This is a genomic window from Aquimarina aquimarini, assembly GCF_900299535.1.
In the GTDB taxonomy this organism is placed as follows: domain Bacteria; phylum Bacteroidota; class Bacteroidia; order Flavobacteriales; family Flavobacteriaceae; genus Aquimarina; species Aquimarina aquimarini.
In genome coordinates, this window is sequence record NZ_OMKE01000049.1 from 1 (window position 1) to 57671 (window position 57671).

The window sequence follows — 57671 nt, forward strand, 5'->3', positions numbered from 1 at the left end:
TTCAACAATAGCTAAGGCTATTCTTTAATTTTATGCCTTAATCTAACACAAAATAATTCAAACTCTTTATACGAAATTCTTATCCATAACTCGTATTATCTCTGAATTTTCTTTTATGTATAAGGTTAAAATTACGTGAATTTTTTTTGAAATAGTTTTTAATTCCTGACTTTAGTGTTTTCTCAAATCTATTTTTTTAGCTACTTACCTAGCAACGTAGGCTTTTTAAAATTAAACACTAACAAACATGCGTTTACAACTACCTAGAACATTCCTTATTCTTCTTTTAGCTTTTCTTACGATATCAAATCTCAACTCTCAGATTTACGATCAAGGACTATATGATGCTCTTGAATATCGATTAATTGGCCCATTTAGAGGTGGCCGAAGTGCTGCCGTAACTGGAGTCCCTGGAAAACCTAATCTATTCTATTTTGGTGCCACAGGTGGTGGGGTTTGGAAAACAGTTGATGGAGGACGTGCATGGCAAAATATTTCTGATGGCTTTTTTGGAGGGTCTATTGGTGCAATTACTATATCCAAAAGTGACCCCAATGTGATTTATGTTGGAGGTGGTGAAAAAACACTTCGAGGAAATGTATCATCTGGTTATGGTATCTGGAAAAGTGTAGATGCTGGAAAAACATGGATACAATCTGGCTTACCAAAAAGTAGACATATCCCTAGAATTGCAATTCACCCAACCAATCCTGATATTGTATACGCTGCTGTATTAGGAAACATATACAAGCCAACACAAGAACGAGGACTCTATAAAAGTAAAGATGGTGGTAAAACATGGAATAATGTTCTTTTTGCTAATCAAGATGCAGGTGCTGTTGATCTAATTATCGACCCTAATAACTCTAGAATTCTATATGCTTCAACATGGAACGCCAGAAGAACTCCTTATAGTCTAAGCTCGGGAGGAAAAGGTTCTGCATTATGGAAAAGCACTGATAGTGGTGAAACATGGAAAGAAATTTCAACCAATAAAGGGTTTGCCACAGATACTTTGGGAATTATTGGCATTACCGTTTCACCTGTAAATAGCGAACGTATATGGGCAATTGTAGAAAATAAAGAAAAAGGAGGTGTATATCGCAGTGATAATGGTGGTGAAACATGGACTCTTTTGAATAGTGATAGAAGTTTGCGTCAACGAGCATGGTACTACACTCGAATTTATGCTGACCCAAAGGATATTGATATTGTTTATGTAGTCAATGTATCTTATCACAAAAGTAAAGATGGTGGCAAAAACTTTAGTAGTTATAATGCTCCTCATGGGGATCATCATGACCTCTGGATTGCCCCCGAGAATCCCAAACGTATGATCATTGGTGATGATGGAGGCGCACAGATTACCTATGATGGTGGTGAAACATGGAGTACCTATCACAATCAACCTACTTCTCAGTTTTATAGAGTAACTACAGACAATAGTTTTCCTTATAGGATTTATGCCGCGCAACAAGATAATTCCACTATCCGTATTAACCATCGAAGTACTGGTTCTTCAATTTCTGAACATGATTGGGAAAGAACTGCTGGAGGAGAATCTGCCCATATTGCAGTAGACCCTAAAAACAATGATATTGTTTACGGCGGAAGTTATGACGGTTTCCTTACCAGAAAAAACCATAAAACAGAAACTGTACGCTCCATAAGTGTATGGCCAGATAATCCTATGGGACATGGTGCAGAAGACATGAAGTATAGATTTCAGTGGAATTTCCCGATATTATTCTCCAAACACAACCCTAATCGATTGTATACGTTCTCTAATCATGTTCATGTTACAGAAAACGAAGGACAAAGTTGGAAAGTTATTAGCCCAGATTTGACTCGTAATGATCCTGATAAACAAAAATCTTCAGGAGGACCTATCACACAGGATAATACCTCTGTAGAGTATTACTGCACTATTTTTGCTGCCGCAGAAAGCCCTCTTAAAGAAGGATTACTTTGGGTAGGAAGTGACGATGGATTGGTTCATATAAGTCAAGACGGAGGGGCATCATGGAATAATGTAACACCAAAAGGAATGCCCGAATGGATGATGATCAACAGTATTGAACCTAGTGCATTTGCAAAAGGCACATGCTATATAGCTGGCACCAGATATAAGTCTGGAGATTTTACTCCATATCTCTATAAAACTACAGATTATGGAAAGTCTTGGGTCAAAATCACTAATGGAATCAAAGATGAACATTTTACTAGAGTAGTACGAGAAGATCCTAAGCAAAAAGGAATATTATACGCGGGTACTGAAACTGGTATGTATATCTCTTTTGACAATGGAAACAACTGGAAATCTTTTCAATTAAACTTACCAATTGTACCAATCACTGACATAACAATTAAAAACAATAATCTTATCGTTGCTACACAAGGAAGAAGCCTCTGGATTATTGATGATCTTACTGTTATACACCAGTTAAATAACATTTCAAAAAATCAAGATCACATCTTGTACAAACCTAAAGACTCTTATAGACTATCTGGTCGTAGTAACAAAAATTCTAAAACAGAAGGAACTAATCACCCCGCAGGAGTTATGACATATTTTTATCTCAAAAATTATGATGCTACAAAAGACACTATCTCCTTAACTTATTTCAACACCAAAAATGATACTCTTATATCTTTTAACACAAAAGCAAAAGAGAAAAAAAATCAATTAGAAGTAAAAAAAGGAGCTAATATCTTTACTTGGGATATGAAAGGCAAGGGAGCTGAAAAGCCAAAAGGCATGATCCTTTGGTGGGCAAGCTTGGATGGTCCAAAATCTGTACCTGGCACCTACAATGTGAGTCTTTCTATAAACAAAAAAGAAATATCAAAGCAATCTTTCACCATTCTTGCAGACCCAAGGGCAGAAGCTACAATCCCACAAATGAAATCCCAATTTGATTTTGTTACTGATATCAACAAGACTGTTGACAAAGCCCATAAATCTATTAAGAAAATCAGAAAAATCAACACACAGCTAAAATCCTTTACTACACAATACAAAGGTAATGATACAACTACTGATTTGGTAAAAAAGGCAACAGAGTTACAGGAACAATTTGAAGAGATTGAGAAAGCACTCTATCAAACCAAAAATAAAAGCAATCAAGATCCCTTGAATTTCCCTATCAAACTTACCAATAAATTAGCACACCTCAATGCACTAGTAAGCATGGGGGATTTTGGTCCTACAGAACAAGATATTGCTGTAAAAAATGAACTTACCAAAATGATCAACGAGCAACTCACTCTTCTTGACACTCTAATTTCTAAGGAGATCAAAAGTTTTAATACAGAATTCAATACCCTACAGCTTAATTATTTGTTTGTAGATAATTAGATTAATTTGGTTTTATCATAGAACTCATCTTGACAGTATTGCTATATACAAATGAGATTTCTTATTTTTGGATTTTTAATAGCAGTAGTTATCGCATGTTATTGAAGGATACCTATATTATTTCTTAAAAATATATAATGCTCGAATATTACAATTACATAAAATCATTGCATCTTATCTTTGTAATTACATGGTTTGCTGGATTATTTTATATCCCTAGATTATTTATATATCAAATAGAAGCCTCTCAAAAACCTTCACCAGACAAAGAGATATTAGGTACACAACTTAAACTTATGACCAAACGTCTTTGGTTTATTATTACTTGGCCTTCTGCTATACTAGCTACTTTATTTGCTATCTGGTTACTCATCTTAATGCCAGCTTGGCTACAACAACCTTGGATGCATGTAAAACTTGGGTTTGTTATACTTTTGATCGCATATCACCTAAAGTGTCATCACATATACCAGCAACTTCAAAACAATATTATAAAATGGTCATCAGGGCAAATGCGAATGTGGAACGAAGGGTCCACCATTATCTTATTTGCTGTTATCTTTTTGGTTATTGTGCGTGATGCTGTCAATTGGATTTATGGAGTTGTAGGTATCATATCGCTATCTATATTATTAATGATGGGAATCAAACTTTATAAAAGAATACGAGATAAAAACCCTAATGCTTAAATAACATTGGATTTTCTTTCTAAAAGATATAAAACCAAATTAAACTACTCTATACTCATAAGAGAAGCAGTAGCGCAAGATGCTGAACAACTATTAGCTTTAAAACTTGAGTATATTTCCTTATCAAATACAATCCCCTTATTTGATTATGAATACGCTAACACTACTGAAGAAGAGACAGAACACATCCAAAATTTTCATAAACATCCAAATAGCTTATTACTTGTAGCAGAATATAACGGAGAACTTATTGGCAATATTGACCTTACAGCCAGCTGGCGAAAGAAAATGCAACATACAGCTATGATAGGGATGGGAATACACACCAAATGGCATAATCAAGGCATCGGAACACTATTGATTCAAAATGTACTGGAGTGGTCTAAAGAAAAATCCTCTTTATCAGTGATCTGGCTAGAAGTATACGCTTCTAATTTAACAGGCATAGCTTTGTATAAAAAAATGGGGTTCAAAATTAATGGTTCTATTCCAAAGTTCTTCCTTGAAGCAGGAAAGTATATTGACAAAACTTGTATGCATATTCAAATAAAATAAATCTGAAAACCACTACACCTTGTCTAAATCATTCTTATTATTATCTAGGTCAGCAGTTTTCCTTATCTTCGTGCAACTTTTAGCATAATTTTATGATCAAATCTATGACAGGCTTTGGGAAGTCTATCCTACAGCTACCTACAAAGAAAATCACAATTGAGGTTAAATCTCTTAATAGTAAAAACCTAGATCTCAACGCAAGAATTCCTTCACAATACCGTGAAAAGGAACTTGAAATGCGAAATACCATTGCAAAAAAATTGGTACGAGGTAAGGTTGATTTTGGTTTATATGTAGAAGCAACAGGTGAAGAAACATCCAACAAGGTCAATGAAGCTATTGTAAAAGAGTACATCAGGCAACTATCTAATGTACATCGAGGTGACACTACCGAGTTATTAAAAATGGCAGTACGCATGCCAGATGCTCTAAAAACCGAACGTGAACAAATCAACAAAGAAGAGTTTGATGCCATAAAAAAAGAGCTTACCATTGCTTTATCAGAAATTGAAAACTATAGAACTGACGAGGGGAAAGCGCTTGAAAAAGATTTCAATCTACGTATTACCAATATCGGTGAATTACTTGAAAAAGTGATTCAAATAGACCCTGAACGTATTGAAATTGTAAGAGAACGACTGCATAAAGCTGTTTCTGATCTAAAAGAAGAAGTAGATCAAAATCGTTTTGAACAAGAGCTGATTTACTACTTAGAAAAATTTGATATTACCGAGGAAAAAGTTCGATTAGCAAATCATTTAGAATATTTTACAACTACTTTGAATTCTTCTGATTCTAATGGTAAAAAACTTGGATTTATCACTCAAGAAATAGGTCGTGAGATTAATACTATTGGTAGTAAATCTAATTATGCGCCTATGCAACAATTGGTAGTTCAAATGAAAGATGAGCTCGAAAAAATTAAAGAACAATTACTAAATGTGTTGTAAATGAACCAAGGTAAACTTATTGTGCTTTCAGCTCCGTCTGGAAGTGGAAAAACTACTTTAGTTAAATACTTGCTTAACCAAGAAGAATTGAATCTTGGATTTTCTATCTCTGCCGCATCTCGAGAACCTAGAGGAGCAGAAGTGCACGGAAAAGATTACTATTTTTTATCATTACGAGAATTTAAGGATAAAATTAAAGCCGATGAATTTTTGGAATGGGAAGAAGTCTATCGAGATAATTTCTATGGCACTCTAAAAACCGAGGTACAGCGTCTTTGGAACAATGGCAAGCATGTTATTTTTGACATAGATGTAGTTGGTGGATTAGATATCAAAAAAATATATCCTGATCAGACATTGGCTATTTTTATTAAACCACCTAGTATTGAAGAATTAAAAATCCGTTTAAAAAAACGTAAAACTGAATCCGAAGATAAAATTAATATGAGAGTTGCCAAAGCTTCTACAGAAATGGCTACTGCTCCACAATTTGATGCTATCGTAACCAATGATACTCTTGAAAAAGCGAAAGATGAAGTATATCAATTGGTAAAAAAGTTTCTTTTGTAATACTAAAAATTTGATAGCATATAGAAATTTCTATATGCTATCAAATCAAAACTATGCTTTTTGATGAAAAAAATTGGATTATACTTTGGTACCTTTAACCCTATTCATATTGGTCACTTAACGATTGCTAATCACATGGCAGAACATTCTGATCTTGATGAGCTCTGGATGGTCGTAACTCCTCATAATCCTCATAAAAAGAAAAGCTCTTTACTAGACAATCATCATCGATATGAGATGGTATACCTAGCAACTGAGTCCTACCCTAAATTAAAACCCAGCGATATCGAGTTTAAACTATCGCAACCCAACTATACTGTCTACACCCTTGCACATCTACAGGAAAAATATCCGACAAAGGAATTTCATCTGATTATGGGAGAAGACAACTTAAAAAGCTTTCATAAATGGAAAAACTATGAGACTATTTTAGAGCGTCATAACATTTATGTATACCCTAGAATTTCTGATGGAATTATAGAGACTCAGTTTAACAATCATCCAAAAATACATAGAGTTAATGCCCCTATAATGGAGATTTCTTCAACATTTATTCGCAAGAATATTGCTATCAATAAAAATGTAAGACCTATGCTTCCTTTTGAAGTATGGAAATATATTGATGAAATGAATTTTTATAAGTAAAAAAAGCATACTTATAATTACTTTCTTAGTTTTTGATTAGTGTGTTTACTCCAAAAAACCTATACATTCTTGAAAACTCCTTCTATATAATCAAACAGTTCTTTCTCTTTAAACACTTTTGAAGCAACCGATAATCCTTGTAATGAAATTATTAAATAATTTGCTTTCTCTTCTACTTCTTTTTCACTAATCCTTTCTTCTTGCCGTAGCTTATTATAAAAATTCTCTCGAACGTTTGCTGCAAATTTAAAAACCTCATCAGCAATTAATGTGTCTACACCATCTTCTAATTCATTAATTGTATTGGTTACAAGACACCCTTTATTTCCTTCTTGATCTTTGGAAAAATTTAAAAAATTATAAAAATACTGTTTCACACTTTCTATTCCCTTGGCCGAATCCAAAACATCCAAAAGCTCAGTTTGTATTTTCTTTTTATAGCATTTTAAGCTTTCTAAAAAAACACCTTGTTTATTTCCAAAGCTTGCATATACAGAAAATTGATTTATCCCCATCTCTTTCTCCAACATACGTACTGAAGTAGACTCATATCCCTTTTTCCAAAAAAGATACATTGCCTTTTCTATTACCTCTTCTTCTTTATATTTCTTTTTTCTTGCCATTAAATATTACCAACATTACAAAACTAAGCAAACAGTTAGCTATTTACAAATGTACTTATTTTTTACAGCCTAAAAGAAGAATCAAAAGGAAGCAATCCTTTTGATTCTTCTTTTAGCTTATTTTTATTTACCAGGAAAATCCGCTTTTCGTTTTTCTAAAAACGCTGTTGTTCCTTCTTTGAAGTCTTGAGTACCAAAACAGTTTCCAAACTGTGCTACCTCCACTTTATATCCATTCACACCATCTTCATAACCAGAATTCACTGATTTGATTGCTGCACTAATTGCTACAGAAGAGTTTCTCATAATTTTCCCAGCTAGTTTCTCTGCCAAAGGTATTAACTCTTCTTGTGGCGTTACATAATTTACCAACCCGTACTGTAATGCTTGATTAGCGTCAATCATTCCTGCCGTCATAATCATCTCCATCGCTCTTCCTTTGCCCACTAATTGTGGCAATCGTTGTGTTCCACCATATCCAGGAATCACCCCCAAAGAAACCTCTGGTAATCCCATTTTTGCATTATCGCTCGCAATTCTAAAATGTGCTGCCATAGCAAGTTCTAGTCCTCCTCCTAATGCAAAACCATTTACTGCCGCTATTACAGGTGTAGAAAGGTTTGCTATAAAATCAAAAAGTAATTCTTGTCCTTTCTCGGCTAGTTTCCCTCCTTCTGACACAGAAAAATCAGCAAACTCACTGATATCTGCTCCAGCTACAAAAGCTTTTTCTCCACTTCCTGTAAGGATAATAACTTTGGTATCGGCATCCAAGTCTGCAACTCTAACCGCTGCATGCAATTCTTGAATAGTATCTTTATTAAGGGCATTAAGTTTTGACTCACGATTAATCGTTATAGTAGTAACTCCTTTGTTCTGTGATGTTAGAATATTAGTGTACATTATAGTTTTTGTTGTTTGTTTTAAGTATTCTTTATATTGATGTAAGTCTTTTTACAAACCTAATAACATTTCTTCTTATTGTTATATGGTTTATAATTCTTTTGGGAATTTAACCTTGAAAACAGTTCCTTTTTCTTGTTGTGATGTAAATGTAATACTTCCATTATAAGTTTCCACAATATTTTTCACCATTCCCAACCCAAGTCCCATACCACTGGTCTTAGTAGTAAATTTAGGTTCAAAAACTTTTCTCTTATTTTCTTCACTTATTCCTATTCCATTATCACTAACCATAATTACCACCTCGTCATTTTCTAAAAACACATCGACGATTATTTTTGGCACCTGCCCTTCTGGAATTGCCTGTATACCATTCTTTACAAGATTCGTAACGACCCGTATAAGCTGGGTTCTATCAAACTTGGCTATGATTTTTTCTTTTTCTGAAGGAAAAATAATATAATCTTCATTAAAAATATCTAATGCTAATCCTACAATCTTTACCACATCAAGGGTTTCATTTTTTTGAGCAGGCATTTGCGCAAAATTAGAAAACGCAGAAGCAATAGAGCTCATTGTATCAATTTGCTGAATCAAAGTATCACTATACTCCTGAAGTTTTTGATGGATATCTGGATCTTGGGGATCAAATTTGCGCTGAAAACTTTGCACAGTTAATCGCATGGGAGTTAACGGATTTTTGATCTCATGTGCCACCTGTTTTGCCATTTCTCTCCAAGCTGCTTCCCGTTCGCTCTTAGCCAGCATTACTGCACTTTCTTCTAGCTCATCAATCATACTATTATACGCATTGACCAATGTATGTATTTCTTCTCCAGCATCTCCTATTTGTATACGTTTATTACGTTTATCTAATCGTGTCTGATCTATAGTTTCTGATATTGCTTTTAAGGATCTCGTTATATACCTTGAAAGAAAATATGCCAATACTACCGCTACTAAAAGCATCAACAAATATACTTGCCCCAAGTGCTTTAGAAACTCCAGCAATTCTCTTGTAATTAAGTGATCATCTTCTAGGTAAGGTAAATTAAGTATAGCTAATGGTTTTGCTCTACTATCTGTTATATAAGTGTATGATGACAAGAATTTTTCGTCATTTTTTTCTGACTTTATCAAATATCGCTTATCGTATAAGGAAGCAAGCGTATCTATAATTATTGGATTCAATTTTTTTCCAATCGTATCTTCAATAAAATTACCTTCTGATTTGATCAGTAATTGTCCTGATAAATCGTAAATATTAACGGGAAGTGAGTGCTCTTCTGATATTTGATAAATCCTTCCTCTTTCTCTAAAAATAGAAGTGATATTCTCTTCATTTACAGGGTAGGTTGTACTTTTAAGAACATTATTGATTGCAATTTGTATTCGCTGTTCTTTTCGCTCTAATCTCCCTTGATGATATTCTTCTGCATCTTCTTTATATTGATAGATGGTAACCGCAGCAATCAATATTGAAGCAATTAACACCAATATTGTCATTGATATAAAAATTCGTGTACGAAGAGAAAGTTTTAATAGCTTCATAATATGCTTTGACGAGTAAATATAGCAAATATCGCACCAAAATAGTTACAAAAAGAAATCCTGAAAACCGTTGAATTTCCTAAATTTACCTAGCTTTTTGATTATGGACAATACTACACTACTTTCTGTACAACATCTTTGTGTTTCTTTTTCTTCTAATAAAAAGGAAAATCAGGTATTATACGATCTTTCTTTTGATATACATAAAAATGAAATATTAGGCGTTGTAGGTGAATCTGGGAGTGGAAAATCAGTAGCATCATTAGCCATCCTTGGCTTACTTCCTTCTAAAATCTCAAAGATTACCAAAGGAGATATTGTTTATAACAACATCTCATTAACCAATCTTACAGAAAAAAAATATCGATCAATTCGCGGAAATGAGATCGCTATGATTTTTCAAGAACCCATGAGTTCTCTAAATCCATCTATGAAATGTGGCAAACAAGTTGCCGAAATTTTGCGTCAGCATACTTCTCTCTCTGCCATCAAAATAAAAGAAGAGGTTCTTTCTTTATTTGAAAAAGTAAAACTTCCTGATCCCCATCGGGCATATTCCTCTTATCCTCACCAATTAAGTGGTGGCCAAAAACAACGCATCGTGATTGCCATGGCTATTGCCTGTAAGCCCAAATTACTTATTGCAGATGAACCTACCACAGCATTGGATGTAACGGTACAAAAAGAAATCATAAGCTTATTAAAAAATTTACAGAAAGAATATAACATGAGTATTCTTTTTATATCTCATGATTTATCGCTGGTTTCTGAAATTGCTGATCAAGTTTTAGTAATGTACCAAGGTAAAATGATAGAATACGGTGCGGTAGATACAATATTTCATACCCCAGAAAAAGAATATACCAAAGCTCTGATAAATGCCCGCCCTCCTTTGAAGGTGCGTTTGAAAAAACTACCCACTATTGCTGATTTTCTTAATGAGAATAATCAAACAAAAAAGATTATCACCAAAGAAATGCGAGAAAAACATCATCAACACCTATACAGTCAACCACCTTTACTAGAAGTCATAAATGTTAAAAAAAGTTATTTCTCTAAGGCTGGGTTATTCAAAAAAACTGAGTTTACAGCGGTAAATGATGTAAGTTTTAAACTTTATGAGGGGGAAACTTTGGGGCTTGTTGGTGAATCAGGTTGTGGGAAATCTACCTTAGGAAACACTATTTTGCAATTGGACAAGGCCAATAGTGGTCAAATTATTTACAGAGGGCAAGATATCACACAGCTACCTCCTTCTGCTATAAGAAACCTGAGAAAAGAAATTCAGTTGATATTTCAAGATCCTTTTGCTTCTCTAAATCCTAGACTTACAGTAGGAAATGCTATTATGGAACCCATGCAGGCCCATAATCTATATACCAATAACATAGAAAGAAAGCAGAAAGTAATTGAATTATTAAATAGGGTAAGCCTGTCTGAGGAACATTTTGATCGCTATCCTCATGAATTTAGCGGAGGGCAACGCCAACGAATAGGTATCGCAAGAACTATTGCGTTACAACCAAAACTCATTATATGTGATGAATCTGTAAGTGCATTGGATATATCTGTACAAGCACAGGTATTAAACTTATTAAATGAGCTAAAAGATAATTTTGGATTTACTTACATTTTTATTTCACATGATCTTGCGGTGGTAAAATATATGTCTGATCAGCTATTAGTCATGAATAAAGGGCAAATAGAAGAACGTGGAGATGCAGATAACATCTACAACAGTCCTAATAAAGAGTATACCAAAAAGCTTATTAATGCTATCCCTAAAGGAATATAAATTAAAACAAAAAAAACCTGTTAAGTCTTAAGAGTATAACAGGTTTCATTCATCGCGACTTGGGGACGGTTGCGATTAATTAACAACAAAAATCACATCAACAAAAATACTTTCTTCGCCACATAAACACAGTTTGAAATCAATTCTATTGTAGGTTTGATTGACTTCTGCAGGCGATTAATACGTTTTTTCATAATACGGGGAAACTTTGTGTGGGTTAATAATTTCTTTTTAATTCAAAAAATAATTTTTTTATCTAGGGGATTATTTTTTATCTCGATACTAATATGCAAATTATTTTCAACAACAACGTCAAAATACATAAAGAATCGACAAAATACACTAAATTTTAACATTTATTTTTCTTTTTACTGTTTTTAAGCCTTAAAGCAAAGGTTTAACAGGATAGAAAATTGCTTAAAAGTGTAGTACTTTTCTTTCAAAAATAAAAAACAAAGACCTTGTTAGTAATAACGAAGTCTTTGTTTATTTATTATTCGTTGCTTATTAATTATTATTCGTTGCTATATTCGTAGAATTAGAAATAAACCCTTACAAAGTCATTTCAGGAATATCACCTTCAATAATTAAGTTTCCTTCAGTAGCTTTTTGAATTTCTTCTACAGATACCCCTGGTGCTCTTTCTAAAAGTTTGAATCCATTACTTGTTACTTCTAAAAATCCAAGGTTGGTCACAATTTTTTTTACACACCCAACTCCTGTAAGCGGAAGTGAGCATTTTTTAAGCAGTTTAGATTTACCAGCCTTATTGGTATGCATCATAGCAACAATGATATTCTCTGCACTAGCCACAAGATCCATTGCTCCCCCCATACCTTTAACCATTTTTCCAGGAATTTTCCAGTTAGCTATATCCCCTTGCTCCGAAACCTCCATAGCCCCTAAAACAGTTAAATCAACATGCTGACCTCTGATCATTGCAAAACTCATTGCTGAATCAAAAAAAGAAGCCCCTGGCATAGTGGTTATGGTTTGTTTACCTGCATTTATAACATCTGCATCTTCTTCTCCTTCGTAAGGAAAAGGGCCCATCCCTAAAACACCATTCTCACTCTGAAACTCAACTTCGATCCCTTCAGGAATATAATTAGCCACCAGAGTAGGTATTCCGATTCCTAAATTAACAAAAAATCCATCTTGTAGTTCCTTTGCAATACGCTTTGCTATTCCGCTTTTGTCTAACATATTTATTTTCTTCTGATCTTATACGAATTAAAATAATGAGTTGATTTACCTTCTTGCACCCACACTCCAAAAGGTATTGCAATCATAGCAAATGCTATTAGGCCGTAAAAACTCATTAAAACAATAATAACTATTGCACTTATTATAAATGCTAGTAGTATTTTTCTATTATCTACCACTGCATCTATCCTATTGATATGCTTTTTATCTTCTTTATTACAATACTTACAAGTTACGGCTACTTCATCACCTATCTTCATCTGTAAATCAACTCTGGTAGCCGTTACTGGTTTAAATTTATTCTGAATCTTACATTGTGAACATGTAAACTCTAATCTCATCTTATCTAATTGAGATCAGGTTGTGGTGTCATCCTTAAATAAGGTTTTATTTCCTGATGTCCTTTTGGAAATAGTTTTGCTATTTCCTCATTGGTCACAGAAGGTACTATTACACAATCTTCTCCTTGTTTCCAATTTGCAGGTGTTGCCACTTTCTGATATGCTGTCAATTGTAGTGAATCGATAACACGTATTAACTCATCAAAGTTTCTACCTGTAGATGCAGGATACGTAATTATTAATTTAATCTTCTTATCTGGTCCAATTATAAAAACTGAACGTACCGTTAATTGACTATCTGCATTGGGATGAATCATATCATACAATTCAGACACTTTTCTATCCTTATCTGCAATGATTGGGAAATTAACCGTTGTGTTTTGCGTCTCATTAATATCATTAATCCATCCATGATGAGACTCTAGGTCATCAACACTCAATGCTGCAACTTTTACATTGCGTTTATTAAATTCATCTTTATACTTTGCTACAGTTCCTAATTCTGTAGTACAAACTGGGGTATAGTCTGCAGGGTGTGAGAATAGAATTCCCCATCCTTCTCCTAACCAATTATGAAAGTCTATTTCGCCTTCTGTAGTTTGCGCTATAAAGTTTGGGGATTCATCCCCTAATCGTAATATTGCCATGATTTATGTATTCTAGGTTTATATATAAGAGCTATTCTTTTGTACGAACAGTACGTTGCTCTATTCTTTTTTCATAATGTTCTCCTTTAAATATACGTTGTACGAATATTCCAGGAATATGTATTTGATCAGGATCCAAGGTTCCTGCGGGTACTAATTCTTCAACTTCGGCAACTGTGATTTTTGCTCCCCCACACATGCAGGGATTAAAATTTCTTGCCGTTCCTTTAAATATTAAATTTCCAGCTTCATCACCTTTCCAAGCTTTTACAAATGCAAAATCTGCCTGAAATGCATGTTCCAACACGTACATTTTACCATTAAATTCTCTGGTTTCTTTTCCTTCGGCCACTTCTGTACCATAACCTGCTGGGGTGTAAAATGCAGGAAAACCTCCTTGAGCTGCTCTACATCTTTCTGCTAATGTTCCTTGAGGAATAAGTTCTACATCCAATTCTCCACTAAGCATTTGTCGCTCAAACTCATCATTCTCTCCCACATAAGAAGATATCATTTTTTTGATCTGCTTTTTTTGAAGTAAAAGCCCTAATCCAAAGTCATCAACTCCTGCATTATTAGAAATACAGGTAAGGCCATTAATGTTTGATTTTACAAGTTCTGCAATGGCATTTTCAGGAATACCACATAAACCAAAGCCCCCAAGCATAAAGGTCATATCATTTTTGATACCAACCATAGCTTCGGTAACACTAGGTACCGTTTTACGAATCATAATATTCTATATTTTTCGGATTAAAAATACTAAAAAAATAGTACTATATCGTTTGAAAAACATAGTTTTAAGAATGTACTTGCCTTCATCTTTTTAAGGAACTCATCTTGGCTTTTTTTATTTCCTAAAAAAATAGCTAAAATTCACCCATATCTCGGTTATAGATAAAAGATAAAGATGGTGCTTATTTGTCTATAGTATCTTTTTTAAAAGCATCTAAAAAGTGTAAACAAATTGTGGGCCTCTATAAGCTAAACTCATCTATATTCTCATCTTGAGCATTATTTCTTTTGAAAGCTCTACAATCTACCTCAATAGATAAATCTTTTGGTTTTTTGAAAGCTCCTTTAGACACTTTCAATGTTTCGTCTGCATAACATTTTTGCATATATAATCCCCAAACAGGTAATGCCATAGTTGCTCCTTGACCAAAAGTAGTTGTTCTAAAGTGCACTGCTCTATCATCTCCTCCTACCCACACACCTGTACAAAGGTTTGGCACAATACCCATAAACCAACCATCACTTTGATTCTGGGTTGTTCCTGTTTTTCCTGCTATAGGATTCCTGAACTTATATGGATGCCCAGTAACTACATTTTTAAGATCATACCTAGAAGATGGTCCTGTACGTAAACGGACCCCTGAACCTGATTGTGTTACTCCTTCCATTAAGTTAATTGTAACATAAGCAGCTTCTTTACTGATTACATCGCGAGTTTCTGGAACGAACTGATATAAAATAGTACCGTTTTTATCTTCAATACTAGTAATTGTTACTGGTTTTGTATAAATCCCTTGATTTGCGAAAGTGCTATATGCCCCTACCATTTCAGATAATTTAAGATCTACCGATCCTAATGCAATAGATGCTACTTCTATAATTTCAGACTCTACTCCCATTTTCTTTACCAATCTCACAATAGGTTCTGGTCCTATTCTATCCATTAGACGAGCAGAAATTGTATTTACAGATTTTGCCAATGCTTCTTTAAGACTCATATATCCTGCATAATCGCCATCACTATTTTTAGGTGTCCAATCTTTATCAACTACCCCATTAGATCCCGCTGAAATAGTAATTTGAGATTTTGGTATCGTATCACAAGGAGATAATTTTAATTGATCTATTGCAGTAGCATACACAAATGGCTTAAAAGTTGATCCTACCTGACGGGCACCTTGATATACATGGTCGTATTGGAAATGCTTATAATTCACTCCTCCTACCCAAGCTTTTACATGACCTGTCTGAGGCTCCATAGACATTAATCCAGAACGCAAAAACTTTTTATAATACAAAACTGAATCTCTTGGAGTCATAATGGTATCTATTTCTCCTCTCCAGTTAAATACACTCATTTTTACTTTCTCATCATACGATTTTTCAATTTCTGCCTCACTTTTTCCTTGTTTGAGCATTTTTTTCCTTCTTGCAGAATTCCTTAATGCCCTATCTATAATCATCTTTTTTTCTTTCTGACTTATATCTCTAAAAGGGCTTGTCTTATTTTTCTCTTCTTGTTTATCAAATTCCTTTTGAAGATTTGCCATATGTTCTTCTACCGCTTCTTCTGCATATCTTTGCATACGAGAATCAATAGTAACATTAATTCTCAATCCATCTCTATAGATATCAAAATACTCCTGCTCTCCTTCTTCATTTTCTCCTTTTGGGTTTTCTTTTACCCATTTAGACATCCAACTTCGCACATATTCTCTAAAATAAGTTGCTGTACCATCATTATGCCCTTCTGGAGAATAATCTAATTGCAAAGGCAACTGTTTTAAACTATCTCTTTCTTTTTCAGTAAGGTATCCGTATTTCTGCATTTGATTAAGCACCACATCTCTTCTTGTTTTCACCTTTTCTGGTCTACGAAGCGGATTGAATAGTGATGAATTTTTTAACATCCCAACCAATACAGCAGCCTCTTCTTTCTTAAGATCTTGAGGGTTTTTCCCAAAGTAGATTCTAGAAGCAGAACTTACACCAATTGCCTGATTAAGAAAATCATATTTATTAAGATACATTGTTATGATTTCTTTCTTGGTATATTGTCTTTCTAATCGTGTAGCAATTACCCATTCTTGGATTTTTTGCAGATATCTTTCTAATTTATTTTTTGACCCCCCTGTAAACAATTGTTTTGCTAACTGCTGTGATATAGTACTAGCTCCTCCTTTACTCCCTAAAAACACAAATGCTCTTAGTGTTCCTCTAGCATCAATACCAGAATGCTCATAATATCTCGCATCTTCTGTTGCAACTAATGCTTCTACTAAATGTTGTGGTAATTCCTCATAACTTACAGGAGTTCGGTTTTCTTTAAAAAAAGTTCCTATTTGCACTCCATCTGATGAAATAATCTGTGTTGCCAGGTCATTTTGTGGATTCTCTAACTCATCAAATGTAGGCATCTCTCCATAAACTCCCCAACTAGCCAAAAGGAATACAAGGATTATAAAAAATACTCCTGACCCAAATAATATCCAAAATAACTTTATGTATTTTAAGGTGTTATTAATCGGGGTTTTTGGTCTTTTTTTTGTTGATCTAGGTTTTGCCTTTGCCATACTTCAGCTATTTAATCTATTATCTTCAAAGGTCAATAAAAGTATATATTAACCTTTTAAAATACTTCCTCTTTTTTTGTTTTCTATTTAATCCTTTTTAAGAATTTGAGCATTCTCAATTCTAAATCCAATATCAGTAATCCCTTCAAGAGATGAGACGCCATCAACCTTTCCATTCTTTCTCATTGCATGTTGCAATGATATGGTATAATTTCCTTTTTCTATAAACCTCATATTTTCTTTATACCACAGTTTATTTTCTTTGAGATCAGAAAATCCACTCCCCAACCATTCTCCTTCTGGAGTAGCCATGACATACTCTAAAGTATCTGTAACAACCTTACCATTAGGAAATTTCATTTCGCTGATCAAAAATATATTACTGTATTTGTACGCATTATTATTACGTACATTAATAAATAAATTATAGGTTTGTGTGCTATCAAGTACAGGAAGTGTAAAGTTTATTTTTTCATCCTTATTCCAGATATCATCCACAGTTTGATATGTATCAAAAATCTGTTTGTTGTCACAGGATGATAATATACTTATTACAATAAAAGTTATTAAAAAAACCCTAAGCTTTATCATTGTTTTTATTACGGGACCTACGCTTTTTATTTCTTTGATTACTTGACTTGTTTGACTTTTTGTTTTCAGGGTTTCCTCCTTTTGTTTTACTTGAAACCGTTACTTGTTGCTTTTCTGAAGGTCTTTTCCCCTTTGTTTTTCTTTTATTACGGTTTCTTCTTTTATTTCTTTTAGGCTGATCAAAACGTGTTAGACTATCTTGTCCTACAACGTTTTCAAAATCTGTTTTAGTATCTTCTATCAATTCTGAAGCAAACTCTTCTAATCCAGCAACTTTCTCATTATTAGAATTTACTGCTATTATTTCATTTGCATCTTCAACAGAAATTTTATGCCAATTCATCCATTCTCCTTCATAAGCATACCATAAAAATCCTTTAAAAATATCTATTTTCTGACATACAGCTGTCCCCTTTTCGGTTCTTAGTTTTACATCAGTTTTAGGAAAACTATTAAGCGCATCAATATATGCATCTAGTTCATAATTAAGACAACATTTTAATTTCCCGCATTGACCTGCCAGTTTTTGCGGGTTCAAAGATAACTGCTGATATCTTGCCGCACTTGTATTTACCGATCTAAAATCAGTAAGCCAGGTAGAACAACATAGTTCTCGCCCACAAGACCCTACTCCTCCCAATCTGGCTGCTTCTTGCCTAAAACCTACTTGTCGCATTTCTATTCGAGTACTAAACTCATGGGCAAATTCTTTGATCAATTGCCTAAAATCAACTCGTTCTTCTGCTGTATAGTAAAAAGTAGCTTTTGATCCATCTCCTTGAAATTCAATATCAGAAATCTTCATTTGCAATTCTAATCGTATTGCTATTTCACGAGCACGAACCTTCATACTTTCTTCACGCCCTCTGGCCTTCTGCCATATATCAATATCTTTTTGAGAGGCTTTTCTGTAGATTTTCTTGATTTCTTCGCTATCTTGATCTACTTTCTTTTTCTTCATCTGAATACGAACCAGTTCTCCTGTTAGGGTAACAATTCCTACATCATGACCTGGAGAAGACTCTGTTGCTACAACATCACCAATATTCAAAGAAATATTTTCTGTATTCCTAAAGAAATTTTTTCTTCCGTTTTTAAATCGTATTTCGACATAGGGAAATGGTAGTGATCCACCAGGAAGTGACATATTTGATAACCAATCAAAAACTGTCAATTTATTACAACCATCTGTACCACAGGTACCGTTATTATTACAGCCCTTAGGTTGCCCGTCTTTTGCGGAGGAACAACTGTTACACCCCATATTTTCTATATATATTGAAATTTGTCTGCAACTATAGTTACAACAAATACGGTTCTTACTAAACCCAGAGACATCCAATCTCTGGTATATCAATCGTTAAAGATACTATGAAATCAGGATAAAAAAAAACTATCTGACCTAGTATCTTTAACTTTACAAAAATTATTTTTTGTATTTCAACGCTTCAGAACGGCCTTTTTTAAATATTTTATTACTATTTCCTTTACCTCTTCTTAATGCTTTTTGTTCTTCTATTGGCAATCTATTTACCTCCATACATTCTGCAGAACAACAATTCTCAAATTTTGCTGCGCATTTCTTACACTGAATAAATAACAGATGACATGCTTCATTCGCACAGTTTACATGTGTATCACATGGTGCTCCACACTGGTGACAATTAGCTATTACATCATTTGATATACGCTCTGCCCTTCTATGATCAAAAACAAAATTTTTACCTAAAAATTTATTTTCTAGTCCTTGATCCTCTACTTGTCTTGCGTATTCAATGATTCCTCCTTCTAATTGAAACACATTTTTAAACCCTTTATGTCTATAGTATGCACTTGCTTTTTCACAACGTATTCCTCCTGTGCAGTACATTACTAATTTCTTATCTTCTTTATGATCTTTAAGATCTTCTTCTATGATATCTAGAGAATCTCTAAATGTATCTACGTCTGGTGTAACTGCTCCTTTAAAATGCCCTATCTCACTCTCATAGTGATTACGCATATCTACCAACACTGTATCTGGATCCTCTATAAGTTCATTAAATTTTGATGCATTGACATGTACTCCTTTATCAGTCACATCAAAAGTATCATCATTCAACCCATCGGCTACTATTTTATTACGTATTTTAACTTTTAATTTTAAGAAAGATTTAGTGTCTTGTTCTCTAGCAATATTAAGGCGTATTCCTTCTAAAAAAGAAATACTATCCAGATGTTTCTTGAAGGCTTCAAAGTTTGGTGCTGGCACAGATAACTGACCATTAATCCCTTCTTTGGCCACATAAATCCTACCTAGAACTTCTAGTTCGTCCCAATGAACAAAAAGGTGGTTTCTAAAAATCTGAGGGTTTTCGATATGTGCATATGTATAGAAAGATAGCGTAAGCCGGTCAGCACCGGCCTCATCAATAAGAGCTGCTCTTTCTTTTGCACTTAATTTGTTGTACAGTTGCATGCTATACTTACGTTTTAAGTTAAAAAGAAATTATTTATTTTTTGCAAAAATACAAATAGTTCAATAATATGCAAGGTCATAAACAGGATGCTATCGTAAATAAAAAATGCCTTGAAATAAGCTTCAAGGCATTTTTTGGGCTAATTCGTTATTAAATAATTTAACGATTAAAAAATATAATAACGAAAGCTAGCCACCTTCTACCATACAACTACTAATTTTGGTAATCATATAGCCATCAAGATTATTTATGACCTTCTTAAGGAATTTCATCTGTACACCTTCCTTTTTATTATTAAGTTCATAATTGCTTTTAAGTAATAGATGCCAAAAATTAAAATGGTTGCGTTATACAATTAAAAAAATAATCTGCTTTACTTTTTTTTAATTCAAAAACTACTCCTGATTTGTTGTTAATAACGATTTTAGAATCCCTGTCACAACTATAAAAAGAAATAGTATTTTAGCAAAAAGTTTATTATCAATGTCAAATCCCGATATATTTGAGCAACAAATGAGTACAGAGAAAGACGCAAAATTAAAAGCATTAAAGCTTACCTTAGATAAATTAGACAAAGCTTACGGAAAAGGAACTGTAATGAAAATGGGGGATCGTGCTGTTCAAGAAGTCGATGTGATCTCTACAGGATCTCTTGGCCTAGATTTGGCAATGGGTGTTGGTGGATACCCTAGAGGAAGGGTTATTGAAATTTACGGCCCTGAATCTTCTGGTAAAACAACACTTACACTACATGCTATTGCACAGGCACAGAAAGCTGGTGGTATCGCCGCATTTATAGATGCTGAACATGCTTTTGATCGTTTTTATGCTGAAAAGCTAGGTGTAGATATAGATAATCTAATTATCTCTCAACCTGATCATGGTGAGCAAGCTCTAGAAATTGCAGACAATCTAATTAGATCTGGAGCAATAGATATTATTGTAGTTGACTCTGTAGCCGCTTTAACTCCTAAGAGTGAAATTGAAGGCGAAATGGGAGATTCTAAAATGGGACTTCATGCAAGATTAATGTCTCAAGCACTTCGAAAATTAACTAGCTCTATCAGCAAAACTAATTGTACCGTAATATTTATCAACCAACTTCGTGAAAAAATCGGAGTAATGTTTGGAAACCCAGAAACAACTACTGGGGGTAATGCTTTGAAGTTTTATGCTTCGGTACGTTTAGACATTCGTCGTTCTACACAGATAAAAGACAGCAACAGTGAAGTAAAAGGAAACAAAACCAGAGTTAAGGTTGTAAAAAACAAAGTAGCTCCTCCTTTTAGAACTGCTGAATTTGATATAATGTACGGAGAAGGTATTTCTAAAAATGGTGAAATTATTGATATTGGTGTTGACTATGAGATCATCAAAAAAAGTGGTTCTTGGTTTAGCTATCAAGACACTAAGCTTGGACAAGGTAGAGATGCTGTAAAATCATTACTGAATGATAACCCCGAACTGATGGAAGAACTTGAAGAAAAAATCAAGGAAGCCATAAAAATTGCTAAAGAATAAAAACATCTTTTTACTATAAAATAAAAAAATCCCGAAAAACTTCGGGATTTTTTTATACCCTAGAAGCAACCATATTTATAGTAAACCATCTACATATTACAAAAGAGATTTAATCAGGATTTCAAAACCCCAAAACATGAAACAATTAAAAACAGTATTAGCGTTTTTTCTTATTATCATCTTTACTGGATGTTTGGATGATGATAATGAAACTACTTTCTTCTATGAATTAACACCAATAGAAAAAGTAGATATCCCTGATGAATTTACCCGAGGAGAAACCGTGAAAATTACTACCACATACATAAGACCATCTAATTGTCATGCATTTTATGATTATAGATATTCTATCGTAGGAAATGAACGTACAGTTACCGCAATTAATGTTTATATTGACGAGGGGAATTGTACTGAAAAAACAGAATTGGTTTCTGAGTCTTTTAATTTTCTTGTAGGAGAAGAAGATTCTTATATTTTCAGGTTTTGGCAAGGGCGGGATGAAAATGATGATAATCAATTTCTGACCATAGAAGTACCTGTATTATAATCAATAATAAAAAAAATAATTGTTAGTGGGCTTAGACCAACTTATAAATAAGTGTAAGAAAAAGAATGCCAAAGCGCAAGAGCAATTGTATAGATTATACAGTAGTAAACTATTCTCGATTTGTTTGAAATATTCTAATGATTCTTCTAGTGCAGAAGACACCTTGCAAGATGCTTTTATTACCATTTTTGATAAAATCAACCAATATAAAAACCAAGGTTCTTTTGAAGGATGGATAAAACGAATAACAATCAATACAGCATTACAGAAATATCGAAAACAACGAGTTTTTGATATTATCAATGAAGAACAAATCGAAGAAGTAGAAGTAGAGGTAGATGAAGAACAAATCTCATTAGATTATCTACTAAAAATAATACAACAACTACCTGATCGTTATCGATTGGTATTTAACTTATACGTGCTAGACGGATACTCACACAAAGAAGTTGCAAATATGCTTGATATATCTATAGGAACATCAAAATCCAACCTAGCTAGGGCAAGAAATATTTTGAAAGAAAAATTACAAACCAACAAAGAACTTTATGTTCGATCAATTGAAGGATGAAGATGAATGATAAAAAAAACATAGACCGCTTATTTCAGGAAAAACTTAAAGATTTTGAGGTTACTCCTGATGAAATAGTATGGGAAAGAATAAAAGCTCATCAAAATAAAAAAAGAAGAGCCTTACTCCCGTTTTGGTATAAATTTGCTGGTGTTGCAGCATTAGTTGCCATTATATTTGGTGGTAGCTTTTTTATGGCAAATAATAGCCAACAGCCAAAAAATAGAATTACCAATGCCAATTCTAAAAATGAAACAAAAAAAGAACAAGATCTACACAATGACTCACCTGTTCACAAAAAGAATGATATCGTAAATTCAAAAAAAGAACAAAGTAATACTCCAAGCAAAGGAGCAACAAATGAATACCAAAGTCATGATCCTACTATAAATTCTTACACGATTAAATCTTCTGATTCTGATCAAAATGCGGTTACAAAAAAAGCTACAGATGAGCAATCTCTTATGAATTACAGGAATAAACTTATTACTTCTTCATCTGCTATTTACAATCAAATCGTGGAAGCATCCTCTAAAACAGTAAACAACAGTAAGAAACAACCATTATTACACAAAAAAACAGACACTATTTTAAGCAAGAATAACATTGCAAAAAACACAATTTCTGACCCACAAAACGAAAGTTTAATCCCTAATAAAAAGCTACCATTCCTCAACACACCTTACAAAAAACACACTTCAGACCCTCTAAGTATAGCAGAAAGCGATAAGGGTAATCAGAAAACAGAAGATATCAAAAAGGATAAAGACATTAACGCCCATAAAAAATCGATTTTTGATGCAATAAACAATAAAGAGGGTATCGTTGAGGAATCAACCTCAACAAGAAAATGGAATATCTCTCCTACAATTGCTCCTGTATACTATAGCTCTTTAGGAAATGGATCACCTATTGATTCTCAATTTGCAGACAATAGCAAAAGTGGACAAGTAAATATGAGTTATGGTCTACAAGTAGCCTATGCTATAAATAAAAGATTTAGTATACGATCAGGAGTAAACAAAGTAGACCTTAGTTATCACACAGAAGATGTTGGCTTTACCCCTTCTGCTTCTTTAAACCAAAATCTTGAAAGTGTTGACTATAACACTTCATCAGAAGCAATTTTGGTTTCTGATATTGGAAATGTAGGTACCTCTGAATTTACCGATGTTACAAGAAACGCAACCAATACCACTCAAAATATTGGCTTACTTAATCAGAGTATTGGCTATATCGAAGTGCCACTAGAAATGAAATACGCTTTGGTAAACAAAAAAATTGGGATTAATATGATTGGTGGTATGAGTACTTTATTCTTACAAGACAATGAAATCTCAATAGAAGCTGGAGATTTTGAAACTCCTATTGGCAAAGCCAATAACCTTAACGAAGTAAGTTTTAGTGGTAATATTGGATTAGGAATAGATTATAAAATAACAAAGCAGCTAGAGATCAATCTCGAGCCTATTTTTAAATATCAGCTTAATACATTTAATACCAACACAAACAATTTCAAGCCTTATTATTTTGGTGTTTATACTGGTGTTAGTATTAAATTTTAAAGAACATAACGATTTTTAGTTGGTTCGGAAAGTTATTGCAATTCAAAAAGCAATGATGAACAAAGCCATCTCTGGGGAGAGGTGGCTTTACTTTTTTATGATATCAAATCTTCTTTTAAAGCGTTAAAAATAAGTGTACGCACATTTTCTTTTACTTCTTTTTTATCATCTTGAGTTAATCCTTTGGTAGAAATTTCTTTTAATACGCGACCTCTCATAATCCCTGGGCTTCCACTAAAAAAAGTATACGAAAAGCGTTTTTTGTTATCTAGAAAGACCAAAGGCACTATAGGAATCTGATGATCTATTGCCAATCTAAAAGCACCATCCTTAAACCCATCCAAAATTACTGATTCATCATCAGGTATGCCTCCTTCTGGAAAAATGCATATGCTAGTGCCAGTATGTAGTCTTGCTTGTGCGCGATCAAAAACTTCTTTTCTACTACGCTGACTACTACGATCAACCAATATACATGTGCGCTTATAAAAGAATCCAAAAATCGGAATCTTTGCCAGTTCTTTTTTCCCCACAAAGACAAAGGGATTTTTGACAGCATACAACATCAACATGATGTCTGTCATAGAAGTATGATTGGCTACAAACATATAACTTTTCTTACGATCGGGTGCTACTTCTTTAGTAACTCTTGGCACAAATCCTGATCCATACAATACTATTTTTGCCCAAAATCTAGCAACTACAAAAAATTGTGAATACCACTCTTCTCTTGAACTAAATACTAACAATAGAGGAAACATGATAATTATAGGAACTCCCATAAGGATATAAAACCAAATACGCCATAATAGAATAAGTATCTTTTTAAGTATATGCATCTCTCAAAAATACACAATTGGTTTGAGCTATGTAAACAAAAAAATTACCTTTGCCAACAAATTATAAAATTACCATGTCGAGAATTCTAACAGGAATACAGAGTACAGGCACTCCACACTTAGGAAATCTATTAGGAGCAATCATCCCTGCAATTCAAATGGCTAATGAGCCCAAGAACGAATCATTTTTATTTATTGCCAATATGCACTCTCTTACCCAGATTAAGGAGGCTACTATTTTGCGAGAAAACACTTATTCTACTGCTGCGGCATGGTTAGCTTTTGGGTTGGATATTGAAAAAACTGTTTTCTATAGACAAAGTGATATTCCTCAAGTAACAGAGTTATCATGGTATTTAAGCTGCTTTTTTCCGTATCAACGTTTGACACTCGCACATTCTTTTAAGGATAAGGCCGATCGTCTAGAGGATGTAAATTCTGGGTTATTTACATATCCTATGCTTATGGCTGCTGATATTCTTTTATATGATGCAGAGATTATTCCTGTAGGAAAAGACCAATTACAACATTTAGAAATGACTAGGGATGTGGCATCCAGAATACATAATCTAGTAGGTGAAATATTTGTATTACCCGAAGCTCAAGTACAAAATGAAACTATGTATGTTCCTGGAACAGATGGTAGTAAAATGAGCAAATCTAAAGGAAATATTATCAATTTGTTTTTGCCTGACAAAAAATTACGCAAACAAATTATGTCTATCGAAACCGATAGTATACCTCTAGAAGGTGTTAAAAACCCTGATACCTGTAATGTTTTTGCTTTATACAAACTAATTGCAACTACAGAGCAACAAAAAACTATGCGCGAAAATTACTTGGGAGGCAATTATGGATATGGTCACGCCAAACAAGCTCTTTTTGAACTACTTATTGATAAATATGCTACAGAGAGAGAACGCTACAATTACTATATGAGTAATCTTAATGAAATAGACGAAGCTCTTGCTGTTGGAGCAAAAAAAGCTACTGCTGTCGCAAATACTGTATTAGCTAGAGTTCGAGAAAAAATCGGTTACTAGTCTCAACAAAGCACCATCTTAGCTGCTATTGATACTGCACTAGATTTCACAAAATAAGAGAGATTTTATTCTTCAAATGACATTTAGCATTTTGTAAAGCTAAATGTCATTTTTCTTTCACATTATTTAATAAATCATCTATTACACTACTGATTATCTAACAGATACATTAAAAAAAGCGCTGTTTTTACTAAATACGCAATGCTATTCATTGTCAAAATATGAGAGAAAAACCTTAAAAAGACTCTTAGTTTACCGTAACCAACTTTGCGATTTTCTTAGTAACTTAGATTTATGAAAAAACTTTTTTACACAGATTATATTCTGAATAAAAAAAATAAAAAAATCACCCCTGCTTGCATATAACAAATCATACATATTAGGGCTTATTGTAGATATGTTATATCAAAAGTACAAACATCATTAATACATTGTGAACGATGACAAAAGAGGAATTATACAATTATATGTTAGCCTATCAACAGGAACATTTATTTACAAAAAACGATCAAAGCAATTTTATAACATTGTTAGAAAATTTAAAGTCTGATAGTGATATAAAAGAAAAGAATATGCAAACTTAAACAAAAAACTACTATGATGACGGAGGAAAAATTATACGAAAGACTTATGAAACACAAAAGTAAACACGGTATTACTCAAGAGACACTACAACATTACCATTGGGCCATAGATACCCTGAGACAACAATCTACAAATAATAACAGTAGTTCTCAAGAAAGAATATAAAGATTACATCGTATAGCACCCCTCTCATACAAAAAAAATTCTTAGAGTCCCTACGGAAAGCCGTAGGGGCAATCTAGTTTTTTACCCTACCTTAGAATCCTAAAACATTTGATAGTTAAAATAAACTGCACTAAAAAATAAAAAAAAAGTGCACTAGTGACGATTACTTAATATTTGAATTTAAAAAAGTCAGAAAGAGGATATTCTAGTACCCCACAAAGCAACCTGATTACTTCAACCGAAGGTCTGGTGTTTGCTTTCTCAATATCAAAAACTGTTCGGTAACTTACTCCGGATTTTTCGGCTAATTCCACCAATGTTAGCCCAGCGTCTTGCCGTAAACTTCGTAGTCTATTGCCTAATGCTTCTTTGAATTTATCATCCTTAGCCATCCTCAAAAATGACTAATTTCCTGTTAGAAATATTAGGCTAAATCACTATATTTTATCAATTATTTGATTTTCAATATGAAATGTGCATTATATTGCATATATTTAATATTAGCTATTAAAGATATTATCATATTATGACCAAAGAAGAGTTGTACCAATATATGTTGGCGTATCAAGAAGAACATTTATTTTGTAAAGAAGACCAAAGTAATTTCATTACCATACTTGAAAATTTAAAACCTACTAATACCCAAAAGGAGACAAAACATGAATGAATAAACTAAAAAACTATAGTCATGACAGAGGAAAAATTATATGAACGATTGATGGATCACAAAAGTAAATATGGCGTAACACAAGAGGTTTGGCAACATTACAAATGGGCACTAGAACTTCTTAGACAACAACACCAAAAAAAACAATGCACTACTAAAAAAAAGAAACATTAAAAATTTCTTTTTACATCTTTATGCCCTTATTCTATAGAGTCATTAGTTTATAACAAACCTTATATAACAAGGAATATTATATACTACACTAAACGCCTGCACACTTTATTTATCTTCATAATTTACATTTATCAAATACTGTTCTTTTTGATATAGCTGACATACTGTTGTCACTAGTGCATTTTATTTTTGCTCTTTTATTAGATCGAATTTTAATAGTTATTTAAAAAAGCATTATGGCAGAACTACTCAAGCATATTTACTCTCATGCATTTTTTGAAGAATTCACAACTGTTCTTCAAAAAGTGATTCCTTATTTTAACACCTCTTCTTTTATCAAACAGATTTATGATAACGAATGGGAGAAAAAAGAGTTAAAACAGCGCATGAGACATATTACAGTCGTTTTGCAAAGCCATTTACAGCCTAATTACTCAAAAAATGTGGATACGTTGCTCAACGTAATCAAACAACTACAAAAAGAAGGAATAAAGGAAAATAGTTTGGAATACATGTTCTTTCCTGATTTTATCGAGTTTTATGGAATTAATGATTATGACACTTCTATACGAGCTATAGAAGAAATAACACAATTTACCAGTTGTGAATTTGCCATTCGCCCTTTTCTTATCAAATTTCCCAAAAAAGGTATCATACAAATGACAAAATGGTCAACGCATACACACTATATGGTAAGAAGATTATCTTCTGAGGGGTGCAGACCTCGTTTACCTTGGGCTATAGCACTCCCTTTCTTAAAAAAAGACCCTACCCCAATCCTACCTATTCTTAAAAATTTAAAAGAAGACGAGTCTGAATTGGTACGAAGAAGTGTTGCCAATAATCTAAATGATATTGCAAAAGATCACCCTACTGTTGTAACCGATATTGCAAAAAATTGGATCGACAAATCAAAAGAAATAGATTGGCTGGTTAAGCATGGATGTAGAACGCTTTTGAAACAAGGAAATCCAGAAATTATGTCCTTGTTTGGCTTTAGAGCTAATGACAAGATTAAAATTAAAAAATTAAAAATTTTAACTCCTATAGTACAGATCGGAAATACATTGGAATTTACTTTTGAATTACATAATACTGATAATCGACCATCAAAGATAAGGCTAGAATATGGGCTTTATTATCAAAAAGCTAATGGAAACTTATCTAAGAAAGTTTTTAAAATAAGTGAAAAAGCATATCCTAAAAATTCGATAACAACTATTTATAGAAAACAGTCATTTAAAATAATAACTACTAGAAAATTTCATTTAGGATTGCATCAACTATCGATTATAATTAATGGTAATGAATTTAAAAAACACGCTTTTAAACTTGATGATAAAAAACCTTAGACAAGAACGCTAAAAACACATCTTTTTTATATTAAAAAAAAGGCAAATGACTCTTTTATTCAGAATCTCTATTCGTACTCTTCTACTTTGGTATAAATAAACTGAAGAGTAGTTTCATGTCCTAAATCTGGATCATCATAAGCTATGGTAATCACTAAATGTCCATTTTTGAGAACAACGTCTGATTTGGTAAATAACAAAACACTCTTTTGACTATAAATAAAATTAATAGTTCCATCTGGTTCTTTTTTCCAATTACCTAAAGTTTCTTCAGTATCTTTTAAACACTCTCCTCCTGTACCAAAATCTTCGTAATAGCTTTTTTCTACAAAACTACCATCTATTGCTATTTCTAAAGTTGTCATTTTCTCACAAGAAGAAAGAGGGAACTCCTCAAAATCCGTATTCTTACCTTCACTACTAAACTGCTGTTTTAGTTTCCATTTCCCTATAAGTAAGACACTAGAAGCATCAGGATCAATCCTTTTACAAGAAAATATCATCAACACAAACCCTGTCAACAATAGTATACACACGGGTAATAGTCTCTTCATATATTGCATTTCTGATTACAATACAAAAATCATAAAAACACTTGTAATTAACAAATATTTAACTGCTTAAAATGTATTTAATCGAAAAATACTGCGTTTAATCGATGTTTTTTACATCCAAATTATTTACAGAAAACACTAAAAAACTAACAACAAGACTCTTATGTCAGCATTTTTTTCAAGCACACAAGAAAAGTATTGAAATTAAACATATATAGGTATAATGAAAAGTTTAAAAAAGAAGTAACCTTTCATAAATGAGCATTAATGAGATACATTAAAAAATGTACGTTCGGTCAAAATTAAATGTAGCTTATTTTACCAATACTCCACGTTGGTTCATTACTGGTAGATCTTGAAAAGCATTTTCATTTATAGTATGTTTCCTAAACAAATATTTCTTATCATACAATTTACTGTCTGCAAAAAATGTAACTACAAATTCATTATTCATACCTAACAATGCCTCTTGAATCATTTCTATTTTGGCAGAAGACTTAGCAGGAACTGTTCCGATACCATGACGTAACAATGAGGTTTTTCTATCTTCATCATACCCTTTTGTTACTACCAAAACCATCTCTATAGGAGTATCCTTATCATTAATAATATATGAATTCCAGTTCTGCGCCAAAAATTCTTCGTCCCATTCTTTGATTATAGCAATGTAAACTTCTTCTACGGTAGGTATATGAATATCTTTTTTCATACAAAAATTATAGTGAAGCTTTAAATTGCTCTAAGAAACGTACATCATTTTCACTAAGCATACGAATATCAGATACTCCATATAACAAAAGTGCAATACGATCAATCCCCATTCCAAAGGCAAAACCACTATATTCTTCAGGATCAATATCACAGTTTTTAAGAACATTAGGATCTACCATACCACATCCCATAATTTCTAACCACCCTGTGCCTTTTGTCATTTTGTAATCTGTTTCTGTTTCTAATCCCCAATATACATCTACTTCTGCACTTGGTTCTGTAAACGGAAAATAAGATGGCCGTAGCCTGATCTTAGATTTACCAAACATTTCTGTAGTAAAATATTGCAAGGTTTGTTTGAGATCTGCAAAAGAAACATCTTTATCTATATACAGTCCTTCTACTTGATGAAAAAAGCAGTGAGATCTCGCAGAAATCGCTTCATTACGATATACTCTTCCTGGAGAAATTGTACGTATTGGCGGCTTATTGTTTTCCATATAACGTACTTGTACCGATGAGGTATGTGTGCGCAATAGGACATCAGGATTTGTTTGAATAAAAAATGTATCCTGCATATCTCTAGCAGGATGATATTCAGGTAAATTTAGTGCAGTAAAATTATGCCAGTCATCTTCTACTTCTGGACCTTCACTTACATTAAATCCTATACGAGAAAAGATATCAATTATTTGATTTTTTACTAAAGAAATAGGATGTCTAGACCCCAAAGTAATAGGTTCTGACGGTCTAGTTAAATCACCATAAAGGCCTTTTTCTTCGTCTTTAGATTCTAACTCATCTTTGAGACTCTTGACCTTAGTTTCTGCAGCTATCTTAAGAGCGTTTATAGCTTGCCCGAATTCTTTTTTCTGGTCATTGGCTATATTTCTGAATTCTGAAAAAAACTCATTAATTAACCCTTTTTTACCTGAAAACTTAATCCTAAAAGCCTCTACATCTTCTTTGGTTTTGGCTTTGAATGCATCTACTTCTTCTATATACTCTTTTATCTTATCAATCATCGCAATTTTCTTAATAGAACGGCAAATTTAAGTAATTTAGGTTAATGGAATAGTACATTCACATACAAAACAAGCTCGCTATATTTATTTCCTGAAGGTTTTCAGTCTATATTTATGAGATTTGCTCTATTTACCTCTTTAATTATATCATGTACCAAGCAACTCTTGTGTTGATTCTATTATTGAACTCATCTTGACTTTTTCTATTTCCTAAAAAATGGCTGAAATTCACTCATATTTCGTTACTTTTCTTACCCGTAGCGTTGCTATGGCTTTCAAAAAGTGCCTCATCTGATCAAATTTCAATTCATTTTCGGTTAAAAATAAAAAGTCAAGATGAGTTCATTATTAAAACCACATTAACAGATAGTTATTCTATATATCTACTTGACAAAAAGTAACTTACTATCGCTTCTTTCATCAAAACAGATTGCTCTCCAGCTTTCAGGCTTGGCAACTGCTCTTTGACCTTATAATGAGGCCACCCCTCATTGTCAAAATAATCAAATTCATAATATCCATATGGTTCTAGAAGACGACAAATTGCAATATGCATCAAATCTAATTTTTCGTCTTTTTTAAAATCTCTATGTAATTGACCTAACTCCTGAACTCCAATCAAATATATAATCCCATCAAGATCCAAATCTTCTCCATCTGCAAATTGATCCGAAAGTTTTTTTACCAGAACCTCCCAACGTTCTTTTAATTTCTCATCTCTGGCCATACTTATAGTTTAATAGCTTTCTACAATATTATTTATATCTATCAGAACATGTTATCCCAATGGAAACAAAGATAAACTATATTATGAACAGCCATACAAAACATTACAACCAATTCTTTTTACATAAATTTTATGTAAAAAAAGGTTAGACGTTACTTAAAAAAGTAACGCCTAACCAAGGAAAACTAACAATAAATCAGGGGGGAAATCTTACAACTCCCATAAAATACCTACTCCAGCATATTGATTTCTATAATTTCTAAAAGATCTGGCATCTATGTCAGTATAGTTTGTACTTCTTATTCTAGAGTACAATGTTGTCGTTATTGAAAAGTCGTTTGCTATTTTTTGAGAAAAATTGGCTTGAACATTCGCGTATTTATACTTCAGGTTTTCACCTATACGTTCTTCTGTATTTCTAGCTTCAATAACATCGTATTTCCTTGTGATATAAGAAAATGATGTTCTTATTTTGGTTCCTCTATTTTTATATGCCATATTCAACCCAGGGCCAAATTGTTTAAATCCTGAACGTCCTGCAGAGTTATCAATTCTAGCATAATATAAAATATTGGGTTTTATTTTAAAATGCTCGCTAAAGGGCAATTCATAAAACAAATTTGCTTTTATATAATCCCAATCTCTCTCTCCGTTTGTATCGATTTCGCTAGCATTAAACGTATCATACATACGTTTCTTCACCAAGGCACTTACTCCTAATTTATGCTCTAATCTATTTATATCAAAAGATTGAACACTGGATAATTGAACTCCATATTCATCAAATTGTAAATCTCTAATGCCAAAAGCATCAAAATCTTTGAAATTATAAAACCCTTCAAATGTGGTTTCATTTTCATTAAAGAGTGGAAATTTAAAACCTAGAGTAGCTCCATAATTAGTATATCCCAAAGGATTGATTAATACATCTTGATTTCCTCCCAACCCTTCTCGGTTCATCCTTTTTAATCTAGCTTCTGCTAAAAAGGCTGTTTTTCTAGTGAATTTATAATCATATTTGGCAACGGCATTCAAACTCCAATAACTATCATCAACATTTTCATAAAATATCCTTGAGAAAGGATTTATTGATAATCTGAACCTGTTTTTTCTCTGCTTATAGCGGTATTTATAATGTGCTTCTATATCTTGATAGAAACTACTAGAAATCAGATCTTCTTTGACTAGTACATTTCCTTCTACTCTAACCTCATTAGGGCTTTTGAAATAATTGTATTCATATCCTGCTTGCGTTCCAATCTTAAATGTATTTTTACTTTGCGAAAAACTAAAAGAGTACAGTAGCATCACAAGCACTATAGATATTATATTTCTTATCTTCATTTATTATTTTTTATTAATTTGATCCAACGTAAACTATACATTTCAATGCCTATTGAAATATTCACAATGTTTATTTAATTACTTCTTTTGTTGTTTTTTAAATAGCTTCTTTTATCACTTCTTTTAATCCTGTTTTATTCACCAATTGAATACCTAATCCTGGACGAACATTGATTTCCATTATCTGCGGCCCTTTATTTTTGTCAATTACAATATCAATCCCCAGATAGTTCAATGGAAATGCTTTTGCCGTTGAAATACATATTTCCAAAATTTCTTCCCAGTAAGGTATGGGGGCACCATTAACCAAAAAAGTACTATCTGGGTGATGATTACTGTATTTTTTACCATCATAAACCTCTAGCAACCTCCCTTCTTTCATATCAATACCAATACCAACTCCGTTTTGATGAAGATTGGCTTTGCCATCAGATCTATCTGTTGGCATTCTCAACATTCCCATTAACGGTGTATTATTAAGAGTGATAATTCTAAAATCAGGTACTCCCTGCGGGTATATTTCATGAAAGAAAGGGTGTGGCTCTATACATTCCTCAATTAACACTCTGTCATGCGAGCCTAATGAAAAGAATCCCATAATGATAGAAGCCATATGCTGAAATACTTGGCGATCTGTTATCACCTCTCCACTACTCATCCAGTCTCCTTCTTTATTCTTCTTGAGTATCTTAATACCTCCACCACCACAACCATTTGCAGGTTTTATAGCTACTGCATTATATTGCTTACAAGATTCCCATGCCTTTTTGATATCACTATTGTATTCTATCACTGCATATGTTTTTGCACATGGAATATCGTTTTGATGCAGTATTTCTTTGGTTAACACTTTATCATCTGCCAATGGGTAGTGTTTCTTGGGATTATTAGGATAAATTAATTTTATGTTTCTTTCATTCAAACCGATCACACTGGAGGCTGCAATGGATTTCTTATTGAAAATTATCGAGAACATATTTATATATTTTAAATAGTTATTTTCTTTCTTTGTTTTATAGAAACAGGTAAGTTTGTATATACCCTACCTAAAAATTTAATTTTTTATTTTCTGAATTAAATAATGGCTTAAATCGAAATAACTCAATCCATCTAATCCCAATATACCTACCCAAGAAAGTAGCTAGTACTACTATCAAAAGAACAATCTCTGGGAATAAAATCAATACAGATGGCAACCATGTCCAGGATAAAATGAGGTATGAAATTGAGGTAGCAATTAGTGTTTGAAACAATTTATCCATTGCTTTTATATACCCATCCTCTAGCGTAGAACGAGAAAATCGTTCAGCAGAAATGGTTAAAATTATAATCGGAAAAAAAGTGAGTTTTGTAAGCCACTCTATATTATTTTTTACTCCAAAATGAGTAGCGACTACAATCAAAGACACCATGATGGTTAATGATATAACAAGTTTTGGCGTATACAGCAATCGCAACTTATCAAAAGGATAGGCGATCAATCCAATAAACATAATAAGCCCCACAAAAATTGCAATTCCAGAAACAAATCCTGTATGAGATAATGAAAAAGCGATCAATACTGGCAGAAACACTCCAAAAGTCTTCAATCCCACTATATTTCTTAAAAAAGCAACAAGTAGTCCTCCTATGGGTAATAGCAATAGAAGGTTAAGAGCTCCCTTTGGTATAATTTTTTTATCTACCAAGTTCCAAAGTGAGAAACCAGGTAGTTTATGAAGCTCTTCTGAATTCATTTTTAGAAAAGACACGTGATTTACCTCATCTATCTGATAACTATAATCGAATTGAATATCTGCTGTATGGGTTATCAAAGGCTTATCACCTTGGTATAATTCTAAATAATTAGCGGGTATAAATGCAAAATGATTATTTAATCCATCAAAAGGAACCCATGTTTGATTAATCAATACTTCTACCCATGCATGCGATGTTCTTTTATTTGCATTTTCTACAATAATCCCGCCTTTTACTCTGGCAGGGTATCCCATATTTCTGCATAAGGCAACAAACAATCTACTTTTTCCATTACAAGAGGCTTTGTTTTGTTTGATTGTTGTCAAGGCATCTGTTAATGTAATGATTGGTGCTGAAGGGATCTCATATACATAATCAAAGATATTTTTTATGATTTCTCTATCATTTTTGGTATTCTGGATTAGACCACTTGCCAATGTATTGATTATTGAATCATTTGATTGAATATCATTGGTAGCTTTGAGATATTCATCATATTCTTCTGATAATTTATTGAATGTATTGGGTATTTTATAGTGTTTAGCTTTTCCTTCAAAAATAAACTCATAATCAATAGAATGATATGAATTTGTATCATTGGTCTCCCAGATGGCCCTTATATTCTGGTGTTTTTCTTTTTGCTTTGTAAAAAACAGCAAACTATCATTTTTGATTTGCTCTCCAGATATTCTTTGCCTAGAATTGGTAGTGGGGATATATGTTTTTAATGTAGTATTTTTGTCACCAGATTTAAAAAAAAATCTATACGTGATTTTATAGACTTTTTCAGGATTAAAATCATCATAATTCCCAAGAATTGGCTTTGCTTTAAACCCAATAGAAATTAGTGCAATTATAGTTATTATAATTAATGCGATTTTAAGATTTGGTTTCAAATTCATAATCAGCTATTTTTGGATTAATAACAAGTAGAAATAATTTCACCCTACCCAAAATCAGAAAAAAAATCTTTTTATATGTCGCAATCTTCAAAATCTGTATGTGAACAACCCGTTTTCACAGAATTATTCGAAACACATGCAGAGGCTGTTAGAAATTTTATTTACTATAAATGTGGAGACAGAGACCAAGCAGAAGATGTTATGCAAGAAGCATTTATAAAACTTTGGGATAATTGTAAAAAAGTAATTCTAGAGAGAGCAAAAGGTTTTTTATGTACTGTAGCCAACAATTTATTTCTTAATCAGGTTGCTCATAAAAAAGTTCGATTAGAATATTCAAAAATCCCTCAAAAACATAAAAATATTGAATCTCCAGATTATGTAATGGAAGAAAAAGAGTTTATGGATAAGTTACAAAATGCAATTGCTGATCTTTCTGATGGCCAAAGAGAGGTTTTTTTACTCAATAGAATCGACAAAAAAACATATAATGAAATTGCCGAAATGTTGGATATTTCTGTAAAAGCAGTAGAGAAAAGAATGCATAATGCATTAAAACAATTAAGAAAACTGGTAAAAAACATATAATATCTGGTAGGGTATTTTATATCTTACCTGTTATTCTTCTGATATTAAGGTAGAAATTATGCTTAACGATAAAGAAAATACATACTTAGCAAAGTGGTTAAATGATGACCTTAGTTCTGAGGAATTAGAGGAATTAAAACAACTTCCTGAGTATAAAGAATATAAAAAAATTGTAGATGGTTTAACTTATTTCAAAGCACCGCCTTTTGATGTACAGCCATCTCTAGCAACCACCTTAGGTAAAATTTACCGGCCCAAAGAAGCAAAAGTTATTAATCTAAAACCTGTTGTATATACTATTGCAGCTGCTGCCTCTATTATTTTGATTATTGGCATCTTCTTTAATAAAGTAACCTATACAACTAATCAAGGAGAACAATTGGCAGTAGTCTTGCCTGATGGTAGTGCTGTTGATCTTAATGCCTCTTCTACACTAACACATCAACGCTTTTTTTGGTCTAGCAACAGAAAAATAAATTTGCTGGGAGAAGCCCATTTTAAAGTCTCCTCTGGAGCCACTTTTACAGTCACTACAAAATTGGGTAAAATTGAAGTATTAGGAACTCAATTTAACATAAAGGACAGAACAAATGAATTTATTGTAGATTGTTATGAAGGAAAAGTAAAAGTATCTACTCATGATAATCAACAAAAGGTTTTACAAAAAGGAGAAGGTGTTTTCTTAAAAAACAATCAACTTATCGAGGAAACTGTTTCTGGAGATGAGCCTATGTGGAAAAAAGGAGAAAGTATTTTTAATAGTGTTCCTCTAAAAAATGTATTGGATGAATTAGAGAGACAATACAAAGTCGTTTTCAAACGAAATCAAATTGATCAAAAGCAATTATTCACAGGAGGATTTAACTATCAAGACCTCACTATTGCACTAGAATCTGTTCTTGTACCTATGGGAGTTGGCTATGTTGTAAACGGTTCCAATATTTCACTCTCTACCCAATAAGTTAAAAACACATGCTTTTAGGCAATAATCCAAGAATCTCAAAGTTTTAGAAGCCCCCTAAAGCCACTAATATACTATGAAGAAAATTTTACTATTATTACTTTTTTGTACTTTTTCTTTACAAGCACAAATCATTAAAAATTATAAAGAAACCCCTTTACAACAAGTCCTTAATGAGTTGTCAGAATCATACGATCTTATTTTTTCGTTTAGCAATGAGACAGTAAAAAATAAAATCATCACTCTAGTAATAAAAGACACTCCTTTGGATGAGATTTTGATTACTTTAAAAACATTGACTCATCTTAATTTTAAAAAAATATCCGATAGGCAGGTAATTGTAAGTCCAGAAAACAATCAAATTGAAGTTTGCGGGTACTTATTCGATGCATCCACCAATTCTCCTCTACCCTATGCTACAATAACTATTGAAAGTACCAAAACAGGAACTATTACTAATGATGATGGTTTTTTTCAATTAGGAATGATTGGCAAGAATGAATCTATCTCTATACAATACGTAGGATATAAAACCAAGATACTAGACGCTGCTTCTTTTACCACATCAACCTGCCCTAGAATTCCCCTACTTACTGAGAGTACTTCTTTGGGAGAGGTACTTATTGTAGAGTATATTACTACAGGAATCGACAAAAATATCGATGGGTCTCTTACAATTTCTAATGATGAACTTGGTATATTACCTGGGCAAAGTGAACCTGATATCTTACAGAGTGTTCAACTTATTCCAGGAATAAATAGCCCCGATGAAACTGCTTCTGGTATACAAATTCGTGGAGGATCTCCTGATCAAAACCTAGTTCTTTGGGATAACATAAAAATGTATAATACTGGACATTTTTTTGGAATGTTTTCTGCTTTTAATCCCAATGTAATTAAAAGCGCTAAAATATTCAAAGGAGGTGCTGACCCAAAATATGGGGACCGAGTATCTGGTGTTATTGATATTTCTAGTGAAGAAGAAGTCCCTGAAAAATTTAATGGTGGTGCTGGAATTAATGGTACTCATGCAGATATGTTTATAAAAGTTCCTGTTGGAAAAGCCCTTGGACTCGTTCTTTCTGGAAGACGATCATATACTGATAGTTTTGAGACCCCTACTTACAAAGCTCTTTCAGAAAAAGTATTTCAAAACACAAAAATAGCAGAGAATCCAAATCAAATTCCTACAGAAGAAGATGAAGAGGAGGAAGATGAAGAAAGTATTGCAAAAAATAACTTCTTTTTTTACGATACCAGCGCCAAACTTATTATTGATGCCTCTGATAATGATAAAATACTAATTAGCGGTATCCTTACAGACAATAATCTTACATTCGAAGTTAATAATGAAGAAGATCTCATCACTGATGACTTAGAAATTAAGAATGAAGGAGGTAGTATTTCTTGGCAAGGAACCAAAATGAATAACTTGCATCATCACTTAAAAGCATATTATTCTAAGTTTGATTCTGACTATTTATTTACAGAAAGACAAGAATTAGAGATAGAAGAACGATCTGTTAGAAAAAATACAGTAAAAGACATTGGTGCTGATTTTAATATTACATACGATCTAGATTCTAAAAACTCATTTATGTTAGGGTATCAGTTCTCTAGTACAGATGTTGTTTATACCGTTACAAGAGAAGGTGAATTTGAAAACCCAATAGATGAATCTGACAATGTAAAAAACAAAGCAAATACACTTTATGCCAACTATAAGTTTTCTCCAAAAAACAAAAGCTTTATCAACTTAGGGATTAGATCATCCTCATATTCTGTGGTGGATAAGGTTTATATAGAACCTAGAGCAAATATAGAATATCCTATCACCCGCTTTCTTAGAATAAAAGCAACAGGCGAGCTTCGATATCAACCTATAAGTCAATTGGTAGAATTTGAAGATACTCAGCTTCGATTAGAGAATAATCTTTGGATACATGCCAATGAAAACATTCCTGTATTAGAGAGTACTCAATTCTCTGGAGGAATTTTATTTTCTAAAAAAGGTTGGAACTTTGAAATTGACGGATATTATAAAAACATTGATGGGTTGACATCTATTACTAGTGGATTTAACACCATCAATAGTGAATTATCTACAGGAGAAAGTGAAATTCTAGGCGTAGATGTTTTATTAAAAAAGAAATTGAAAAATTTTAGAACTTGGGTTGGATATACTTTTAATGATGTAAAGTATACGTTTCCCGAAATACAGAGAGGCTCATTCTCTGGAAATAATGATATCACTCATAATTTTAGGATTTCTAACACCTATACAATTAATAATTGGGAATTTTCTTTAGGATGGTTATGGCGATCTGGTGCTCCCTTTACAGATGCTAACCTTATCAATGAAGAAATCGTTTTTGAGAATGCCAATGCAAAACGCTTACCTGAATATCATAGAATGGACATATCTGCCATTTATAGATTTAATATTAGTACGTCTGGTAGCTGGAGAGGTCAGTTAGGCGCTTCTATACAAAACATATACAATCGTCAAGTACCTATTGCTGTAAGTTATCGATTAGATGACAATATAACAACGGGAGATTTAGAACTAGAAAAGTTGCAACAAAAATCATTGGGTATTACCCCTAATGCTGTTTTTAGAATTTATTTTTAAGTTCAAAATATTTTAATCATTCTTTATAATATGCATTATCTCATCACGATGTAATAACCGCATCAGTGTTAGTTCTTTTTCTGATGTCATAATGCCTACTAAATAATAAAATCCAACACTCATCTTATACGCATTATCATTACCTCTTATTTTCCTTAAAAAAGATACTTCATTAATACTTTTGGCAACTTTTATAGACAATAACACCTCTTTAATCTTTTCGTGTAAAGAAACGTCTTTAATTGCCTTTAAATCCAATTTGAACTGTATAGAAGCTTTCAATACCATTTTATACTACTTTAGGAATTAAACAACTCATCCTCATCAATAGTTAATGTTGCGTCTGCTTTTTGCATTAAAAGCAACAACCCTAAATCTTCCTTTTGATCCAAAGACATTGCATTTAATTGTTCATTTTGCTTTTGTTCAATATACCAACCAATAGCATTCTCCATCGTTTTTTTTACGCTAATCCCTTCTATTGCTGCTATCAACTTGAGTTTTGGAACTAGATTCTTATCAATATCAATTATTTTCCTCATTGTATATATTATATATATTTAATGTTAAATATATATAATTATTTTTAACAATATACCACACTATACAATTACTTCTAAAATTCAAAAAACCTCTTACAATCGACAAAATAAAATAGAACACGTGCGTATGACTAGAAAGAATTATATTTGAATCTTATTATTTAATCATTATTCAATGAACTATATTGATATTATTCTAGGTATTTTCTTACTATGGGGACTCATAAAAGGATTTAGCAAAGGATTCTTTTCTTCTTTAGCCTCTTTGGTTGCACTAGTAGTAGGTATATATATTGCAGTTCATTTTTCACATATCTCAGGGGAATATCTTGAGCAATATGTAGATTGGCAACAAGGCACTACTAAATTGGTAGCTTTTGCTCTCACATTTATTATAGTTGTTATACTAGTATCTTTAGCAGGAAAAATACTTACCAAAGTTGCAGATTATGCTGCACTAGGCATTTTAAACAAGATACTTGGTGGTGCTTTTGGGGTATTAAAAATGGCATTTATAGCCAGCGTTATCATCATCTTTATAGATGCCTTAAACCGAAATATAACAATAATCAAAGAAGATACTCTTAACTCTTCTTTATTATATCCTCCTATCAGAAAACTAGCTCCATCTGTATTGCCCAGCATACTAAAAAAGGAAGGCACTAATGCTTCTGAAAACGAAGCATAATTTTTTAAATTATCTAAGAAATTTTATTTCACGCTGTAACCAATTATACAAGTACTTAGATTGTATCACTAGTGTCTGTATCTTTCACAAGGTTTCTTAAATAATTAATACAAGGGTCAAAATCTTCAAATACACTTTCTTCTGGTATAAGATCAGGAATAATACCCGTATTCTTAGCTAGATATAAAGGTTGTTTTTGAATTCCTACTATATAAGGTTTTACTCCCTTTTTTTCTAGGTTCAAGATAATATCTTCTAATGTATACACTCCTGACTGATCCATATAGGGTACTCTATCCATTCTCAAAATCACATGAGATGCAGACTCTGGTATTTGTGTAGCAAGTCGCTGGAGTTCACTGGTGGCTCCAAAAAAAACAGGGCCATTAAGGTGCTTTACAAATATTTCTTTTTTAAGTTCTGTAGTTAAATTCTTTTCATCTTTCCATGGTTTTTCATCATTATCATATTCAGTCCCTTTCAAAGATTCTATCTTTGATTGGCTTGCTGTTACATCACCCATTTTTTTCATGAATATCACAGAAGCAATAATTAAACCAACACCTACTGCATATACCAGGTTCCAAAAAACAGATAATACCAGAACAATAACCATTATACCAACTTCTATTCTTGGCATATGAGGCACAGCTTTAAGTCCTCTGTAATCCATTACCCCAATACCTACTGTAATCAATATACCAGCTAGAACAGCAGCAGGTATTTTTGATGCCACTGGTCCCAGTGCTAATAGTATAATCAGTAATATTATTGCAGCAATCATTCCAGACAATCTGGTTTTTCCTCCTGCATTAATATTAACTACGGTTCTAATCGTGGCTCCAGCTCCTGGAATCCCACCAAATATTGCCGCAATACTATTCCCTATTCCTTGCCCCATTAATTCTTTATTAGGCTTGTGCTTTGTTTTGGTCATATTATCCGCAACCACAGAAGTCAGCAAAGAGTCAATCGCTCCTAAAAATGCAAGAGATAAAGCTGTAAAAATATAAGGGGTTATTGCTTCTATTTTGAATTCGGAGAAAATTGACAGATTAGGAACTGGAAAGCCTGTAGGAATCTCTTCTATTAGTTTATATTTCAGGTCAAAGCCATAGGCCACTCCAGAAACTATTATTAATGATACCAAAGTACTTGGTATCGCTGTAGTAATTTTTTTAAACCCATAAACCAATATTATGGTTACAACACATAATATTAGTTCTAGATAATTAACATTTGATAATGCTCTAGGTAGACTTTTGATTGCTCCAACAACTCCAGAAGCTTCATTACTTGCTAAAGTGATTGCTTCGAGGGAAATCTCATCCTCAGAAATTATCTCTGCTCTTTTTATTGTTTCTTTAAAGTTTTCTAGCACCAGTATCCCTTCACCTGCTTCCTCTTTTAGTATTTTATTCAAAATCACCTCTTCAGCCTGTGGTTTAAATTTTTCAACAAAATCGGTATCTTCTTTTGGGTAATACCCTAACGCAGGTAAAAATTGCGTTATTAAAATCATAACTCCAATAGCTGTCATAAAACCAGATACTACTGGATATGGGATATATCTAATATATTTTCCTATTCCTATTGCTCCAAGACCAATTTGCATTAACCCTGCCATCAAAAACACAATAAGGATAATTGGCAATGCTTTCTCAACGCTTCCATCATTTGCTCCTATTACACCAGCAACAAGTAACATACTTACAGCTGTCATTGGCGCAGTTGGACCAGAAATCTGCGTATCTGTTCCCCCAAACAATGCTGCAAAAAAACTAATAAAAATTGCTCCATACAATCCAGCACTGGGCCCTAAACCAGAAGAGACCCCAAATGCCAATGCTAAAGGAAGCGCTACTATTCCTGAAGTTAATCCTCCAAAAACATCTCCTTTGAAATTACTAAAAAAAGCTTTCATTTGTGTGTATTTTTATTAATTCGTTATAATAGAAACATTCAAAAAATCACTTTTGGTTGATACTAAACCTTTTTACAAAAATATTTTCTGAATACTATAGTTTTTCTTCTTACCCTATTCTTATTTAAAATGACCTTAATCTACATTAAATTACTTTTGGTTCAAGCAAAAAAAGAAAATTCAGAGATAGCATCACTATCTACGTATTTTATTTTGAAGCCTGGGGTAAAAGAAACAATTTTAGAAGGTAATTTCATTTAAGAAATGGTATTCTAGGAAACAAATATAAAAAAAGAGCTAACGCTATTACACATTAACTCTCTTTTTTAAAAAGTGTTTAACCTTAATTAAGATTCAAAAAAGGTTACTTTACCGTTGCTTATATCGTACATTCCTCCAACAATCATTATTTCATCATTACTTTCCATCTCACGAAGTACTTCACTATCTTTTCTAATATTATCAATTGTCATTTGAACATTTTTTACAGCTACTTCATTAACAAAGTCTATATTTTTTGACGTTCTTAAAGATGCATCAGCAGGTTGAGTAACAGCATTAACCGCAGGTTTAATTCTGCTAATAAGTGCTGTAAGGTTTCCTAATTTTGCATCATCACAAGCTCCTTTTACTGCACCACAACTTGTATGTCCTAAAACTAAAACCAATTTTGTTCCTGCAAGTTTACAAGCAAATTCCATACTACCAAGAATATCTTCGTTTACAAAATTACCTGCGACTCTTGCACTAAATATATCTCCTATTCCCTGATCAAAAATCAGTTCAGAAGATACTCTAGAGTCTATACAACTTAAAATTGTTGCAAAAGGAAATTGACCACTTTTAGTATCAGACATTTGCTCCAATAAATCTCTATCAGATCCCATTTTATTCTGAAACCTAATGTTTCCTTCTTTTAATAATTCTATAGCTTTTTTTGGCGTTATTAACGCTTGCGTCTCTTTAGTATAAGCTTTCATATGTGTTAAGTTTTATTGTAGTAATTTACGATGATTTTGATCTAAGACTAAAAAACTGAATGTAGCTATCTGGATTTTCTACAACTCCGCGTTCAGAAATCAATTTAATATCAATATGTCTGTTTTTTGCTTTTTCAGAGAAATCTTCCAGAATTTCTATAATATCATTATCCAGATATCTAGTTTTTCTTACATCCAAGGTAAGATACGTATCTTCTGGCAATCGATCAAGTTCTTTTAGAATTGCACCTTTATTAAAGAAAGTAACCTCTTCTGCAAGTGTCATTACAATTCTATGCTTCCCATTACTTTTATCTTCAATATGTAGAAAATGTGAATTTTGATAACTCTTGATTAAAATCACAACTATACCTACTAATAATCCAAGACCAATTCCAACTAATAAATCTGTAAAAACAATACCTACAACCGTAACTAAAAACGGCACAAATTGTTTCCAACCCATTTTATACATTTTCAAGAATAAAGAAGGTTTCGCCAATTTATATCCTACCACAAGTAATATAGAGGCCAAAACAGAAAGAGGGATCATATTTAATAACCTTGGTATTAGAATCACAGAAATTAACAATAAAAATCCATGAATAATTGCTGCCATTTTGGTTTTACCACCAGATTGAATATTTGCAGAACTACGTACAATTACCTGAGTAATTGGCAACCCTCCTATCATACCAGAAATAATATTTCCTGTTCCTTGAGCCAACAATTCTCTATTGGTTGGTGTCACGTTTTTCTCTGGATCTAACTTATCTGTAGCTTCTACACATAACAGTGTTTCTAAACTAGCTACCAATGCAATTGTAAAAGCAGTAACCCATACATTAGAATCTAAAATAGCAGAGAAATTTGGGAAACTAAATTGTCCTAAAAATGATGATAAATCTTCTGGGATTGGCACACTTACCAAATGATCTTTGGCTATAGCTAAAGTTTCGCTATCCTGAGTTATCACATAAAATATGATTCCAACAGCTACCGCTACCAAAGGACCTTGTATCAATTGGAAAATCTTTCCTTTCTTTCCTAATACCTTATCCCACAATAACAATATTGCCAAGCCTAAAATTGCAATTAACGTTGCTCCTAGGCTGATAAAATTAATTGAATTAATTATTTCTGAAAAAGTATTTTCTCCATCTATTTGAAAAAATGCAAAATCTCCTTCTGGGTCTGCATCATATCCAAAAAAGTGTGGAATTTGTTTTAGAATAATAATGATTCCTATTCCAGTAAGCATTCCTTTGATTACTGAGGAAGGAAAATAATATCCTATGATACCTGCTCTTAATACACCAAACAATAACTGTATTGCTCCTCCTAATACCACTGCTACCAAAAAGTTTTCATACCCTCCTAAAGCACCGATAGATGTAAGAACTATTGCTGCTAAACCAGCAGCAGGACCACTTACTCCAATTTTGGAACCACTCAAAGCACCAACAACAATACCTCCTATAATTCCCGCAATTACACCAGAAAAAAGAGGTGCTCCACTAGCAAGAGCAATACCTAAACATAAAGGTAATGCTACAAAAAAGACAACTATACTTGCGGGTATATCACTTTTTAAATGTTTAAAAATGTTCATATCTATAAAAATTTGTTGTTCTCTTTAAAAATTAAAGAACAATTGAATAAAATTAATTTGAAATCATTCAAAAAGAAACATACCTCTACACAAGATACAATCTCTATTTTGAAATTAAGTTGTTTAAAAATATATTATGAATACTTTGGAGGAGGCGTCTTATGCTCCAAATACACAGATGTATTTGGGATATAAAACTCGGGATATTGCTCTATAAAAAAAGATGAAAGGGCTGTTGCCTTTTCTTCATAGAACTGCGAAATTTTATTTTTTTCTTTAAAATCATCCTTTTCAGAAGTCTCTTTTTCTTCAGAGCCTTCTGTTTCCTCAAGGACTATTGAAGCTTTATCAGTGCAACTATAAAAATCAACCAAACTGATGCTATAATTGGCTACACTAAGGAGAAAGCCAAAAACAATCAAAAATTTAGCTATTTGAAGTTTATTCATTTCTGATAAATAATTTTGAAACGCTAAAATAATAGTATTACTTTCAAAATCGTGTTAATGTATTGTAAATTTTCACATTAATTACAATTCTTGAAGTTCTGTTTTTGGAATCCACCCTATTTTTCCATCAGCAAGTTTAATTTTTTTCCAATCATTTACAGTCTCCAACACCTGAACTTTGGTTCCTTCATGAAGCTCAAACACAGTATTACTTCTCAGGTTTGGTTCGCTTTTTATTGTAATTTCCTGCGCGTAAATAATAGCAAATTGATTGTTTATAAAAAAGTCGTATTGTTTAAATGCAAAGAAAACTGATGCTATTGCTATAACTAAAATCCCCCAAGCACTTGTAAAAAACAATCTCTTTTTTGAAGACGTTCTAGCTGTATAATACAGTATCAACAATACTACAAACAATATAATAGAAATAACCGAAAGCCAAGCCCACCCATCAATATTAAATATCCCTGCAAGCTTTTTTATCATCCTAGACACAAAACCTTGAGGTAGTACTTCTATTTTATCAATAGTCGCTTTTTGAGCATATGCCAAATTATTTTCTATATCCTCATCATTTGGAGCCAGAATCAACGCTTTCTCATAATAAAAGATACTTGACCCAATGTTATTTAACTTATAATGTGCGTTTGCTAAATTATAATATAAAGAAGTTGATTCTTGACCCCCGTCTAAAATAGACTGATAGGCATCAACAGCCTCCTGATATTTCTCTTGATTATAATATGAATTTGCTCTTTTGAATGATTCTTCATTCTGAGAAAAACCTACTATTACACTTAAAAAAATAAGTATTTCAACTATTCTCTTCATATCCTTTATAGTTGTTTATCTATTGTTGCGATTACTCTTGAAGCTTTGTCATAATCCTGTTGCATAGCAGAAGTAGAAGAAGGTGTGTATCTAGCAAACTCACAACTTTCTAACAAAGCTATAAATTCTATCGTAACGGTTTCTTCAACTTCTCGTTCTTTTAATAATCGTTGAATACGATCTTTGCTCATATCACTGGTTTGTATATGTAGTTTTGCTTTTAAGTAGTTATGTAAAGCTCGCTCCATAGCAATATAAAACTCTTTTTGACTACCCAAATTTTTCTTAGCTTCAGACAAATATTTTCTAGCTAACTTATCTGCTTTACGAACCCTATTACCACTTATATCGTCTAATCTTTGTTGTCTCTTTTTTCCAAAGAAAAGAAACAGGGGAACTGCCAATAATGGAGTAACTAGTGATATCCAATATAGTGTTGACTTAAAAAAATATTTGTTTTGTATTGGTTGAAGGTCAGCGCTTGATTTTAAGAATCTAAACTGGTTTCCTATTTGAGTTACTCGTTTTTTATTTACTCTTTCTTGTGATACTTCATTTGATGTATCATTATATGATACGGCAGGGCCTTTTTCTACATTTATCACAATCTCATCAGACTCAATCGTTTTATACGCTTCAGTTTTTAAATCAAAATAAGAAAAAGAAACTGGTGGAATACTATAATCACCTTTGTGCTGTGGTACCAATGTATAGGTATCAGATATAGTACCTCTCATTCCTGTGAGGTTGGTTCGCACCCTCTCGTTATGCTGAGGTTCATACTCTTCCATACCATCAGGAATATTTAATTTTGGTAAATCAAAAAGCTTTAAATTCCCTCCACCAGAGACTAAAACATTGGCATCTAATGATTCTGTAGCATCAAGACTTGTTTTATTGGTTGATACTTTAAAATTAAAATCTCCAACAGCTCCAGAAAAATTATCTGGCCTTCCTTCTATTGGTAAAGGTTTTACATTGATTACCCTCTTACTAGATACTACCATTTTATCTACTTGATTAAATATCCTTCTGCCTGAAAAACGATCTCTTCTGTTTGTAGGCACCCCTACTTTAAAACTTAATGCAAGGGGTTCAATCTCTAATTTTCCAGTTTTTTGTGGGTACAGTACTGTTTTGCGAAATACAACATAAGTATATGGTTCTCCTTTATAAGTGCCTGGTTCTCCCATCAACCGTTTCACTTCAATATCTTGACTCCAAAAATCACTATATTTCGGACTATCTGCGATATTCAAATCACTTATACTTAGTCTACGACTTACATAAAGTTTATAAACTACTGTAATTGCTTCATTAAGGTACGGGTTAGATTTAGAAACCTCTGTGACCAGATGTATATTATCATCTATAGCAAAATCGCCATTCGCATCATTTGATTTAGCAACAGCCTTTGTAACCGTAATTTTTATCAGAGATGTTTTATATATTTTTCCATCAATCTTTATGGCCGCCTGTTTTATTGTAAAATTTCCTTTGCGTGTAGGTTGTAAAAAATAACTAAACGTCTTGGAATATGTTTTTTTTCCATTATCCCATATACTACGAATAGATTGCTCTGGGCCAGAAACTTTAAACCCCGAAAAAGATGGTGGAGTAAAATCATCTCCATCCTTATTCATTTCAAAATCTACTCGTAATACTTCATTAATACCAAGTTTTTTCTTAGTCACTTTAGCCTCAAACTTTACCTGAGCAAATGTCAGTTGTAGAGTGCTTATAAACAGTGTTAGAAAAATTAATTTTAGCTTCATTTTTTAATCTATTTAGATCAGTCAATATTTTTCAATTTCAACGGATTTTTTATATCCTTACCAATCTTTATCTGTTTTTACTTTTGATCTATGCGCTTTTATCAAATTAATTTTATCCTGAACTTTCTTTTCATGATTATTCATTGCTTCTAATAAGCGCTTAATTTGTTCAGGTGATAATTTTCCTTGCGCTTGTTGTTGGTTAGGCCCTCCTTTTTTATCATCCTGATCTTTAGGCTTTCCTCTTTCGTCTTCTTTATCTCCTTCTTTGTCCTTATCTTCCTTTTTATCTTTCTGGTCTCCTTCTTTATCCTTTTCCTTATCTCCTTTATCTTTTTCCTCTTCCTTGTCTCCTTTATCGCCTTCTTTATCCTTTTCCTTGTCTCCTTTATCTTTTTCCTCTTCCTTCTTATCTTGATCCTTCTTATCTTGGTCTTTTTTATCCTCCTTATCTTGTCCCTTTTTATCTTTATTCTCTTGTTGCTTTTTCTCTAGCATTTTTTTGGCCAATGCAAGATTATAACGGGTTTCATCATCTTTTGGATTATTTCTAAGTGCATTTTTATACGCTTCTACAGCTTCTTTATATTTTTTTTGTTCCATATATGTGTTTCCCTGATTATGAAACACCTTATGTCTTTCTGTTTTTGTGGTGGCTACCTTAGCTGCTTCTGCGTATCGATATGTTGCTTCATCATATTTCTCAGAATTATAATATGCATTACCTAGATTATATTTTGCAACAGGAGTCACTGGGTTTTTAGCAATCGCTCTTCTATATTCTCCTTCTGCTCTAGGAAAATTACCTTCTTTAACCAGAACATCATTTGCTGTTGCTACAAATACATTTGCTTCCTTAATAGTTTTATCTGCGCTTTCTTCTTGAGAAAAAACAATCCCAAGTTGAAAACATAACAAAATACTTAAAATCTTTCTCATACCCGACTACTGCTCATTAAACAAGTTTAATTTTTTTACCCAAGATGTTTTTTTATTTAATAGAAAAATATCTAAAAACAATAATAATAACCCTGCTCCTAAAAACCATTGAAATTGATCTTTAAAACCTGTTATTTGTTTTGCTTCAAATTCTTTCTTATCCATATTTCGTAATACTGTGGTTACCTTTTCTACTACCTCTTTTGTATCTCTACCATCAATATACATTCCATTTCCTTCATTGGCAATTTCCTGTAAAATTGTCGGGTTTAGTTTTGTAATCACGGTAGCTCCCTGACTATCTTTCTTATAACTTTGCACAACCCCATTTCGTTTTATAGGGATAGGAGCTCCTTTTGGTGAACCTACTCCAATAGTAAAAATCTTAATTCCTTCTTTAGAAGCTTCTTCTGCAATCAATTTCACATTTCCTCCATGATCTTCTCCATCACTTATAATAAACAACACTCTATTGGTTTGTTCTGCATCATTATAATAGGTCTTTGCTAGTTCTATAGCTTCATGAATCGCAGTTCCCTGAGAAGACAACATATCTGTATTCATAGATTGCAAAAACATCTTCCCCGAAGCATAATCAGTAGTGATTGGTAACTGTGGATAAGCACTACCAGCATATGCTATGATACCAATACGATCACTTGCCATATTATTAATGATCTGAGTAACCAGTTGTTTAGACTTTTCTAATCTATTGGGTGCAATATCTTCTGCTATCATACTTTTAGACACATCTATAGCAAAAACTACATCAACGCCTTCTCTTTTTACCGTTTCTAGTTTTGTTCCCATTTTAGGGTTTACCAAAGCTATGATCAAACACACCAAAGCCAGGCTTATTATTACAATTTTCAAAACAGATTTAAAAGTTGATTGATCTGGGCTTAATTTTTTAAGCAATACCAAATCCGCAAACTTCTTCTGAGTTCTTTTTTTCCATATCAAAACTCCCAAAAACAAAAGGATCAGTAACGGAATACTCAATAACAACCAGAAATATATTTTTTCTTCGAGTAAATACATATTTTAAACTATACTTCTATATCTAAATTTATAGATTCTTATTAAAGCGAAAAAAACGACAAAAAATTATATAAAGCTTTTAAACACAGTATATCTTAACAAAAATTCAATAAAAATCAATAGTCCTGCCAATAATACAAGTGATCTAAATTTTTCTTCGTAATTATAAAATTTAAATTCTTCGATATCTGTCTTTTCTAATTTATCTATTTCTTGATAAATTTGTTCTAATTTTTTATTGTCTGTTGCTCTAAAATACTTACCATTAGTAGCCTTGGCGATTTCTTTCAACAACTTCTCATCAATTTTAACTCGTGTTCTACTATACTTAAGAGCTCCATTAGGTAATCTTGCTACTGGACTCAAAGCCATTCCATTTGTACCAATACCAATTGTATAGGTTTTGATACCATACTCTACAGCTAATTCTGAAGCAATCTTTGGGTCTATAAAACCACTATTATTAGAACCATCTGTAAGTAAAATAATTACTTTGCTTTTTGCTTTACTATCTTTAAGACGATTTACAGAAGTAGCCAGCCCCATTCCTATCGCTGTTCCTGCTTCTATAATCTCACCATATCTAATATTTTTTAATGCTGTTGCTGCAATTGACTTATCACTAGTGATTGGTGTTTTTGTATAGCTTTCTCCTGCATAAACCACCAAACCAATACGATCGTTTATTCTATCTTTGATAAATTCTGCTGCTACTTCTTTTAAAGCCTCTAATCTATTTGGTTTTAAATCTTTTGACAACATACTAGCAGATACATCTATCGCCATTACGATATCAATTCCTTTGGTAGAATCTGTTTTTGTTGATACATCAACCGTTCTTGGTCTTGCCAGTGCAATAATAAGTAATGCTAAAGCGATTAATCGTATTACGAATAATAGTGGCTTAAATTTTACAAGGTTACTTGCCGATGTTTTAAAACCTTGGATACTAGAAATCTTAAGAGAAGCTTGTTGTTTATTTTGTTTCCAAACATACCATGCTATAGCCAATGGTAACAGAAATAATAACCAAAAGAAATGAGGGTTCTCGAATATAAAATTTTCAAACATCGTTATTCAGCATTTTTAAGTTCTACAGAATTAATAACACGTTCTGCTATGGATTTTGCATAACGATCTTCTTTATTATAGGTAACAAGAATTTGCTGTAACCCATTGTTTTCTGCAAAATATAACATTTGATATTCGCATTTTTTGTTTTTATTAGTCAAAGTATCTTTGATTTTATATTCACCAAACACTTTTACTCCACTTGCCCCTCCTAGTGTTTCATATTCTTCATTTTTTATGGTAATATTTCTAGCTCCTTCTGCTTCAAAAGATCCTACTGCACTTTCTACAATCTCTCCTATTTCTATTTTTATGTCTTGATTTTCACGACCATCAACACGCATTGTACTTACACCAGCATAAAAATCTTCTGTCAATCCGCCATATATAAAAGTTGAATTACCTTTAAGAATATGGTTTTGTCTATCTGTTAATTTATATTTATTACGAATTAAGACTTTTGGAGTAGAAATAGTAACAGGTGGTGATCCATAGGCGCTATTTACCCAATCACTTTCTGCAAGTTCTTTTACTGGATGATTGAATACAGTATCTACAACTTCATGATATCCTTTTACAAGCACAATAACAACTATAGCAATTACAAGTATTGACACCACTCCTAAACTACCAAATAGAATTTGTTTTTTACGTCTTTTATTAGCCACAGATTTTCTGTACTCTTCATCTGCCAATAACTCTTCTTCTGTTGGTTCTGGAATCGCGTTTTTTGTTTTATTAATTACTTGCTCTATTACATTGCGATCTGCTTTTGCTGTTATGACATCAGGTTTTGATTTGGCAAATTTAGCCATATCAGCCGTTTTTAATACCTTTTTTAAATCTTCTATAGTTGATTTATCCAAATCAAGAACTCCTGATTTTATTTCTTCGTCTAATCGCTCAATCAACTCATCAGTCGTACTCTCCATTGCATGATCATACACCTCTTCATCAATATATTTACGTGCGGTATCACTTAATTGTGAATAATACTCCTTATGTGAATCTTTTTCTAACAATTTAGATTCATCTATTTCCTTAAGTGTTAATATTGCTCGTTCATAAGGAGGTAATTGTTCTTCTTTCTGTGCAATACGTTTCTTCTTTCTCAAAACAAAAAAGATAATTATTCCTAATAGGAATAACCCTGCGACTACCCATAAAATCCAACTTTTTGAACTAGTAGGAAACGTTGCCTCTACATCTATCAACGGCTTAATCTCATATAATTTCTGTTTGGTAGTGTCTACTAATACATCATGCACCTCTACCTTCAAAGAATCTGTAAAAAACACCTGCTCCCCAATAATTACTTTTTGTCTGGGGATCGTATAATGTCCTGAATCAAAATGCGTTAAAGCATATTCTTTGGTAAGATGAAGTTTTTTACCATTTTTTGAAGTATCGATTTTTTGAGATTCAATAACCTCTAAAGGAGCGAAGGCCGATCCTTCAGGAAAAACTACGATTTGAGTAGTGTCTACTTCAACCTTCATTTTATACCTGATCTCTTCTCCTATTTTTATTGTAGTAGAATCGATTGTTGCAGAAACTTGGGCAGAAACCCCTGATCCACAAAAGACCAAGAACATCACCCAGATCAAATTCTTAAGAATTTCTGGCTGTATACTTCTCTTTTCTTGTCGTAACTCGTAATTCGTCATTCTTAAAATATCCTTATCCTCTTCTTTTAAAATAACCTAATAACTTCTTTACATAACTCTCATCAACCCTGCTGCTCAAAAAACCTGCTCCACTTCTTTTAAAACTATCTCTAAAATAATCTACTCTTTCTTGATAGTACTTACTATAATTTATTCGTGTGTTTTTTGATGCAGTATTTACTAATAAAAGCTCTCCTGTTTCTTCATCCTCCATTTGTACCATTCCCAAATTAGGAATCTCCTCTTCTCTTCTATCATAAACTCTAATTCCTGTAACATCGTGTTTTCCTCCAGTAATTTTTAAAGTATGCTGGTAATCATCTGCAACAAAATCAGACAACACAAACACTATTGCTTTCTTTTTCATTACATTAGACAAGAATTTCAAGGCTTGAGTAATATTGGTTTTTTTACTTTTAGGCTCAAATTCTAACAATTCTCTTATAATTCGAAGTACATGAGATCTTCCTTTTTTTGGAGGAATAAATAGTTCTATTGAGTCAGTGAATAAAATCAAACCAATCTTATCATTATTCTGAGTAGCAGAAAAAGCTAAAGTTGCAGCAATCTCTGTAATAATCCCTTTCTTGAATTGTTCTTGAGTACCAAAAAATTGTGAACCCGAAACATCTACCATAAGCATCATGGTAAGTTCTCGTTCTTCTTCAAACACTTTTATGTAAGGCTCATTGTAACGAGCTGTAACATTCCAATCTATATTACGAACATCATCGCCAAATTGGTACTGTCGCACTTCACTAAAAGTCATCCCTCTACCTTTGAAAGTAGAATGGTACTCTCCTCCAAAAACATGGTCGCTTAAACGACGAGTTTTGATCTCGATTTTTCTAACTTTTTTTAATAACTCCTTAGTATCCATAATTTTGCTTTGGGTTTCTTCACTTTGTGAACATTTTTAGCTTTAGGTCTTAAATTCCTAAAACGAAAAGAACTTCAACCAATTTATTATTATGGCACTTCAATTTCATTTACTATCTTATTGATAATATCTTCAGAAGTTATGTTTTCTGCCTCGGCTTCATAAGTAATTCCTATTCTATGCCTAAGCACATCATGAATTATTGCACGTACATCTTCTGGAATTACATACCCTCTTCGTTTAATAAATGCATAACATTTTGCTGCTGTTGCCATATTAATACTACCACGAGGGGATGCTCCAAAATTGATTAATGGTTTTAGTTCTTCTAGACCATATTTTTCAGGATACCGAGTAGCAAAAATAATATCAAGAATATATTTCTCTATCTTTTCATCCATGTACACCTCTCTCACTGCGCTCTGCGCTCTAAGAATTTGTTCTAAAGAAACAACTGGGTTTACTTTCTCAAAAGCCCCTTTTAGGTTAGCACGAACAATCAATTGCTCTTCTGCCAGTTTTGGATAATCAATAACTGTCTTTAGCATAAAACGGTCTACCTGAGCCTCTGGCAAAGGATAGGTTCCTTCTTGTTCTACTGGATTTTGTGTTGCCATTACTAGAAAAGGTTTGTCCAATATAAATGTTTCATCCCCAATAGTAACTTGTTTTTCCTGCATTGCTTCTAGTAAAGCACTTTGCACTTTTGCAGGAGCACGGTTTATCTCATCTGCCAAAACAAAATTTGCAAAAATAGGCCCTTTCTTGATCGAAAAATCATTCTCTTTCATATTAAAAATAAGAGTTCCAACCACATCTGCTGGTAGTAAATCAGGGGTAAACTGTATTCTACTAAAACTACCATAAACAGCCTTTGACAATGTGTTAATTGCCAATGTTTTTGCTAATCCAGGAACTCCTTCTAACAGAATATGACCTTGACCTAATAATCCTATAAGTAAACGTTCAACCATATGTTTCTGGCCTACAATTACTTTATTCATTTCTAAAGTAAGTAAATCTACAAATGCAGACTCTTTTTCTATCTTCTGGTTGATTGAAGCAATATCAATAGAACTGTTCTCTTCCATCTATTTTTATTTTTTTAAAGGCGTGAATTTAATACTACTAATCCAGCATTGCAAATTGTCGAAATATTTTTCATTCTCTTGTTAATTCTTGGTTAAATGTACTTTCAAATATTCATGTCAGATACAAAATTTGAAGTATCTTTAAACCACTTTTACAAAAAAACAGGCATACTGATTTTCATCATTTTTTTATGATGAGTATACAAAAAGACGTATCTCTAGTAAAGGTGTTGCATTTTTTTACAACAATTAAAGAAGTATTGTTTTCTAATCTAATTACATACTTTTTCTTTTCAATTACTTTACAGTATTTGAAAAAATCAAGGCTATAGTGTATCCATAGAAAACATTATGTGATTTATTGTTAAAATTAAAAACATATACCATATAAAACACAATAACATAATTATGAAGACAGCATTAGTAACAGGAGCTACAAGTGGAATCGGAAAATCTACAGCGATAGCATTGGCAAAGAATAACATTAACCTTATTCTTTGTGGGCGTCGACAAAATCGATTAACTGATTTACAAAAAGAACTTGGTAAAACTGTGTCGGTACATACACTTTGTTTTGATGTGAGAGACAAAGATGATGTTTTCTCTGCAATAGAAAACCTCCCTACAGAATTTGAGGAAATTGATATCTTGATCAACAATGCAGGAAATGCACACGGACTTAGCACTATTCAAGATGGAAATCTTGATGATTGGGACGCTATGATGGATATTAATGTAAAAGGGCTCTTATACGTTTCTAAAGCTATTATCCCAAAAATGATCAAACAACAATCTGGCCATATCATAAATATTGGTTCTATTGCAGGAAAAGAGGTTTATCCAAATGGCAATGTTTATTGCGCTAGCAAACATGCCGTAGATGCAATAAACAAAGGAATGCGAATAGACCTTAATCAACATGGTATTAGAGTTGGAGCTATTCACCCTGGATTAGTAGAAACAGAGTTTAGCAATGTACGGTTCAAAGGCGATGACCAAAAAGCCGATAATGTATATAAAGGATATACTCCTCTTACTCCAGAAGATATAGCAGACATTATTACCTTTGTAGTTACCAGACCATATCATGTGAACATTGCTGATCTTATCGTATTTCCTACAGCACAAGCAAGTAGCACAATAGTAACCAAAAAAATATAATAATTCTTTATTCTTATCACATTGCAGACCCAATAAAAATAGCTAAGTTTATGTTGGAGAAAAACTTAAACTATTATTCATAAAAAAGGAATGATTAATAAACGCCTTCTCATTAAAAATTTACTGGCACATAATGACGAAAATAGTTTTTATGATAAGAAGCGTAAACTTAATATTGGCGAAAAAGAAGGCAAGGCCAAACTCCTGAAACACATTTGTGCCCTTGCCAATTCTAATCCAAAAAACAACTCTTATATTGTAATTGGTGTTGAAGATGAAGACAATAGAATACCTGGGGTAGATTTTTTTGATGATAGCAAAATCCAGAATCTGGTCAATGCTTATTTAGATAACCCTCCTAATGTATCTTATGAGAACATCCCGTTTCCTCATCTCCCCTCAGATAAAGTTGTTGGATTGGTAACAATTCGTCCTCGTGGAGGTAAACTTTGCTCTCTTCGCAAAAATATATGGAAGTATTATGGTGGTAGTGTCTTTTTTAGAGATGGCAGTATCAGTATGCCTAAAGTTTTTGATATCGAGATCAAAGATATTAACTCAGAAATAGTAAATGCTATAGAGAGTCATGCACAAAATAATATAGAACTTACACTTGATG

The 57671-nt window shown here is 32.7% G+C and carries 54 protein-coding genes (1 of these 54 running past the window's edge); 20 read left to right on the forward strand and 34 right to left on the reverse strand.

Annotation, left to right across the window (positions count from 1 at the left end; all coding sequences use genetic code 11):
- The first annotated feature begins 247 nt into the window (after positions 1-247).
- From DG508_RS17650 to nadD, 6 genes are all read left to right on the forward strand, one after another.
- Positions 248-3358 carry a WD40/YVTN/BNR-like repeat-containing protein gene (locus DG508_RS17650; protein WP_108869411.1) on the forward strand — a complete coding sequence of 1037 codons (3111 nt, stop codon included), beginning with the start codon at positions 248-250 and terminating at the stop codon, positions 3356-3358.
- 137 nt (positions 3359-3495) lie between these two features.
- Positions 3496-4047, forward strand: coding sequence for a CopD family protein (locus DG508_RS17655; protein ID WP_108869412.1), 552 nt, complete (start codon positions 3496-3498; stop codon positions 4045-4047).
- Between the two features lie 6 nt (positions 4048-4053).
- Positions 4054-4602 (forward strand): GNAT family N-acetyltransferase, encoded by a 549-nt coding sequence (locus tag DG508_RS17660; protein WP_159090910.1) that lies wholly within the window; start codon positions 4054-4056, stop codon positions 4600-4602.
- Positions 4603-4694: 92 nt separating this feature from the next.
- Positions 4695-5552, forward strand: coding sequence for a YicC/YloC family endoribonuclease (locus tag DG508_RS17665; RefSeq protein WP_108869414.1), 858 nt, complete (start codon positions 4695-4697; stop codon positions 5550-5552).
- A complete protein-coding gene (gmk, locus tag DG508_RS17670; RefSeq protein WP_108869415.1) occupies positions 5553-6122 on the forward strand; it encodes a guanylate kinase in 570 nt (189 codons plus the stop codon).
- Positions 6123-6185: 63 nt separating this feature from the next.
- Positions 6186-6767 carry a nicotinate (nicotinamide) nucleotide adenylyltransferase gene (nadD, locus tag DG508_RS17675; RefSeq protein WP_108869416.1) on the forward strand — a complete coding sequence of 194 codons (582 nt, stop codon included), beginning with the start codon at positions 6186-6188 and terminating at the stop codon, positions 6765-6767.
- Between the two features lie 59 nt (positions 6768-6826).
- Here nadD and DG508_RS17680 read toward each other — a convergent pair whose 3' ends face one another.
- The 3 genes from DG508_RS17680 to DG508_RS17690 form a co-directional block, all read right to left on the reverse strand.
- Entirely contained in the window at positions 6827-7390 is a 564-nt protein-coding gene (locus DG508_RS17680; RefSeq protein WP_108869417.1) for a TetR/AcrR family transcriptional regulator, read from the reverse strand.
- Between the two features lie 123 nt (positions 7391-7513).
- The gene (locus DG508_RS17685; RefSeq protein ID WP_103863836.1) at positions 7514-8296 is read right to left on the reverse strand and encodes an enoyl-CoA hydratase/isomerase family protein; all 783 of its coding nucleotides are present in this window, start codon (positions 8294-8296) and stop codon (positions 7514-7516) included.
- 87 nt (positions 8297-8383) lie between these two features.
- Entirely contained in the window at positions 8384-9844 is a 1461-nt protein-coding gene (locus DG508_RS17690; RefSeq protein ID WP_108869418.1) for a sensor histidine kinase, read from the reverse strand.
- A 103-nt stretch (positions 9845-9947) separates the two neighbouring features.
- Here DG508_RS17690 and DG508_RS17695 point away from each other — a divergent pair, with 103 nt between their 5' ends.
- A complete protein-coding gene (locus tag DG508_RS17695) occupies positions 9948-11639 on the forward strand; it encodes an ABC transporter ATP-binding protein (protein WP_108869419.1) in 1692 nt (563 codons plus the stop codon).
- 552 nt (positions 11640-12191) lie between these two features.
- Here DG508_RS17695 and DG508_RS17700 read toward each other — a convergent pair.
- The 8 genes from DG508_RS17700 to trhO form a co-directional block, all read right to left on the reverse strand.
- Positions 12192-12845, reverse strand: a complete 654-nt coding sequence (locus DG508_RS17700) for a CoA transferase subunit B (RefSeq protein WP_108869420.1) — start codon at positions 12843-12845, stop codon at positions 12192-12194.
- Positions 12846-12847: 2 nt separating this feature from the next.
- Complete coding sequence (locus DG508_RS17705) at positions 12848-13186, reverse strand: hypothetical protein (RefSeq protein WP_108869421.1); 339 nt, start codon at positions 13184-13186, stop codon at positions 12848-12850.
- A gap of 5 nt (positions 13187-13191) precedes the next feature.
- Positions 13192-13833, reverse strand: a complete 642-nt coding sequence (locus DG508_RS17710; RefSeq protein ID WP_108869422.1) for a peroxiredoxin — start codon at positions 13831-13833, stop codon at positions 13192-13194.
- A gap of 31 nt (positions 13834-13864) precedes the next feature.
- A complete protein-coding gene (locus DG508_RS17715) occupies positions 13865-14566 on the reverse strand; it encodes a CoA transferase subunit A (RefSeq protein ID WP_108869423.1) in 702 nt (233 codons plus the stop codon).
- Between the two features lie 244 nt (positions 14567-14810).
- Positions 14811-17141: a penicillin-binding protein 1A gene (locus DG508_RS17720; RefSeq protein WP_108869424.1), complete on the reverse strand. Its 2331-nt coding sequence runs from the start codon at positions 17139-17141 to the stop codon at positions 14811-14813.
- Positions 17142-17228: 87 nt separating this feature from the next.
- A complete protein-coding gene (locus tag DG508_RS17725; protein WP_108869425.1) occupies positions 17229-17732 on the reverse strand; it encodes a gliding motility lipoprotein GldH in 504 nt (167 codons plus the stop codon).
- Positions 17719-18996 carry a PSP1 domain-containing protein gene (locus DG508_RS17730; protein WP_108869426.1) on the reverse strand — a complete coding sequence of 426 codons (1278 nt, stop codon included), beginning with the start codon at positions 18994-18996 and terminating at the stop codon, positions 17719-17721. Before DG508_RS17730 ends, DG508_RS17725 begins: the two co-directional genes overlap by 14 nt.
- Positions 18997-19158: 162 nt before the next feature.
- On the reverse strand, positions 19159-20190 hold the full coding sequence (gene trhO, locus DG508_RS17735; protein WP_108869427.1) for an oxygen-dependent tRNA uridine(34) hydroxylase TrhO: 1032 nt from the start codon (positions 20188-20190) through the stop codon (positions 19159-19161).
- 514 nt (positions 20191-20704) lie between these two features.
- Between trhO and recA the strand changes: the two genes are divergently transcribed.
- From recA to DG508_RS17755, 4 genes are all read left to right on the forward strand, one after another.
- Complete coding sequence (gene recA, locus DG508_RS17740; RefSeq protein WP_108869540.1) at positions 20705-21712, forward strand: recombinase RecA; 1008 nt, start codon at positions 20705-20707, stop codon at positions 21710-21712.
- Between the two features lie 136 nt (positions 21713-21848).
- Positions 21849-22259: a hypothetical protein gene (locus DG508_RS17745; RefSeq protein ID WP_103863826.1), complete on the forward strand. Its 411-nt coding sequence runs from the start codon at positions 21849-21851 to the stop codon at positions 22257-22259.
- Between the two features lie 25 nt (positions 22260-22284).
- On the forward strand, positions 22285-22830 hold the full coding sequence (locus tag DG508_RS17750; RefSeq protein WP_108869428.1) for an RNA polymerase sigma factor: 546 nt from the start codon (positions 22285-22287) through the stop codon (positions 22828-22830).
- Between the two features lie 2 nt (positions 22831-22832).
- On the forward strand, positions 22833-24395 hold the full coding sequence (locus DG508_RS17755; RefSeq protein ID WP_159090911.1) for an outer membrane beta-barrel protein: 1563 nt from the start codon (positions 22833-22835) through the stop codon (positions 24393-24395).
- A 95-nt stretch (positions 24396-24490) separates the two neighbouring features.
- On the opposite strand, the gene DG508_RS17760 is transcribed toward DG508_RS17755, so the two are convergent.
- Positions 24491-25234 (reverse strand): lysophospholipid acyltransferase family protein, encoded by a 744-nt coding sequence (locus tag DG508_RS17760; RefSeq protein WP_108869430.1) that lies wholly within the window; start codon positions 25232-25234, stop codon positions 24491-24493.
- Between the two features lie 74 nt (positions 25235-25308).
- On the opposite strand from DG508_RS17760, the gene trpS reads away from it, so the two are divergent.
- Positions 25309-26277 (forward strand): tryptophan--tRNA ligase, encoded by a 969-nt coding sequence (gene trpS / locus DG508_RS17765; RefSeq protein WP_108869431.1) that lies wholly within the window; start codon positions 25309-25311, stop codon positions 26275-26277.
- 917 nt (positions 26278-27194) lie between these two features.
- On the opposite strand, the gene DG508_RS17770 is transcribed toward trpS, so the two are convergent.
- Positions 27195-27419, reverse strand: coding sequence for a helix-turn-helix domain-containing protein (locus tag DG508_RS17770; RefSeq protein ID WP_108869432.1), 225 nt, complete (start codon positions 27417-27419; stop codon positions 27195-27197).
- Between the two features lie 296 nt (positions 27420-27715).
- Between DG508_RS17770 and DG508_RS21115 the strand changes: the two genes are divergently transcribed.
- The gene (locus tag DG508_RS21115) at positions 27716-27868 is read left to right on the forward strand and encodes a hypothetical protein (RefSeq protein WP_159090912.1); all 153 of its coding nucleotides are present in this window, start codon (positions 27716-27718) and stop codon (positions 27866-27868) included.
- Between the two features lie 236 nt (positions 27869-28104).
- Positions 28105-29220, forward strand: a complete 1116-nt coding sequence (locus DG508_RS17775; RefSeq protein ID WP_108869433.1) for a DNA alkylation repair protein — start codon at positions 28105-28107, stop codon at positions 29218-29220.
- Positions 29221-29288: 68 nt separating this feature from the next.
- On the opposite strand, the gene DG508_RS17780 is transcribed toward DG508_RS17775, so the two are convergent.
- The 7 genes from DG508_RS17780 to DG508_RS17810 all read right to left on the reverse strand — a co-directional run bounded on the left by DG508_RS17780 (position 29289) and on the right by DG508_RS17810 (position 36220).
- On the reverse strand, positions 29289-29774 hold the full coding sequence (locus DG508_RS17780; RefSeq protein ID WP_159090913.1) for a lipocalin family protein: 486 nt from the start codon (positions 29772-29774) through the stop codon (positions 29289-29291).
- A gap of 313 nt (positions 29775-30087) precedes the next feature.
- Positions 30088-30483, reverse strand: a complete 396-nt coding sequence (locus DG508_RS17785; protein WP_108869435.1) for a hypothetical protein — start codon at positions 30481-30483, stop codon at positions 30088-30090.
- A 7-nt stretch (positions 30484-30490) separates the two neighbouring features.
- Positions 30491-31510: a phenylalanine--tRNA ligase subunit alpha gene (gene pheS, locus DG508_RS17790; RefSeq protein WP_108869436.1), complete on the reverse strand. Its 1020-nt coding sequence runs from the start codon at positions 31508-31510 to the stop codon at positions 30491-30493.
- A 370-nt stretch (positions 31511-31880) separates the two neighbouring features.
- Complete coding sequence (locus DG508_RS17795) at positions 31881-32237, reverse strand: hypothetical protein (RefSeq protein WP_103863816.1); 357 nt, start codon at positions 32235-32237, stop codon at positions 31881-31883.
- A gap of 210 nt (positions 32238-32447) precedes the next feature.
- Positions 32448-33581 (reverse strand): hypothetical protein, encoded by a 1134-nt coding sequence (locus tag DG508_RS17800; protein ID WP_108869437.1) that lies wholly within the window; start codon positions 33579-33581, stop codon positions 32448-32450.
- A gap of 97 nt (positions 33582-33678) precedes the next feature.
- Positions 33679-34557, reverse strand: a complete 879-nt coding sequence (locus DG508_RS17805; protein WP_108869438.1) for a sugar-transfer associated ATP-grasp domain-containing protein — start codon at positions 34555-34557, stop codon at positions 33679-33681.
- Between the two features lie 70 nt (positions 34558-34627).
- A complete protein-coding gene (locus DG508_RS17810; RefSeq protein ID WP_108869439.1) occupies positions 34628-36220 on the reverse strand; it encodes a 7TM domain-containing protein in 1593 nt (530 codons plus the stop codon).
- A gap of 75 nt (positions 36221-36295) precedes the next feature.
- Here DG508_RS17810 and DG508_RS17815 point away from each other — a divergent pair, with 75 nt between their 5' ends.
- The 3 genes from DG508_RS17815 to DG508_RS17825 all read left to right on the forward strand — a co-directional run bounded on the left by DG508_RS17815 (position 36296) and on the right by DG508_RS17825 (position 40401).
- Entirely contained in the window at positions 36296-36808 is a 513-nt protein-coding gene (locus tag DG508_RS17815) for an RNA polymerase sigma factor (RefSeq protein ID WP_108869440.1), read from the forward strand.
- A gap of 58 nt (positions 36809-36866) precedes the next feature.
- Positions 36867-37769, forward strand: a complete 903-nt coding sequence (locus DG508_RS17820) for a FecR family protein (RefSeq protein ID WP_108869441.1) — start codon at positions 36867-36869, stop codon at positions 37767-37769.
- 76 nt (positions 37770-37845) lie between these two features.
- The gene (locus tag DG508_RS17825; protein ID WP_108869442.1) at positions 37846-40401 is read left to right on the forward strand and encodes a carboxypeptidase-like regulatory domain-containing protein; all 2556 of its coding nucleotides are present in this window, start codon (positions 37846-37848) and stop codon (positions 40399-40401) included.
- Positions 40402-40413: 12 nt separating this feature from the next.
- Here the strand turns inward: DG508_RS17825 and DG508_RS17830 are convergent, their stop codons facing one another.
- Together DG508_RS17830 and DG508_RS17835 are read right to left on the reverse strand one after the other, a co-directional pair.
- Entirely contained in the window at positions 40414-40689 is a 276-nt protein-coding gene (locus DG508_RS17830; RefSeq protein ID WP_108869443.1) for a hypothetical protein, read from the reverse strand.
- A gap of 11 nt (positions 40690-40700) precedes the next feature.
- Positions 40701-40943, reverse strand: a complete 243-nt coding sequence (locus tag DG508_RS17835; protein ID WP_108869444.1) for a hypothetical protein — start codon at positions 40941-40943, stop codon at positions 40701-40703.
- Between the two features lie 175 nt (positions 40944-41118).
- Between DG508_RS17835 and DG508_RS17840 the strand changes: the two genes are divergently transcribed.
- Entirely contained in the window at positions 41119-41631 is a 513-nt protein-coding gene (locus DG508_RS17840) for a CvpA family protein (RefSeq protein WP_108869445.1), read from the forward strand.
- Positions 41632-41686: 55 nt separating this feature from the next.
- Here DG508_RS17840 and DG508_RS17845 read toward each other — a convergent pair whose 3' ends face one another.
- The 12 genes from DG508_RS17845 to DG508_RS17900 form a co-directional block, all read right to left on the reverse strand.
- Positions 41687-43555 (reverse strand): SulP family inorganic anion transporter, encoded by a 1869-nt coding sequence (locus DG508_RS17845; RefSeq protein ID WP_108869446.1) that lies wholly within the window; start codon positions 43553-43555, stop codon positions 41687-41689.
- Positions 43556-43902: 347 nt separating this feature from the next.
- Positions 43903-44535, reverse strand: a complete 633-nt coding sequence (locus DG508_RS17850) for a carbonic anhydrase family protein (RefSeq protein WP_108869447.1) — start codon at positions 44533-44535, stop codon at positions 43903-43905.
- Between the two features lie 25 nt (positions 44536-44560).
- On the reverse strand, positions 44561-46141 hold the full coding sequence (locus DG508_RS17855; RefSeq protein ID WP_108869541.1) for a SulP family inorganic anion transporter: 1581 nt from the start codon (positions 46139-46141) through the stop codon (positions 44561-44563).
- A gap of 140 nt (positions 46142-46281) precedes the next feature.
- The gene (locus DG508_RS17860) at positions 46282-46596 is read right to left on the reverse strand and encodes a hypothetical protein (protein WP_108869448.1); all 315 of its coding nucleotides are present in this window, start codon (positions 46594-46596) and stop codon (positions 46282-46284) included.
- An 81-nt stretch (positions 46597-46677) separates the two neighbouring features.
- Positions 46678-47427, reverse strand: coding sequence for a tetratricopeptide repeat protein (locus tag DG508_RS17865; protein ID WP_108869449.1), 750 nt, complete (start codon positions 47425-47427; stop codon positions 46678-46680).
- 5 nt (positions 47428-47432) lie between these two features.
- Positions 47433-49202: a BatD family protein gene (locus DG508_RS17870; RefSeq protein WP_108869450.1), complete on the reverse strand. Its 1770-nt coding sequence runs from the start codon at positions 49200-49202 to the stop codon at positions 47433-47435.
- A 57-nt stretch (positions 49203-49259) separates the two neighbouring features.
- The gene (locus DG508_RS17875) at positions 49260-50141 is read right to left on the reverse strand and encodes a tetratricopeptide repeat protein (RefSeq protein ID WP_108869451.1); all 882 of its coding nucleotides are present in this window, start codon (positions 50139-50141) and stop codon (positions 49260-49262) included.
- A gap of 6 nt (positions 50142-50147) precedes the next feature.
- Positions 50148-51182, reverse strand: a complete 1035-nt coding sequence (locus DG508_RS17880) for a VWA domain-containing protein (protein WP_108869452.1) — start codon at positions 51180-51182, stop codon at positions 50148-50150.
- A 66-nt stretch (positions 51183-51248) separates the two neighbouring features.
- On the reverse strand, positions 51249-52253 hold the full coding sequence (locus DG508_RS17885) for a VWA domain-containing protein (protein WP_108869453.1): 1005 nt from the start codon (positions 52251-52253) through the stop codon (positions 51249-51251).
- A 2-nt stretch (positions 52254-52255) separates the two neighbouring features.
- Positions 52256-53920, reverse strand: coding sequence for a BatD family protein (locus DG508_RS17890; protein ID WP_108869454.1), 1665 nt, complete (start codon positions 53918-53920; stop codon positions 52256-52258).
- A gap of 13 nt (positions 53921-53933) precedes the next feature.
- A complete protein-coding gene (locus DG508_RS17895) occupies positions 53934-54800 on the reverse strand; it encodes a DUF58 domain-containing protein (RefSeq protein WP_108869455.1) in 867 nt (288 codons plus the stop codon).
- An 89-nt stretch (positions 54801-54889) separates the two neighbouring features.
- Positions 54890-55891 carry an AAA family ATPase gene (locus tag DG508_RS17900; protein ID WP_108869456.1) on the reverse strand — a complete coding sequence of 334 codons (1002 nt, stop codon included), beginning with the start codon at positions 55889-55891 and terminating at the stop codon, positions 54890-54892.
- Between the two features lie 405 nt (positions 55892-56296).
- On the opposite strand from DG508_RS17900, the gene DG508_RS17905 reads away from it, so the two are divergent.
- Together DG508_RS17905 and DG508_RS17910 are read left to right on the forward strand one after the other, a co-directional pair.
- Positions 56297-57052 (forward strand): SDR family NAD(P)-dependent oxidoreductase, encoded by a 756-nt coding sequence (locus tag DG508_RS17905; protein WP_108869457.1) that lies wholly within the window; start codon positions 56297-56299, stop codon positions 57050-57052.
- A 90-nt stretch (positions 57053-57142) separates the two neighbouring features.
- Positions 57143-57671, forward strand: the beginning of a protein-coding gene (locus tag DG508_RS17910) for an ATP-binding protein (protein WP_108869458.1). Its footprint extends 608 nt past the window's final position; 529 of the gene's 1137 nt are visible here — the first part of the coding sequence; the start codon lies at positions 57143-57145; the stop codon falls past the right edge of the window.

Bases quoted from the DNA above. Each gene is read 5' to 3' on its own strand.
- DG508_RS17650 (WP_108869411.1), top strand. From the start codon at position 248: ATGCGTTTACAACTACCTAGAACATTCCTTATTCTTCTTTTAGCTTTT.
- DG508_RS17655 (WP_108869412.1), top strand. From the start codon at position 3,496: ATGCTCGAATATTACAATTACATAAAATCATTGCATCTTATCTTTGTA.
- DG508_RS17665 (WP_108869414.1), top strand. From the start codon at position 4,695: ATGATCAAATCTATGACAGGCTTTGGGAAGTCTATCCTACAGCTACCT.
- gmk (WP_108869415.1), top strand. From the start codon at position 5,553: ATGAACCAAGGTAAACTTATTGTGCTTTCAGCTCCGTCTGGAAGTGGA.
- nadD (WP_108869416.1), top strand. From the start codon at position 6,186: ATGAAAAAAATTGGATTATACTTTGGTACCTTTAACCCTATTCATATT.
- DG508_RS17680 (WP_108869417.1), bottom strand. From the start codon at position 7,390: ATGGCAAGAAAAAAGAAATATAAAGAAGAAGAGGTAATAGAAAAGGCA.
- DG508_RS17690 (WP_108869418.1), bottom strand. From the start codon at position 9,844: ATGAAGCTATTAAAACTTTCTCTTCGTACACGAATTTTTATATCAATG.
- DG508_RS17695 (WP_108869419.1), top strand. From the start codon at position 9,948: ATGGACAATACTACACTACTTTCTGTACAACATCTTTGTGTTTCTTTT.
- DG508_RS17700 (WP_108869420.1), bottom strand. From the start codon at position 12,845: ATGTTAGACAAAAGCGGAATAGCAAAGCGTATTGCAAAGGAACTACAA.
- DG508_RS17705 (WP_108869421.1), bottom strand. From the start codon at position 13,186: ATGAGATTAGAGTTTACATGTTCACAATGTAAGATTCAGAATAAATTT.
- DG508_RS17710 (WP_108869422.1), bottom strand. From the start codon at position 13,833: ATGGCAATATTACGATTAGGGGATGAATCCCCAAACTTTATAGCGCAA.
- DG508_RS17715 (WP_108869423.1), bottom strand. From the start codon at position 14,566: ATGATTCGTAAAACGGTACCTAGTGTTACCGAAGCTATGGTTGGTATC.
- DG508_RS17720 (WP_108869424.1), bottom strand. From the start codon at position 17,141: ATGGCAAAGGCAAAACCTAGATCAACAAAAAAAAGACCAAAAACCCCG.
- DG508_RS17725 (WP_108869425.1), bottom strand. From the start codon at position 17,732: ATGATAAAGCTTAGGGTTTTTTTAATAACTTTTATTGTAATAAGTATA.
- DG508_RS17730 (WP_108869426.1), bottom strand. From the start codon at position 18,996: ATGGGGTGTAACAGTTGTTCCTCCGCAAAAGACGGGCAACCTAAGGGC.
- trhO (WP_108869427.1), bottom strand. From the start codon at position 20,190: ATGCAACTGTACAACAAATTAAGTGCAAAAGAAAGAGCAGCTCTTATT.
- recA (WP_108869540.1), top strand. From the start codon at position 20,705: ATGAGTACAGAGAAAGACGCAAAATTAAAAGCATTAAAGCTTACCTTA.
- DG508_RS17745 (WP_103863826.1), top strand. From the start codon at position 21,849: ATGAAACAATTAAAAACAGTATTAGCGTTTTTTCTTATTATCATCTTT.
- DG508_RS17755 (WP_159090911.1), top strand. From the start codon at position 22,833: ATGAATGATAAAAAAAACATAGACCGCTTATTTCAGGAAAAACTTAAA.
- DG508_RS17760 (WP_108869430.1), bottom strand. From the start codon at position 25,234: ATGCATATACTTAAAAAGATACTTATTCTATTATGGCGTATTTGGTTT.
- trpS (WP_108869431.1), top strand. From the start codon at position 25,309: ATGTCGAGAATTCTAACAGGAATACAGAGTACAGGCACTCCACACTTA.
- DG508_RS17770 (WP_108869432.1), bottom strand. From the start codon at position 27,419: ATGGCTAAGGATGATAAATTCAAAGAAGCATTAGGCAATAGACTACGA.
- DG508_RS21115 (WP_159090912.1), top strand. From the start codon at position 27,716: ATGACAGAGGAAAAATTATATGAACGATTGATGGATCACAAAAGTAAA.
- DG508_RS17775 (WP_108869433.1), top strand. From the start codon at position 28,105: ATGGCAGAACTACTCAAGCATATTTACTCTCATGCATTTTTTGAAGAA.
- DG508_RS17780 (WP_159090913.1), bottom strand. From the start codon at position 29,774: ATGAAGAGACTATTACCCGTGTGTATACTATTGTTGACAGGGTTTGTG.
- DG508_RS17785 (WP_108869435.1), bottom strand. From the start codon at position 30,483: ATGAAAAAAGATATTCATATACCTACCGTAGAAGAAGTTTACATTGCT.
- pheS (WP_108869436.1), bottom strand. From the start codon at position 31,510: ATGATTGATAAGATAAAAGAGTATATAGAAGAAGTAGATGCATTCAAA.
- DG508_RS17795 (WP_103863816.1), bottom strand. From the start codon at position 32,237: ATGGCCAGAGATGAGAAATTAAAAGAACGTTGGGAGGTTCTGGTAAAA.
- DG508_RS17800 (WP_108869437.1), bottom strand. From the start codon at position 33,581: ATGAAGATAAGAAATATAATATCTATAGTGCTTGTGATGCTACTGTAC.
- DG508_RS17805 (WP_108869438.1), bottom strand. From the start codon at position 34,557: ATGTTCTCGATAATTTTCAATAAGAAATCCATTGCAGCCTCCAGTGTG.
- DG508_RS17810 (WP_108869439.1), bottom strand. From the start codon at position 36,220: ATGAATTTGAAACCAAATCTTAAAATCGCATTAATTATAATAACTATA.
- DG508_RS17815 (WP_108869440.1), top strand. From the start codon at position 36,296: ATGTCGCAATCTTCAAAATCTGTATGTGAACAACCCGTTTTCACAGAA.
- DG508_RS17820 (WP_108869441.1), top strand. From the start codon at position 36,867: ATGCTTAACGATAAAGAAAATACATACTTAGCAAAGTGGTTAAATGAT.
- DG508_RS17825 (WP_108869442.1), top strand. From the start codon at position 37,846: ATGAAGAAAATTTTACTATTATTACTTTTTTGTACTTTTTCTTTACAA.
- DG508_RS17830 (WP_108869443.1), bottom strand. From the start codon at position 40,689: ATGGTATTGAAAGCTTCTATACAGTTCAAATTGGATTTAAAGGCAATT.
- DG508_RS17835 (WP_108869444.1), bottom strand. From the start codon at position 40,943: ATGAGGAAAATAATTGATATTGATAAGAATCTAGTTCCAAAACTCAAG.
- DG508_RS17840 (WP_108869445.1), top strand. From the start codon at position 41,119: ATGAACTATATTGATATTATTCTAGGTATTTTCTTACTATGGGGACTC.
- DG508_RS17845 (WP_108869446.1), bottom strand. From the start codon at position 43,555: ATGAAAGCTTTTTTTAGTAATTTCAAAGGAGATGTTTTTGGAGGATTA.
- DG508_RS17850 (WP_108869447.1), bottom strand. From the start codon at position 44,535: ATGAAAGCTTATACTAAAGAGACGCAAGCGTTAATAACGCCAAAAAAA.
- DG508_RS17860 (WP_108869448.1), bottom strand. From the start codon at position 46,596: ATGAATAAACTTCAAATAGCTAAATTTTTGATTGTTTTTGGCTTTCTC.
- DG508_RS17865 (WP_108869449.1), bottom strand. From the start codon at position 47,427: ATGAAGAGAATAGTTGAAATACTTATTTTTTTAAGTGTAATAGTAGGT.
- DG508_RS17870 (WP_108869450.1), bottom strand. From the start codon at position 49,202: ATGAAGCTAAAATTAATTTTTCTAACACTGTTTATAAGCACTCTACAA.
- DG508_RS17875 (WP_108869451.1), bottom strand. From the start codon at position 50,141: ATGAGAAAGATTTTAAGTATTTTGTTATGTTTTCAACTTGGGATTGTT.
- DG508_RS17880 (WP_108869452.1), bottom strand. From the start codon at position 51,182: ATGTATTTACTCGAAGAAAAAATATATTTCTGGTTGTTATTGAGTATT.
- DG508_RS17885 (WP_108869453.1), bottom strand. From the start codon at position 52,253: ATGTTTGAAAATTTTATATTCGAGAACCCTCATTTCTTTTGGTTATTA.
- DG508_RS17890 (WP_108869454.1), bottom strand. From the start codon at position 53,920: ATGACGAATTACGAGTTACGACAAGAAAAGAGAAGTATACAGCCAGAA.
- DG508_RS17895 (WP_108869455.1), bottom strand. From the start codon at position 54,800: ATGGATACTAAGGAGTTATTAAAAAAAGTTAGAAAAATCGAGATCAAA.
- DG508_RS17900 (WP_108869456.1), bottom strand. From the start codon at position 55,891: ATGGAAGAGAACAGTTCTATTGATATTGCTTCAATCAACCAGAAGATA.